Annotated in this window: 52 protein-coding genes (1 of these 52 cut by a window edge); 25 read left to right on the top strand and 27 right to left on the bottom strand. The window is 60.1% G+C overall.

Annotated elements, in window-relative coordinates; all coding sequences use genetic code 11:
* From IC37_RS19585 to IC37_RS19555, 7 genes are all read left to right on the top strand, one after another.
* A protein-coding gene (locus IC37_RS19585) for a hypothetical protein (protein ID WP_030128323.1) crosses the window boundary here: on the top strand, positions 1-406 show its 3' portion. The gene continues 488 nt to the left of window position 1, outside the view; only the last 406 of its 894 coding nucleotides appear in the window; its start codon lies beyond the left edge, outside the window; its stop codon occupies positions 404-406.
* A 19-nt stretch (positions 407-425) separates the two neighbouring features.
* Entirely contained in the window at positions 426-872 is a 447-nt protein-coding gene (gene rplI, locus IC37_RS19580; protein WP_008035347.1) for a 50S ribosomal protein L9, read from the top strand.
* 122 nt (positions 873-994) lie between these two features.
* Positions 995-2,389: a replicative DNA helicase gene (dnaB, locus tag IC37_RS19575; RefSeq protein ID WP_030128322.1), complete on the top strand. Its 1,395-nt coding sequence runs from the start codon at positions 995-997 to the stop codon at positions 2,387-2,389.
* A gap of 247 nt (positions 2,390-2,636) precedes the next feature.
* Positions 2,637-4,940, top strand: a complete 2,304-nt coding sequence (locus IC37_RS19570; RefSeq protein ID WP_030128321.1) for a YgiQ family radical SAM protein — start codon at positions 2,637-2,639, stop codon at positions 4,938-4,940.
* Positions 4,941-5,259: 319 nt separating this feature from the next.
* Positions 5,260-8,535 carry a DUF2126 domain-containing protein gene (locus tag IC37_RS19565; protein WP_030128320.1) on the top strand — a complete coding sequence of 1,092 codons (3,276 nt, stop codon included), beginning with the start codon at positions 5,260-5,262 and terminating at the stop codon, positions 8,533-8,535.
* Positions 8,536-8,623: 88 nt separating this feature from the next.
* Complete coding sequence (locus IC37_RS19560; RefSeq protein ID WP_030128319.1) at positions 8,624-11,110, top strand: circularly permuted type 2 ATP-grasp protein; 2,487 nt, start codon at positions 8,624-8,626, stop codon at positions 11,108-11,110.
* On the top strand, positions 11,110-12,000 hold the full coding sequence (locus IC37_RS19555; RefSeq protein ID WP_030128318.1) for a transglutaminase family protein: 891 nt from the start codon (positions 11,110-11,112) through the stop codon (positions 11,998-12,000). Before IC37_RS19560 ends, IC37_RS19555 begins: the two co-directional genes overlap by 1 nt.
* Before the next feature lie 211 nt (positions 12,001-12,211).
* Here the strand turns inward: IC37_RS19555 and IC37_RS19550 are convergent, their stop codons facing one another.
* Together IC37_RS19550 and IC37_RS19545 are read right to left on the bottom strand one after the other, a co-directional pair.
* On the bottom strand, positions 12,212-12,400 hold the full coding sequence (locus tag IC37_RS19550) for a hypothetical protein (RefSeq protein WP_007902706.1): 189 nt from the start codon (positions 12,398-12,400) through the stop codon (positions 12,212-12,214).
* A gap of 68 nt (positions 12,401-12,468) precedes the next feature.
* Positions 12,469-13,056, bottom strand: a complete 588-nt coding sequence (locus IC37_RS19545) for a TIGR00730 family Rossman fold protein (protein WP_007902708.1) — start codon at positions 13,054-13,056, stop codon at positions 12,469-12,471.
* Positions 13,057-13,400: 344 nt separating this feature from the next.
* Here IC37_RS19545 and azu point away from each other — a divergent pair, with 344 nt between their 5' ends.
* The gene (gene azu / locus IC37_RS19540; RefSeq protein WP_030128317.1) at positions 13,401-13,847 is read left to right on the top strand and encodes an azurin; all 447 of its coding nucleotides are present in this window, start codon (positions 13,401-13,403) and stop codon (positions 13,845-13,847) included.
* Between the two features lie 191 nt (positions 13,848-14,038).
* On the opposite strand, the gene nadE is transcribed toward azu, so the two are convergent.
* The 3 genes from nadE to IC37_RS19525 form a co-directional block, all read right to left on the bottom strand.
* Complete coding sequence (gene nadE / locus IC37_RS19535) at positions 14,039-14,866, bottom strand: ammonia-dependent NAD(+) synthetase (protein WP_030128316.1); 828 nt, start codon at positions 14,864-14,866, stop codon at positions 14,039-14,041.
* 4 nt (positions 14,867-14,870) lie between these two features.
* Complete coding sequence (gene pncB / locus IC37_RS19530; RefSeq protein WP_030128315.1) at positions 14,871-16,097, bottom strand: nicotinate phosphoribosyltransferase; 1,227 nt, start codon at positions 16,095-16,097, stop codon at positions 14,871-14,873.
* 228 nt (positions 16,098-16,325) lie between these two features.
* Positions 16,326-17,237 (bottom strand): LysR family transcriptional regulator, encoded by a 912-nt coding sequence (locus IC37_RS19525; protein WP_030128314.1) that lies wholly within the window; start codon positions 17,235-17,237, stop codon positions 16,326-16,328.
* Positions 17,238-17,421: 184 nt separating this feature from the next.
* Here IC37_RS19525 and IC37_RS19520 point away from each other — a divergent pair, with 184 nt between their 5' ends.
* From IC37_RS19520 to IC37_RS19480, 8 genes are all read left to right on the top strand, one after another.
* Positions 17,422-18,912 carry an aldehyde dehydrogenase family protein gene (locus IC37_RS19520; protein WP_030128313.1) on the top strand — a complete coding sequence of 497 codons (1,491 nt, stop codon included), beginning with the start codon at positions 17,422-17,424 and terminating at the stop codon, positions 18,910-18,912.
* Positions 18,913-19,078: 166 nt separating this feature from the next.
* On the top strand, positions 19,079-20,362 hold the full coding sequence (locus tag IC37_RS19515; protein ID WP_030128312.1) for an FAD-binding oxidoreductase: 1,284 nt from the start codon (positions 19,079-19,081) through the stop codon (positions 20,360-20,362).
* Positions 20,363-20,726: 364 nt separating this feature from the next.
* Complete coding sequence (locus IC37_RS19510; RefSeq protein WP_030128311.1) at positions 20,727-21,860, top strand: branched-chain amino acid ABC transporter substrate-binding protein; 1,134 nt, start codon at positions 20,727-20,729, stop codon at positions 21,858-21,860.
* 171 nt (positions 21,861-22,031) lie between these two features.
* On the top strand, positions 22,032-22,946 hold the full coding sequence (locus tag IC37_RS19505; protein WP_030128310.1) for a branched-chain amino acid ABC transporter permease: 915 nt from the start codon (positions 22,032-22,034) through the stop codon (positions 22,944-22,946).
* 3 nt (positions 22,947-22,949) lie between these two features.
* Positions 22,950-24,233, top strand: coding sequence for a high-affinity branched-chain amino acid ABC transporter permease LivM (livM, locus tag IC37_RS19500; protein ID WP_030128309.1), 1,284 nt, complete (start codon positions 22,950-22,952; stop codon positions 24,231-24,233).
* Positions 24,230-25,105 carry an ABC transporter ATP-binding protein gene (locus IC37_RS19495; RefSeq protein WP_030128308.1) on the top strand — a complete coding sequence of 292 codons (876 nt, stop codon included), beginning with the start codon at positions 24,230-24,232 and terminating at the stop codon, positions 25,103-25,105. Before livM ends, IC37_RS19495 begins: the two co-directional genes overlap by 4 nt.
* A complete protein-coding gene (locus IC37_RS19490) occupies positions 25,102-25,818 on the top strand; it encodes an ABC transporter ATP-binding protein (RefSeq protein WP_030128307.1) in 717 nt (238 codons plus the stop codon). Before IC37_RS19495 ends, IC37_RS19490 begins: the two co-directional genes overlap by 4 nt.
* Positions 25,819-26,646: 828 nt before the next feature.
* A complete protein-coding gene (locus IC37_RS19480) occupies positions 26,647-27,414 on the top strand; it encodes an SDR family oxidoreductase (protein ID WP_030128306.1) in 768 nt (255 codons plus the stop codon).
* 126 nt (positions 27,415-27,540) lie between these two features.
* Here IC37_RS19480 and IC37_RS19475 read toward each other — a convergent pair whose 3' ends face one another.
* From IC37_RS19475 to IC37_RS19445, 7 genes are all read right to left on the bottom strand, one after another.
* Positions 27,541-28,668 (bottom strand): AGE family epimerase/isomerase, encoded by a 1,128-nt coding sequence (locus IC37_RS19475; RefSeq protein WP_030128305.1) that lies wholly within the window; start codon positions 28,666-28,668, stop codon positions 27,541-27,543.
* Positions 28,669-28,849: 181 nt separating this feature from the next.
* Entirely contained in the window at positions 28,850-29,422 is a 573-nt protein-coding gene (locus IC37_RS19470; protein WP_030128304.1) for a HupE/UreJ family protein, read from the bottom strand.
* A gap of 28 nt (positions 29,423-29,450) precedes the next feature.
* Positions 29,451-30,065 carry an urease accessory protein UreG gene (gene ureG / locus IC37_RS19465; RefSeq protein WP_030128303.1) on the bottom strand — a complete coding sequence of 205 codons (615 nt, stop codon included), beginning with the start codon at positions 30,063-30,065 and terminating at the stop codon, positions 29,451-29,453.
* A gap of 23 nt (positions 30,066-30,088) precedes the next feature.
* Positions 30,089-30,763, bottom strand: a complete 675-nt coding sequence (locus IC37_RS19460; RefSeq protein WP_030128302.1) for an urease accessory protein UreF — start codon at positions 30,761-30,763, stop codon at positions 30,089-30,091.
* Positions 30,760-31,260, bottom strand: a complete 501-nt coding sequence (ureE, locus tag IC37_RS19455; RefSeq protein ID WP_030128301.1) for an urease accessory protein UreE — start codon at positions 31,258-31,260, stop codon at positions 30,760-30,762. Before ureE ends, IC37_RS19460 begins: the two co-directional genes overlap by 4 nt.
* A gap of 271 nt (positions 31,261-31,531) precedes the next feature.
* On the bottom strand, positions 31,532-32,164 hold the full coding sequence (locus tag IC37_RS19450) for a TetR family transcriptional regulator (protein WP_008009759.1): 633 nt from the start codon (positions 32,162-32,164) through the stop codon (positions 31,532-31,534).
* A 156-nt stretch (positions 32,165-32,320) separates the two neighbouring features.
* Complete coding sequence (locus IC37_RS19445) at positions 32,321-32,788, bottom strand: hypothetical protein (RefSeq protein WP_095920369.1); 468 nt, start codon at positions 32,786-32,788, stop codon at positions 32,321-32,323.
* Positions 32,789-33,173: 385 nt separating this feature from the next.
* Between IC37_RS19445 and IC37_RS19440 the strand changes: the two genes are divergently transcribed.
* Entirely contained in the window at positions 33,174-35,249 is a 2,076-nt protein-coding gene (locus IC37_RS19440; protein WP_030128299.1) for an AsmA family protein, read from the top strand.
* 167 nt (positions 35,250-35,416) lie between these two features.
* Here IC37_RS19440 and IC37_RS19435 read toward each other — a convergent pair whose 3' ends face one another.
* Positions 35,417-36,328, bottom strand: a complete 912-nt coding sequence (locus IC37_RS19435) for a LysR substrate-binding domain-containing protein (protein ID WP_030128298.1) — start codon at positions 36,326-36,328, stop codon at positions 35,417-35,419.
* 115 nt (positions 36,329-36,443) lie between these two features.
* Between IC37_RS19435 and IC37_RS19430 the strand changes: the two genes are divergently transcribed.
* From IC37_RS19430 to IC37_RS19420, 3 genes are all read left to right on the top strand, one after another.
* Positions 36,444-37,082 (top strand): FMN-dependent NADH-azoreductase, encoded by a 639-nt coding sequence (locus IC37_RS19430; RefSeq protein WP_030128297.1) that lies wholly within the window; start codon positions 36,444-36,446, stop codon positions 37,080-37,082.
* Positions 37,083-37,388, top strand: a complete 306-nt coding sequence (locus IC37_RS19425; RefSeq protein ID WP_030128296.1) for a multidrug efflux SMR transporter — start codon at positions 37,083-37,085, stop codon at positions 37,386-37,388.
* 106 nt (positions 37,389-37,494) lie between these two features.
* Positions 37,495-38,385: a triacylglycerol lipase gene (locus IC37_RS19420; RefSeq protein ID WP_030128295.1), complete on the top strand. Its 891-nt coding sequence runs from the start codon at positions 37,495-37,497 to the stop codon at positions 38,383-38,385.
* Positions 38,386-38,506: 121 nt separating this feature from the next.
* Here IC37_RS19420 and IC37_RS19415 read toward each other — a convergent pair whose 3' ends face one another.
* Positions 38,507-39,394: a DMT family transporter gene (locus IC37_RS19415; RefSeq protein ID WP_030128294.1), complete on the bottom strand. Its 888-nt coding sequence runs from the start codon at positions 39,392-39,394 to the stop codon at positions 38,507-38,509.
* Positions 39,395-39,491: 97 nt separating this feature from the next.
* Between IC37_RS19415 and IC37_RS19410 the strand changes: the two genes are divergently transcribed.
* The 3 genes from IC37_RS19410 to IC37_RS19400 all read left to right on the top strand — a co-directional run bounded on the left by IC37_RS19410 (position 39,492) and on the right by IC37_RS19400 (position 41,895).
* A complete protein-coding gene (locus IC37_RS19410) occupies positions 39,492-40,280 on the top strand; it encodes a helix-turn-helix transcriptional regulator (protein WP_030128293.1) in 789 nt (262 codons plus the stop codon).
* Positions 40,281-40,352: 72 nt separating this feature from the next.
* Positions 40,353-40,658, top strand: coding sequence for a PsiF family protein (locus IC37_RS19405; protein WP_030128292.1), 306 nt, complete (start codon positions 40,353-40,355; stop codon positions 40,656-40,658).
* 223 nt (positions 40,659-40,881) lie between these two features.
* Entirely contained in the window at positions 40,882-41,895 is a 1,014-nt protein-coding gene (locus tag IC37_RS19400; protein ID WP_030128291.1) for an AI-2E family transporter, read from the top strand.
* A gap of 137 nt (positions 41,896-42,032) precedes the next feature.
* Here IC37_RS19400 and IC37_RS19395 read toward each other — a convergent pair whose 3' ends face one another.
* On the bottom strand, positions 42,033-43,307 hold the full coding sequence (locus IC37_RS19395) for an Hsp70 family protein (RefSeq protein WP_030128290.1): 1,275 nt from the start codon (positions 43,305-43,307) through the stop codon (positions 42,033-42,035).
* Positions 43,308-43,604: 297 nt separating this feature from the next.
* On the opposite strand from IC37_RS19395, the gene IC37_RS19390 reads away from it, so the two are divergent.
* The gene (locus IC37_RS19390; RefSeq protein ID WP_030128289.1) at positions 43,605-44,552 is read left to right on the top strand and encodes a DnaJ C-terminal domain-containing protein; all 948 of its coding nucleotides are present in this window, start codon (positions 43,605-43,607) and stop codon (positions 44,550-44,552) included.
* Positions 44,553-44,576: 24 nt separating this feature from the next.
* Entirely contained in the window at positions 44,577-44,882 is a 306-nt protein-coding gene (locus tag IC37_RS19385; RefSeq protein ID WP_030128288.1) for a chaperone modulator CbpM, read from the top strand.
* Positions 44,883-45,141: 259 nt separating this feature from the next.
* Here IC37_RS19385 and IC37_RS19380 read toward each other — a convergent pair whose 3' ends face one another.
* From IC37_RS19380 to urtA, 12 genes are all read right to left on the bottom strand, one after another.
* Positions 45,142-46,269, bottom strand: coding sequence for a sensor histidine kinase KdpD (locus IC37_RS19380; RefSeq protein WP_030128287.1), 1,128 nt, complete (start codon positions 46,267-46,269; stop codon positions 45,142-45,144).
* Positions 46,270-46,573: 304 nt separating this feature from the next.
* Positions 46,574-48,274: an urease subunit alpha gene (ureC, locus tag IC37_RS19375; protein ID WP_030128286.1), complete on the bottom strand. Its 1,701-nt coding sequence runs from the start codon at positions 48,272-48,274 to the stop codon at positions 46,574-46,576.
* A 141-nt stretch (positions 48,275-48,415) separates the two neighbouring features.
* Complete coding sequence (locus IC37_RS19370) at positions 48,416-48,721, bottom strand: urease subunit beta (RefSeq protein ID WP_030128285.1); 306 nt, start codon at positions 48,719-48,721, stop codon at positions 48,416-48,418.
* Positions 48,721-49,254 (bottom strand): GNAT family N-acetyltransferase, encoded by a 534-nt coding sequence (locus IC37_RS19365; RefSeq protein ID WP_030128284.1) that lies wholly within the window; start codon positions 49,252-49,254, stop codon positions 48,721-48,723. The genes IC37_RS19370 and IC37_RS19365 overlap by 1 nt, the downstream gene beginning before the upstream one ends.
* Before the next feature lie 5 nt (positions 49,255-49,259).
* Positions 49,260-49,793 carry a GNAT family N-acetyltransferase gene (locus IC37_RS19360; protein WP_030128283.1) on the bottom strand — a complete coding sequence of 178 codons (534 nt, stop codon included), beginning with the start codon at positions 49,791-49,793 and terminating at the stop codon, positions 49,260-49,262.
* 9 nt (positions 49,794-49,802) lie between these two features.
* Positions 49,803-50,105 (bottom strand): urease subunit gamma, encoded by a 303-nt coding sequence (ureA, locus tag IC37_RS19355; protein ID WP_007937143.1) that lies wholly within the window; start codon positions 50,103-50,105, stop codon positions 49,803-49,805.
* Between the two features lie 171 nt (positions 50,106-50,276).
* Positions 50,277-51,116 carry an urease accessory protein UreD gene (locus tag IC37_RS19350; RefSeq protein ID WP_030128282.1) on the bottom strand — a complete coding sequence of 280 codons (840 nt, stop codon included), beginning with the start codon at positions 51,114-51,116 and terminating at the stop codon, positions 50,277-50,279.
* 30 nt (positions 51,117-51,146) lie between these two features.
* Positions 51,147-51,845 (bottom strand): urea ABC transporter ATP-binding subunit UrtE, encoded by a 699-nt coding sequence (urtE, locus tag IC37_RS19345; protein ID WP_030128281.1) that lies wholly within the window; start codon positions 51,843-51,845, stop codon positions 51,147-51,149.
* Positions 51,846-51,975: 130 nt separating this feature from the next.
* Positions 51,976-52,848, bottom strand: coding sequence for an urea ABC transporter ATP-binding protein UrtD (gene urtD, locus IC37_RS19335; protein WP_030128280.1), 873 nt, complete (start codon positions 52,846-52,848; stop codon positions 51,976-51,978).
* A gap of 10 nt (positions 52,849-52,858) precedes the next feature.
* Positions 52,859-53,938: an urea ABC transporter permease subunit UrtC gene (urtC, locus tag IC37_RS19330; protein ID WP_030128279.1), complete on the bottom strand. Its 1,080-nt coding sequence runs from the start codon at positions 53,936-53,938 to the stop codon at positions 52,859-52,861.
* Positions 53,938-55,440, bottom strand: coding sequence for an urea ABC transporter permease subunit UrtB (urtB, locus tag IC37_RS19325; RefSeq protein ID WP_030128278.1), 1,503 nt, complete (start codon positions 55,438-55,440; stop codon positions 53,938-53,940). Before urtB ends, urtC begins: the two co-directional genes overlap by 1 nt.
* 163 nt (positions 55,441-55,603) lie before the next feature.
* Entirely contained in the window at positions 55,604-56,869 is a 1,266-nt protein-coding gene (urtA, locus tag IC37_RS19320) for an urea ABC transporter substrate-binding protein (RefSeq protein ID WP_030128277.1), read from the bottom strand.
* Positions 56,870-57,145: the final 276 nt, after the last annotated feature.

Here is a 57,145-nt window from a genome sequence, read left to right as displayed (position 1 = left end):
GCAAATCGTCAGTTTGCTGAGCCTGATTGTCGGGCGCTACTGGCAGGCGTTGTTGTACAACCCGGGTGGTTTTGGTCGCGAGTTTCGCGCCATCCGAATCCCGCTTTTACCGGCGATGTTGCTGCTGGTGTTGATGCTTCTGGGGCCTAACTTAGGCTCGCAGATGGCCATGTTGACGCCGTTGTGCAGCGTACCGCTGGTGTTCGCCGGGCTGGCCCTGATTCACGGGCTGGTGGCGCAAAAGCGACTGGCCAAATTCTGGCTGGTGGGGTTGTACGTCACGCTGTTGCTGTTCATGCAGCTGATCTATCCGTTGCTGGTGGTCCTGGCCATCGTCGACAGCCTGATTGATTTTCGCGGTCGTTCGGCACCGAAAGATGCCGATAACGCGAACGGTGAAGGTTAAAAGTTAAGAGGATTTTCACATGCAACTGATCCTTCTGGAAAAAGTCACCAACCTGGGCAACCTGGGTGACAAAGTGAACGTTAAGGCTGGTTACGGTCGTAACTACCTGCTGCCTTACGGCAAAGCTACCGCTGCGACCCCAGCCAACCTGGCTGCGTTCGAAGAGCGTCGCGCTGAGCTGGAAAAAGCCGCAGCAGACCGTAAAACTTCGGCTGAAAGCCGTGCCGCCCAACTGGCTGAGCTGGAAGTGACTATCACTGCCACCGCTGGTGACGAAGGCAAGCTGTTCGGTTCGATCGGCACCCACGACATCGCTGATGCACTGACCGCCTCTGGCGTTGAAGTTGCAAAAAGCGAAGTTCGTCTGCCGAACGGCACCATCCGCAACGTAGGCGAATTCGACGTAGCCGTGCACCTGCACGCCGAAGTTGAAGCCACCGTACGCGTTGTCGTGGTAGCAGCTTAAGCAGCACTTGTCGGCTGGCACCCTCGGGTGCTTGTCGGTAACATCGGGCACGATCCTGTTTACAGGTCGTGCCCTTTGTCTTTCTGCAGTTTCTGATTTTCTACAACTAACTCCAAGTGGCCATGAACGATATCTCCGCTCCCGAGCAATACGATCTGCAAACCGCTGCCCTGAAGGTGCCACCGCATTCCATCGAGGCCGAACAGGCCGTGCTCGGTGGTCTGATGCTGGACAACAACGCTTGGGAACGCGTGCTCGATCAAGTCTCCGACGGCGATTTCTATCGGCATGACCACCGCCTGATCTTCCGGGCCATCGCCAAGCTGGCGGACCAGAACTCCCCGATCGACGTCGTGACCCTTGCCGAGCAATTGGACAAGGAAGGTCAGACCTCGCAAGTCGGTGGCCTCGGTTACCTCGGCGAACTGGCGAAAAACACGCCATCCGTCGCCAACATCAAGGCCTATGCGCAAATCGTTCGTGCACGGGCGACGTTGCGGCAGTTGATCGGCATCGCCACCGAAATTGCCGACAGCGCTTTCAACCCGGAAGGCCGCACGGCTGAAGAGATTCTCGACGAAGCTGAGCGGCAGATCTTCCAGATCGCCGAGGCCCGGCCAAAAACCGGCGGCCCGGTGAGCGTGAATGACCTGCTGACCAAGGCTATCGACCGCATCGACACCTTGTTCAACACCGACAACGCCATCACCGGCCTGTCCACCGGTTACACCGACCTCGACGAGAAAACCAGCGGCTTGCAGCCTTCTGACCTGATCATCGTCGCCGGCCGTCCGTCCATGGGTAAAACCACCTTTGCGATGAACCTGGTGGAAAACGCCGTGTTGCGCAGCGACAAGTGCGTACTGGTTTACTCTCTGGAGATGCCAGGCGAATCGCTGATCATGCGTATGCTTTCGTCCCTGGGGCGTATCGACCAGACCAAGGTCCGGGCCGGTCGCCTGGAGGACGACGATTGGCCGCGCCTGACCTCGGCAGTCAACCTGCTGAACGATCGCAAGCTGTTCATCGACGACACGGCCGGTATCAGCCCCTCGGAGATGCGCGCGCGGACCCGGCGTCTGGTGCGTGAGCACGGCGACATCGCCCTGATCATGATCGACTACCTGCAGTTGATGCAGATTCCAGGTTCCGGCGGCGACAACCGAACCAACGAGATTTCCGAGATCTCCCGTTCCTTGAAAGCCCTCGCCAAGGAATTCAACTGCCCGGTCGTGGCGCTGTCCCAGCTCAACCGCTCCCTGGAGCAACGACCGAACAAACGCCCGATCAACTCGGACTTGCGGGAATCCGGAGCGATCGAGCAGGATGCTGACGTGATCATGTTCGTGTACCGGGATGAGGTGTACCACCCGGAAACCGAGCATAAAGGCATCGCCGAGATCATCATCGGCAAACAGCGGAACGGCCCGATCGGTACGTCACGACTGGCGTTCATCGGTAAATACACCCGCTTCGAAAACCTGGCGCCGGGCAGCTACAACTTCGACGACGAGTAACCCAATAGAAACCTGTGGCGAGGGAGCTTGCTCCCGCTCGACTGCGTAGCAGTCGCAAAGCTGAGAAATGCGGTCCGTCTGGAAAAATTCGGTCGCAGGTTTTGGGGCAGCTTCGCTGCCCAGCGGGAGCAAGCTCCCTCGCCACAGGGGTCGCCCCAATTTCCGACCATAGCCGTCGGAATTGGTTAAATTTTGTGCTATATTCCGCGCCCGCGAAATTCAATGAAAGCCAACACCGGTTATCGACATGCAAGCAGCCAAGCCGTTATTTGACTATCCCAAGTACTGGGCCGAATGTTTCGGGCCAGCGCCATTCCTGCCGATGAGCAGGGAGGAGATGGATCAGCTTGGCTGGGATTCCTGCGACATCATCATCGTCACCGGTGATGCCTACGTCGACCACCCGTCGTTCGGCATGGCGATCATCGGCCGACTGCTGGAGGCCCAGGGCTTCCGCGTCGGGATCATTGCGCAGCCGAACTGGCAGTCCAAAGACGACTTCATGAAGCTCGGCGAGCCGAACCTGTTCTTCGGCGTCGCGGCCGGCAACATGGACTCGATGATCAACCGCTACACCGCCGATAAGAAAATCCGTTCCGACGACGCCTACACCCCCGGTGGCCTGGCGGGCAAACGTCCGGACCGCGCGAGCCTGGTTTATAGCCAACGCTGCAAGGAAGCCTATAAGAACGTACCGATCGTACTTGGTGGCATCGAAGCCTCCCTGCGCCGCATCGCTCACTACGATTACTGGCAGGATCGGGTGCGCAACTCGATCCTGATCGACGCTTGCGCCGACATCCTGCTCTACGGCAACGCCGAGCGTGCGATCGTCGAAGTCGCCCAGCGCCTGTCCTATGGTCACAAGATCGAAGACATCACCGACGTGCGCGGCACCGCGTTCATTCGTCGTGATACGCCGAAAGACTGGTACGAAGTCGATTCCACGCGCATCGACCGTCCGGGCAAGGTCGACAAGATCATCAACCCGTACGTGAACACCCAGGACACCCAGGCCTGCGCCATCGAGCAGGAAAAGGGTCCGGTCGAGGATCCGAGCGAAGCCAAAGTCGTGCAGATTCTGGCCAGCCCGAAGATGACTCGCGACAAGACCGTGATTCGTCTGCCATCGGTTGAAAAAGTCCGTGGCGACGCAGTTCTTTATGCCCACGCCAACCGCGTGCTGCACCTGGAAACCAACCCGGGCAATGCTCGCGCGCTGGTGCAGAAGCATGGCGAAGTGGACGTCTGGTTCAACCCGCCTCCGATTCCGATGACCACCGAAGAAATGGACTACGTGTTCGGCATGCCTTACGCGCGGGTTCCGCACCCGGCGTACGGCAAGGAAAAGATTCCGGCCTACGACATGATCCGCTTCTCGGTGAACATCATGCGCGGCTGCTTCGGCGGCTGTACGTTCTGCTCGATCACCGAGCACGAAGGCCGGATCATCCAGAACCGTTCCGAAGAGTCGATCATTCGCGAAATCGAAGAGATCCGCGACAAGGTCCCAGGCTTCACCGGGGTGATCTCCGACCTCGGTGGCCCGACTGCGAACATGTACCGCATCGCCTGCAAGACCCCGGAAATCGAATCCGCGTGCCGCAAGCCTTCGTGCGTGTTCCCGGGCATTTGCCCGAACCTGAACACCGACCACTCGTCGCTGATCCAGCTCTATCGCAGCGCCCGGGCCTTGCCGGGTGTGAAGAAGATCCTGATTGCGTCCGGCTTGCGTTACGACCTCGCGGTCGAGTCGCCGGAATACGTCAAAGAGCTGGTGACCCACCACGTCGGTGGTTACCTGAAGATCGCCCCGGAACACACCGAGGAAGGTCCGCTCAACCAGATGATGAAACCGGGCATCGGCAGCTATGACAAGTTCAAGCGCATGTTCGAGAAGTACACCAAGGAAGCCGGGAAAGAGCAGTACCTGATTCCGTACTTCATCGCCGCTCACCCGGGCACCACCGACGAAGACATGATGAACCTGGCCCTGTGGCTCAAGGGCAACGGCTTCCGTGCCGACCAGGTGCAGGCGTTCTACCCGTCGCCGATGGCCACCGCCACCGCGATGTATCACTCGGGCAAAAACCCGCTGCGCAAGGTCACTTACAAGAGTGACGGCGTGACCATCGTCAAGAGCGAAGAGCAGCGTCGTCTGCACAAGGCGTTCTTGCGTTATCACGACCCGAAAGGCTGGCCGATGCTGCGTGAAGCACTGACCCGCATGGGCCGCGCCGACCTGATCGGGCCGGGCAAGAACCAGCTGATCCCGCTGCATCAGCCGGCGACCGACAGCTACCAGAGCGCCCGTCGCAAGAACTCGACGCCGGCCGGCAGCCACAAAGTGGCCGGGGAAAAGACCACCAAGATCCTGACCCAGCACACTGGCCTGCCGCCGCGTGCCAGCGATGGCGGCAACCCGTGGGACAAGCGTGAACAGGCCAAGGCGGCGGCATTCGCCCGCAATCAGCAGGCGGCCAAGGAGCGCAAGGATGCGGCCAAAGGCAAGGGGCCAAAACCGGCCCGTAAGCCGGTAGTGCCGCGCTAAGCCCTCGCTCGAGCTGAACAGAACGCCAACCTTCGGGTTGGCGTGATCGTTCCCACGCTCCGCGTGGGAATGCCTCAAGGGACGCTCCCCGTCCAGTGACGCGGAGCGTCACGGGCTGCATTCCCACGCAGAGCGTGGGAATGATCAAGCCCCAACCCTCCCTCGCCACATTTGTGTGCAACTCTCCCAAACCAATTTCCCGCATCGCCCGATTTTGGTGCTGTACTGCCCTGAGCAAATCTGTGAAAGCGCCAGCTCGGCTGGATGGCATAAGTCTTGCGCCGCTTTCAATAACGTCCAGGCTCGCAGGAGGCACGCCGTGTCGATCCATGTCGCATTGCATCACGTCACGCATTACCGCTACGACCGCGCCGTTGAGCTCGGTCCGCAGATCGTTCGCCTGCGCCCGGCTGCCCACAGCCGCACGCGGATACTGTCCTATACGCTGAAAGTCTCGCCCGAGCAGCATTTCATCAACTGGCAGCAGGATCCTCAGGGCAATTACCTGGCGCGGTTGGTGTTCCCGGAGAAAACCGATGAGCTGCGGATCGAGGTCGACTTGCTGGCGGAGATGGCGGTCTTCAATCCGTTCGACTTCTTCCTCGAGCCTTACGCCGAAAAAATCCCTTTCACCTACGCCGCGGATGAGCGCAAAGAGCTGGCGCCGTACCTGGAAACCTTGCCCCTGACGCCCAAATTCAAGGCCTATCTGGAGGGCATCGACCGCACACCGCTGCCGAGCGTGGATTTCCTGGTCGCGCTCAACCAGCGCCTCAGCGAAGACATCGGCTACCTGATTCGCATGGAGCCGGGCGTACAGACCCCGGAACACACCCTCGAGCATGCCTCCGGTTCCTGCCGCGACTCGGCGTGGTTGCTGGTGCAATTGCTGCGCAACCTCGGCCTGGCGGCGCGATTCGTGTCTGGTTACCTGATCCAGTTAACCGCTGACGTCAAAAGCCTCGATGGCCCCTCGGGCACTGAAGTGGACTTCACTGACCTGCACGCCTGGTGCGAGGTCTATTTACCCGGTGCCGGCTGGATTGGCCTGGACGCGACCTCAGGGCTGTTTGCCGGTGAAGGACACATTCCGTTGGCGTGCAGTCCCGATCCGTCCTCTGCGGCACCGATCAGTGGCTTGGTGGAACCGTGCGAGTGCGAATTCACCCACGAAATGTCGGTCGAGCGGATTTGGGAAGCGCCGCGGGTAACAAAACCCTACACCGAAGACCAATGGCTGGCGATTCAGGCATTGGGCCGGCAGATCGATGCCGACCTGCTCGAAGGCGACGTGCGCCTGACCATGGGCGGCGAGCCGACCTTCGTCTCTATCGATGACCCGGACGGCGCCGAGTGGAACACCGCCGCGCTCGGTCCGGACAAGCGTCGCCTGTCGGCCGAATTGTTCCAGCGCATGCGCAAGCATTACGCACCCAAGGGGCTGGTGCATTTCGGTCAGGGCAAGTGGTACCCCGGCGAGCAACTGCCGCGCTGGTCGCTGAACTGCTACTGGCGCCGCGACGGCGTGCCGATCTGGCACAACAGCGCGCTGATCGCCGACGAGCAGGAAGACTACGGCGCTGATGGCGAACTGGCCGGACGTTTTCTGGCGAGTGTCGCCGAGCGCCTGAAAATTCCGATACGCTTCGTGTTTCCTGCCTACGAAGACAATTTCTATTACCTCTGGCGTGAAGGCGCTTTACCGCAGAACGTCAGCGCCGAAGACTCACGCCTGGAAGAGCCTTTGGAGCGGGCGCGCCTGCGCAAAGTCTTCAGCCAGGGCCTGGACAAGGTTATCGGCCAGGTCCTGCCCCTGGCGCGCACCGCCAAAGGCGATCAATGGCAGAGCGGTCGCTGGTATCTGCGGGAAGATCATTGCCGATTGGTGCCGGGGGATTCGCCGCTGGGGTATCGCTTGCCGCTCGGCTCGCAGCCTTGGGTGAAAGCAGCGGAGTATCCATTCATTCATCCTGTCGACCCGAATCAGGATTTCCCTGAGCTGCCGGGCACCGACCAGCTACAGAATCACGCTCAACCGAAAACGGCTGACGAGCGTGCGCCAAAGATCGACGAATCCGCCGATTGGTTGACCCGCACCGCATTCTGCGCCGAAGCGCGAGAAGGCCGGTTGTACCTGTTCATGCCGCCACTGGAGCGGGTCGAGGACTATCTGGAGCTGGTCGCCGCCATCGAAGCCACCGCCGAGGAATTGCATTGCCCGGTGTTGCTGGAAGGCTATGAACCGCCGAGCGATCCGCGCCTGAGCAACTTTCGCATTACTCCGGATCCGGGAGTGATCGAAGTCAATGTGCAGCCGTCCGCCACCTGGGATGAGTTGGTGGAGCGCACCGAGTTTCTTTACGAAGAGGCGCGCCAGACTCGACTCACCACCGAGAAGTTCATGATCGACGGCCGGCACACCGGCACTGGCGGCGGCAATCATTTTGTATTGGGTGGCGCGACTCCGGCTGACTCACCGTTTCTGCGTCGTCCCGATCTGCTGCGCAGCCTGATCAGCTACTGGCATAACCATCCCTCCTTGTCCTACCTGTTTTCCGGATTGTTCATCGGCCCAACATCCCAGGCGCCACGGGTGGACGAAGCGCGCAACGATTCGCTGTATGAGCTGGAAATCGCCTTCGCACAGATGCCGAATCCGGGCGAGGAGTGCGCGCCGTGGCTGGTGGATCGACTGCTGCGCAATCTGCTGATCGACGTGACCGGCAACACCCACCGCGCCGAGTTCTGCATCGACAAACTCTATTCGCCGGATGGCGCCACCGGGCGCCTCGGGTTACTGGAACTGCGTGCCTTTGAAATGCCGCCCCATGCGCGCATGAGCCTGGCTCAGCAATTGTTGTTGCGGGCGCTGGTGGCGCGGTTCTGGCGCGAGCCTTATGCACCGCCGAAACTCGCGCGTTGGGGCACTGAACTGCACGACCGGTTCCTGTTGCCGCACTTTATCGAGCAGGATTTCGCTGATGTGATCGTCGACCTCAATGCCGCCGGTTACCCCGTGCGGGCCGAGTGGTTCGCGGCGCATCTGGAATTCCGTTTTCCCAAGGTCGGCGACTACGCCGTCAGCGGCATTCAACTGGAATTGCGTCAGGCGCTGGAGCCTTGGCATGTACTCGGCGAGGAAGGCGCGGCGGGTGGCACAGTGCGTTACGTGGATTCGTCGCTGGAGCGTTTGCAGGTCAAGCTCAGCGGCCTGCCGCCCCAGCGTTATCTGCTGACGTGCAACGGCATCCCGGTGCCGTTGCAATCCACGGGGCGGGTCGGTGAGTTCGTCGCCGGCGTGCGCTTTCGCGCCTGGCAACCGGCCAACTGCCTGCAACCGACCATCCCGGTGCACGCGCCGCTGGTGTTCGATGTGCTCGACACCTGGATGGGGCGTTCGCTGGGCGGTTGTCAGTACCACGTCGCCCATCCGGGGGGGCGCAATTACGACAGCCTGCCGGTGAACGCCAATGAGGCCGAGAGTCGGCGGATGGCGCGTTTCTTCCGCATCGGACACTCGCCTGGGAAACTTCCTATACCGAATCTGGAAATTAACGACGAGCTACCGATGACTCTCGATTTGCGACGTTTCTAAACCGTACACGACGCTCGGATTTTTCGTATATCCGGGCGTCATGAGCCTGCGTTAGTCTGACCGTTCTTTGCTGTCTGCCGAGCTTTCCATGCCTGATCTGCTTGACCGCTACCCGCTGACCGCGGGCACTTATCACGAACTACTCGACGACAGCGGCGCCGTGCGCCCGCACTGGCGGCGGTTGTTCGATCAATTGCAACGCAGCACGCCAACGCAACTGGCGCAGCGTCAGGCGCTGCTGACCCGGCAGATCCAGGAAAACGGTGTGACCTATAACGTCTACGCCGACCCCAAGGGTGCCGACCGGCCGTGGGAGCTGGACTTGCTGCCCCATGTGATTGCCGCCGATGAGTGGGAACAGCTATCGGCCGGGATCGCTCAACGGGCGCGCCTGCTCAATGCTGTGCTGGCGGATTTGTACGGCCATCAGCGCTTGATCGCCGAAGGCCTGCTGCCGGCTGAGCTGGTGTTCGGTCACAACAATTTTCTCTGGCCCTGTCAGGGCATTGCGCCGCCCGACGGGACCTTTCTGCATTTGTACGCCGTGGATCTGGCGCGCACGCCTGACGGCCGCTGGTGGGTGACGGCGGACCGGACTCAAGCGCCATCCGGTGCCGGCTACGCGCTTGAAAACCGCACCATTGTGTCCCGGGCCTTCCCCGAGTTGTACCGCGATTTGAAGGTGCAGCACCTGGCCGGATTCTTCCGCACCCTCCAGGAAACACTCGCCCGTCAGGCGCCGAGCGATGACGAGGCGCCATTGGTGGTGCTGCTGACGCCGGGGCGTTTCAACGAAAGCTATTTCGAACACCTGTACCTGGCTCGTCAGCTCGGATATCCATTGGTGGAGGGCGGCGACCTGACCGTCCGGGATGCCACGGTCTACCTGAAAACCTTGAGCGGCCTGCGTCGGGTTCACGCGATCATGCGTCGGCTCGACGATGATTTCTGCGATCCGCTGGAGCTGCGCACCGACTCGGCCCTTGGCGTGCCGGGGTTGCTCGAGGCTGTGCGCCAAGGCCGGGTGCTGGTGGCCAACGCACTTGGTAGCGGCGTGCTGGAATCACCGGGGTTGCTGGGCTTCCTGCCGCAGATCAATCAGTTTCTGTTCGGTGAAGAGCTGATCCTGCCGTCCATTGCGACCTGGTGGTGCGGTGAAGCACCGGTACTGGCCCAGGCCCTGGAAAAACTGCCGGAGCTGTTGATCAAACCGGCGTTTCCGTCGCAGAGCTTCGCCCCGGTGTTTGGTCGTGACTTGAGTGAAAAACAGCGCCAGGCCCTGGCCGAACGCATGCAGGCACGGCCTTACGCCTATGTCGCGCAAGAATTGGCGCAGCTGTCCCAGGCGCCGGTCTGGCAGGCCGAAGGTGGTCAGTTGCAACCGCGGGCCATTGGCATGCGCGTATATGCGGTGGCCAGTCGGGACGGCTATCGAGTACTGCCCGGCGGGCTGACCCGGGTGGCCGCGGAGGCCGACGCCGAAGTGGTATCAATGCAGCGCGGCGGTGCAAGCAAGGACACTTGGGTATTGGGCGATCGCCCGCCCAGCGGCGAACAATGGAAAGCCCAGCGCAACATTGGCGTTCACGATCTGGTGCGACGCGATCCGTATCTGCCATCGCGGGTGGTCGAGAACCTGTTCTGGTTCGGCCGTTACTGCGAGCGCTGCGATGACAGCGCGCGGCTGCTGCGGATTATGTTGGCGCGCTATGTCGATGGCGATGACCCGCAAGCCCTCGAGGCCGCGGTCGATCTCGGTGAGCGTCTGAATCTGTTGCCGGAGGAGGGTGAATTACCAGAGCGATTATTGGCGACACTGCTCGGCGATGATTGGCCGTTCAGCCTGCGCTCCAACCTGCAACGCTTGCAGTGGGCGGCATCGCAAGTACGCGGCAAACTCTCGCGAGAGAACTGGCAAGCACTGGTGGAATTGCAGCGTGAAGCCACGGCGCTGGAAACCGAAGAGCCGGATTTCGGCGAGTTGCTGGATTTCCTCAACCGATTGGTGATGTCGCTGGCAGCGCTGTCCGGTTTTGCCCTCGACGACATGACCCGGGACGAAGGCTGGCGTTTCCTGATGATCGGTCGACGGATCGAGCGGCTGCAGTTTCTCAGCGGCAGCCTGGCGGCGTTTCTGCGTGGTGCGGGAGCTTTCGATCAGGCCGGGCTGGAATGGCTGCTGGAACTGGGCAACAGCAGCATTACTTACCGATCGCGGTACTTGGCGGTGGCGCAATTGATCCCGGTGCTGGACCTGTTGTTGCTCGACGAGCAGAACCCTCATGCGGTGCTGTTCCAGTTGAAACTGGTGACCCGCACGTTGAAACGCTTGAACGACGACTTTGGTGCGCCGCGCGAAACCGGCCTGCCGCAGTTGGTGGAGCGGCTGGCGCGCTTCGATCTGGGTTGCCTGGAAAACTCATTGTTTGGCGAGGCCAGTATTCGCGCTGCCATCGAAGGGCTGGCCGATCTGTTGCAGGAGATCGCCGATGCCAGCGGACAAGTATCGGATCGCCTGGCCTTGCGCCATTTCGCCCATGTCGATGATGTCAGCCAACGCACGGTGTCCGTCTGATGAATGCCCATTACCAGATTTTCCACGACACCCATTATCACTATGACAGCCCGGTATCCCTGGCCCAGCAACTGGCGCATCTGTGGCCGCGGGCCTGTACCTGGCAGCGCTGCACCGAGCAGCAGTTGCAGATCAGTCCCGAACCGACTTCACGCCGGGATGAGCTGGATGTGTTTGGCAATCCACTGACCCGGCTGGCATTCGAGCGGCCGCACGATGAGTTGCTGGTCAATGCCAGCCTGACGGTCGAAGTGCTGGCCCGGCCATCGTTGGACTTCAATCAATCGCCGGCCTGGGAAGAGACCTGCAACGCGCTGACCTACAGCAGTCAGCCACTGTCATCCGAGATACTTGAAGCGTGCCGTTATCGGTTCGAATCGCCTTACGTGCACTTGAAGCGCAACTTCGTCGAGTTCTCCGAAAGTTGCTTTCCTCCTGGCCGGCCATTGCTGCTGGGAGTTCAGGCGTTGATGGAGAAGATCTTCAGCGAATTCACCTTCGACGCCGAAGCGACCCAAGTGGCAACGCCACTGGTGGAAGTGCTGGAGAGGCGGCGCGGGGTTTGCCAGGACTTTGCGCACTTGATGCTCGCTTGTGTGCGCTCCCGTGGATTAGCGGCGCGGTATATCAGCGGCTACTTGCTGACCCAGCCCCCGCCGGGCCAGCCACGGCTGATCGGCGCCGATGCATCTCATGCCTGGGTGTCGGTGTTTTGCCCGGTGCTGGGTTGGGTGGATTTCGACCCGACCAACAATGTGCAACCGGCGCTGGAGCACATCACCCTGGCCTGGGGCCGGGATTTTTCCGATGTTTCGCCGTTGCGTGGGGTGATCCTGGGCGGTGGCAGCCATGATCCGGAGGTTCGGGTGACGGTGATGCCATTGGAGTAACGAAGATCCAGGGAGCGGGCTTGCTCGCGAAGGCGGCACATCCAACATCTATGTGGCTGACTGGCCGCTTTCGCGAGCAAGCCCGCTCCCACAGGGAATGTGCAATTTTTTAGAGAGGGATTTCAGATTGGACTGTGAGGGTCAGCAACATCGTTGCTGACCCTGGACACAGATCCGGTGGGCCTGATCAGATCATCGGGCCCTGAGGGTCTCAGGCGTCGGGCGCCTGATCTTTCGGTGCTTCAGTTTCGTCTGTAGCCACTTCGCCTTCGGTATCCGGGTTCAGTGCTGCTGCTTCTTCTTCAGCTGTAGCTTTCTTGCGCTGAAGCTTTTCCTCTTTCTTCTGCTCCTTGGCCAAGTCTCTCTGACGTTTGGCGAAGGAATAATTAGGTTTGGCCATGGGCGATCCTCTGGGGTCGAAGGTGAGGTTGAGCGGCGCATATTCTGCCCTGTATCGGTGCCGAGCCGTTAGCTGGGTTTTTGCTCGGTCCATTTTGGCGGTACCGAGGGTTGCCAGGCGTCCAGTGCATCGAGCAGGGTTTGCGGCGATTCGCTCATTTGCAGCATGTCACGGTGCGCTTCGCGAACGAAGCCTTCGCCGACGATATGATCAAGAAAAGACGTCAACTTGCTGTAGAAACCGTTCACTTCCAGCAAACCCAGCGGTTTGCCGTGATAGCCGAGCTGGCCCCAGGTCCAGACTTCGAACAGCTCTTCCAGTGTGCCCAGGCCGCCGGGCAGAGCGATGAAGGCATCGCTGAGCTCGGCCATTCGCGCCTTGCGCGCATGCATGCCATCGACCACTTCCAGGCGAGTCAGGCCGCTGTGGCCGATTTCCTTGTCTTTGAGGCTCTGCGGGATGATCCCGATCACTTCACCACCGGCCGCCAGCGCGGCATCGGCAACGATCCCCATCAGCCCGACGGCGCCGCCGCCATAGACCAGAGTCAGCTTGCGCTCGGCCAATGCTCGCCCCAGGGCGACAGCTGCTTCACGATAAGCCGGATTGGTGCCGGTGCTGGCACCGCAAAATACACAAACGGACGCTAAAGACATGCCTTACTCCATGGTCATCAGGGCCACAGAGTAAAGGCAGGCTTGCCTCGTTCCAAGGGTTAAACCTCGTGTTCAGGTGTTTCACAGGTACCGCTGGCGCCACAGGCATAAGCGGCGAGCAAACTGCTCAATAAACTGTTGAAAGACATGACAGACGCTCCGGAGGAGAGATGACGGTCCTGATGATAGGGCCGTGCCAGACGTCTGGCTGGTAGATTGTTTCGATGAGTGTCATAGCCCGAAAGTTGTATACAATTTTTGATTCAGGTCATAGGAACTTGCGAAGATTTCAGGCAGTCTTCTGTCCATTAGCACTTTCGTTAACCCTGCCTTGGAGATTCACCATGTTTGCCAAACTTGTTGCGGTATCCCTGCTGACACTGGCCAGCAGCCAATTGATGGCTGCCGAGTGCAAGACGACCATCGACTCCACCGACCAGATGTCCTTCAACACCAAGGCCATTGAAATCGACAAAAGCTGCAAGACCTTCACTGTTGAGCTGACTCACTCCGGCAGCCTGCCGAAAAACGTCATGGGTCATAACTGGGTGCTGAGCAAAGAAGCCGACATGCAGCCGATCGCTACCGATGGTTTGACTGCCGGCATCGACAAGGACTACCTGAAAGAGGGTGATGCCCGCATTATCGCTCACACCAAACTTATCGGCGCCAAGGAAACCGACTCGGTAACTTTCGATGTGTCGAAGCTCAATGCTGCTGAAAAATACGGTTTCTTCTGCTCGTTCCCGGGCCACATTTCGATGATGAAAGGCACGGTTACTCTGAAGTAATCGAATCAAGCGCATAAAAAAAGCGTCCGCTCGGGACGCTTTTTTTGTGTCTGACGATAGACCGAGTCATCGTTCTTCGCGGGCAAGCCACGCTCCCACAGGATTTGCGTCGTGCCCATTACCGGCGTCCGACACAAAACCTGTGGGAGCGAGGCTTGCCCGCGAAGGCGTCGGTACAGACGCCGACGTCCTTATGGCGCAAACGGCATCACACGCTTGTGATGGGTCTTTCTATACGTATCACAAATGATCTTGAACGCTTCTACACGCACCGGTTCGCCATGCAGGAAGGCGTCGATCTCGGCGTAGGTCACGCCGTGGGACGCTTCGTCCGGTTTGCCCGGCGACAGGTCTTCGAGGTCGGCGGTCGGGATTTTTTCCACCAGCGATTCTGGCGCGCCGAAGCTGCGGGCGATCGCCCGGACCTGATTCTTCACCAGGCCGCTCAGCGGTGCGAGGTCGCAGGCGCCGTCACCGAATTTGGTGAAGAAGCCCATTACCGCTTCTGCCGCGTGATCGGTGCCGATCACCAGGCCGTGAGCCGCGCCAGCGATAGTGTATTGCGCGACCATGCGCATCCGAGCCTTGGTGTTGCCCAACACGAAATCCACCGAGACCGCGTGCTTGCCTTCAAAAGCCGCCACTTCGCCGGCCAGGGATTTGACTGCAGGGCCGATGTTCACCGTATGGCGTTCGTCCGGGGCGATGAAGTCCACCGAGGCTTGGGCGTCGTGTTCATCGAACTGGGTTTCGTACGGCAGGCGCACGGCGATGAACTTGTAGCTGCTGTCCCCGGTGCGCTCGCGCAGTTCACGCATGGCGCGCTGGGCCAGCAGGCCGGCGGTCAGGGAGTCGACGCCGCCGCTGATGCCCAGCACCAGCGTCTTGAGCCCGGCATTGACCAGGCAGTCCTGAATGAAGGTGATCCGCCGGGCGACTTCAGCCTCGAGGGCGAGTTGGTCCGCGAAGGGCGGTTGGACCTTGAGCTGTTCAGCAATCTCACGCTGTACGGCTTGCATGAATTCACTCCTTGCTAGATGGGCTGGAAATGGCGGCAGGTACTTGGAAAACATGTCGTAAATAGGCGACGAAATTCGGGTCTTTGCAGTGAGTCTTGCCAGGCTCATCAGAAATCTTGGCCACCGGCTGGCCGTTGCAGGCCGTCATTTTAAGCACGATGCTCATCGGTTCGACACCCGGAATATCGCAGGTCAGGTTTGTGCCGATACCGAAGCTGACATTGATCCGACCGCGCAATGCCCGAAAAATCTCCAGGGACTTGGGCAACGTCAAGCTGTCGGAAAACACCAGGGTCTTGCTCATCGGGTCGATGCCAAGCTTGTGATAGTGGGCGATGGCTTTTTCCGCCCACTGCACCGGGTCACCGGAATCATGGCGCAAGCCGTCGAAGAGCTTGGCAAAGAACAGGTCGAAATCGCCGAGGAAGGCATCGGAGGTGATGCAGTCGGTCAGGGCGATCCCCAGCAAACCCCGGTATTCGCGGACCCAGCAGTCGAGGGCGGCAATCTGACTGTCGATCAGCCGCGGACCGAGTTGCTGATGGGCCATGATCCATTCATGAGCCATCGTGCCCAGCGGCTTCATGTCCAGCTCCCGGGACAGGTGCACGTTGCTGGTACCGACGAAGCGCCCGGGGAAGTCATGCTTGAGCACGTTCACCACTTCTTCCTGTACACGGTACGAGAAGCGACGACGGGTGCCGAAATCGGCTACCTGCAATTCGGACAATTCTTCGCTGCTGGCGTTGGCGGTCAGCCAGTCGAACTTGCGATAGAGCTGCTCGCGGGCCTGTTCCAGAACGATTTCCCGGTAGCGATAGCGGTTGCGTACTTCGCTGACCATGGCCAGCAGCGGCACTTCGAACAGAATCACGTGCAGCCACGGTCCGCGCAGACGGATGAACAACTCGCCGTTTTCAATGCCGGTGTGGATATAGCGCAGGTTGAAGCGGAACAGCCCGAGAAAACGCAGGAAGTCCGGTTTCAGAAAACTGATGCGCTCCAGGAAACTCAACTGATCGGCGCTCAGGCTCAACTCGGCCAAGCGCTCGATCTGGAACCGGATCTCCGCCAGGTACGGGCGCAGATCCTCACTGTTACGGCAACGAAACTCCCATTCGACTTCCACGTTCGGATAGTTGTGCAGCACCGCCTGCATCATCGTCAGTTTGTAGAAGTCGGTGTCGAGCAGGTTCTGCACGATGCGATCGGCAAACACACTCTCGCTCATAGGGGGTCTCCAGGCTGGGCGCGGCCCGTGGCAGCGACGTTGCAGCTGTTTCAATGAATGGGGCTAGTGGCGCATATCAACGGCAGGTATTGCCAGCAATTTTTTAGATCGCAGCAGATCCCTGTGGGAGCTGGCTTGCTCGCGAAAGCGTAATGCGAGTCAACATTGATGTTGAATGTACCGGCCCCTTCGCGAGCAAGCCCGCTCCCACAGGTATTGGGTGCAACCCTAAATTTGCGGTATGTCTGGGCTATCAATCTGCTCCAGCATCCACTTCACAAAATCCCGCACCTTGGGCACTTCCGCCGAATGCTCCGGATACGCCAGATAATAGGCGTCGGTGCTGGGCATCGCATGCTTCCAGGGAATGACCAGTTTGCCGTCGGCCAATTCCTCCTCCACCAGAAACTTCGGCAGCAGCGCCACGCCGCAGCCGACCTGGGCGGCGCGGATGCACATGTAGAAGGTTTCGAAACGCGGGCCGTGGTAGCTGTGTTCGGTGTGGTAGCCCTGGCTGTCGAACCAGTCGTGCCAGGCCTGGGGGCGGGAAGCGTTTTGCAGCAGGACCAGGTCGGTGAGTTGCGTCGGATCGGTGAACGGCGTGTCCGGCAGGCTGCCCGGTGCGCAGACAGGTACGAGCTCCTCGCCAAACAGCTTCAGGCATTCGGTGCCGGGCCGTGAGCCCTGGCCAAAGTAGAACGCCAGGTCGCTACGACCTTGCAGCAGATCATCGGCTTCTTGCTCGCTGCACAGGTCCAGATGGATCGACGGATGTCGCAGGCGCCAGCCTTTCAAGCGCGGCACCAGCCAGCGCGCACCGAAGGTCGGAGGCGTCGAGACTCGCAAGACTTCGGTATCGCCGCCGTAGGAACGCAGGTAATGGGTCGACATTTCGACTTGGGTGAGGATTTTTCGTACCTCCACCAGGTACAAATCGCCGGCGGGGGTCATTTGCAGGCGTCGGCGCACCCGGCGGAACAACAGGTGTTGCAGCAATTCTTCGAGTTGAGCGACCTGTTTGCTCACGGCGCTCTGCGTCAGGTTCAGCTCTTCGGCGGCACGGGTGAAGCTCAAATGCCGGGTCACGGCTTCGAAGCACTGCAATGCGGTGATCGACGGCAAGTAGCGTTTATTCAGCATGGGTGGTCCTTCTTCTTGTTTCTCTATGCTCTTTTTTACCGGCAGATTCACAGCATGAATAAACGGAATGATATCTCGCTTAATCGTCGTTTGTTGGAGAACCTCGGGAGCGCTAAAACTACAGGTCTGATCAGCCGAATCAATCCGGCTGCACGTTTTCTGTTTTTTGCTTGAGGAGTGACCCATGGTTGCCGCATTGCTTGATCGTCTTGGTGTGAACCCGGCCCTGTACCAGAACGGCAAAGTGCCGGTGCATTCGCCGATCGATGGCAGCCGTATCGGTGCCGTGAACTGGGAAGGCGCCGCTGAAGTCGAGCAGCACATCAGTCGCGCAGATCATGCGTTCGAACTGTGGCGCAAAGTGCCGGCACCGCGCCGTGGCGAATTGGTGCGCCAATTGGGCGACATTTTGCGCGAGTACAAGACCGATCTCGGTGAGCTGGTTTCCTGGGAGGCCGGCAAGATCACTCAGGAAGGTTTGGGTGAAGTTCAGGAAATGATCGACATCTGCGACTTCGCCGTCGGTCTGTCCCGTCAGCTGTACGGTTTGACGATTGCCTCCGAGCGTCCTGGCCACCACATGCGCGAAACCTGGCACCCGCTGGGTGTCGTTGGCGTGATCAGTGCGTTCAACTTCCCGGTCGCCGTCTGGGCCTGGAACGCCACGCTGGCGCTGGTCTGCGGTAACCCGGTGATCTGGAAACCGTCGGAGAAAACCCCGCTGACCGCACTGGCCTGTCAGGCGCTATTCGACCGCGTCCTGAAGAATTTCAGCGACGCCCCGCCGCACCTGAGTCAAGTGATCATCGGTGGTCGCGATGCTGGCGAAGCGCTGGTCGATGACCCGCGTGTCGCGCTGGTCAGCGCCACCGGCAGCACCCGCATGGGCCGCGAAGTGGCGCCGAAAATCGCCGCGCGTTTCGCTCGCAGCATTCTGGAGCTGGGCGGCAACAACGCAATGATCCTCGGCCCAAGCGCCGATCTGGACATGGCCGTACGGGCGATTCTGTTCAGCGCCGTCGGCACCGCCGGTCAGCGTTGCACCACTTTGCGTCGTCTGATCGCTCACGAATCGGTGAAAGAAGAAATCGTCACCCGCCTGAAAGCCGCGTACTCCAAGGTGCGCATCGGCCATCCGCTGGAAGGCAATCTGGTTGGTCCGCTGATCGACAAACACAGCTTCGAAAACATGCAGGACGCGCTGGAGCAGGCCTTGAGCGAAGGCGGCCGAGTGTTCGGCGGCAAGCGTCAGCTGGAAGACAAATTCCCCGACGCTTATTACGTATCGCCAGCTATCGTCGAAATGCCGGAGCAGAGCGATGTGGTGTGCAGCGAAACCTTCGCGCCGATTCTGTACGTGATCGGTTACAACGATTTCGAAGAGGCGCTGCGCCTGAACAACGCTGTGCCACAAGGCCTGTCGTCGTGCATCTTCACCACCGACGTGCGTGAAGCCGAGCGGTTTATGTCGGCGGTGGGCAGCGATTGCGGCATCGCCAACGTCAACATCGGCCCGAGCGGCGCGGAAATCGGCGGCGCGTTTGGCGGCGAGAAAGAGACGGGCGGTGGTCGTGAATCCGGTTCGGATGCATGGCGTGGATACATGCGCCGTCAGACCAATACCGTGAACTATTCGCTGGAGTTGCCGTTGGCTCAGGGGATTACGTTCGACTGAGATGAGCTCAGATCTTTGATCCAATGAAAATCCAATGTGGGAGCGGGCTTGCTCGCGAAAGCGGTCTTTCAGTCACATAGATACTGAATACACGGACGCCTTCGCGAGCAAGCCCGCTCCCACACTGGAATGGATGTGTTTGTTAGGTTTCTATTGGAGTCTGGCAATGCCGTTACGCGAAGAGTGTCTGTGGGAAAAACTGACGCCGCAAAGGCCCGACAACGTGGCGCTCAAGGGCGAGGTGACGGTGGATGTCTGCGTCATCGGTGCCGGTTTCACCGGTTTGTCGGCGGCGGTGCATCTGCTGGAACAGGGTAAAAGTGTCTGTGTGCTGGAAGCGCATCGCGCCGGGCATGGCGGTTCGGGGCGTAACGTCGGGCTGGTCAACGCCGGGATGTGGATTCCACCGGATGAAATCGAAGCCGGTTTCGGCGAGGTGGTCGGCAGTCAGCTCAACCGCATGTTGGGTGCGGCGCCGTCGCTGGTGTTCAGTCTGGTCGACAAATACAACATCGATTGCCAGTTACGCCGCGAAGGCACGCTGCACATGGCGCACAACGCGCGTGGCGAGGCGGATCTGCGCAGTCGCGAAGCACAGTGGAAACGTCGCGGCGCCCCGGTGGAATTGTTAACCGGCCAAGCCTGCGAACAAGCCACGGGCACCAAAAAGATCGCCGCCGCCTTGCTCGATCGGCGCGCCGGCACGATCAACCCGATGGCCTACACCACTGGGCTGGCGAACGCGGCCATCAGCCTTGGCGGTCAGCTGTTCGATCATTCTCCGGTGACCCGACTTGAACGTCAGGGCCAGCGCTGGTCGGTGCAAACCGCCCAGGGTTCGGTGCTGGCCGAGCAGGTGGTCATCGCCTCCAACGCCTATACCGAAGGTGACTGGACGGAGCTGCGTCGCAATTTCTTCCCCGGTTATTACTATCAAGTGGCCTCAGTTCCGCTGACCGAAGATGCCGCGCAGCAGATTCTGCCCGGTGGTCAGGGTTCCTGGGACACCCGGCAGGTGCTCAGCAGTATCCGTCGCGATGCCGAAGGACGGTTGTTGCTCGGCAGTCTCGGCAATGGCAACCAGAAACCGACCTGGTTCCTGAAAGCCTGGGCTGACCGGGTTCAGCAGCATTACTTTCCGTACCTGAAATCGGTGGAGTGGGAGTGCACCTGGACCGGTTGTATCGCTTTCACGCCGGATCATTTGATGCGCCTGTTCGAGCCGGCACCGGGGCTGGTGGCCGTTACGGGTTACAACGGTCGAGGCGTGACGACCGGTACAGTGGTCGGCAAAGCCTTTGCCGATTATTTGTGTAATGGAAATCCTCAGGCCTTGCCGATTCCTTTCGCGCCCATGCAGCCATTGGCGGGTGTGGGGCTGCGAAGCTGCCTGTATGAAGCTGGATTTTCGTTGTATCACGCGGGCCAGTGCCTGCGGATCGTCATCTGATTGTTGAAATATGTTGCTGGAAGCGGCGCTTTTCAGCGAAGCGGCTAGCCTGTAATGGTGCGGGTTGTAGCAGTCCCCGCACCAGCAGTGTGCAGTTCGGTGACGCGGGCTGTTACAGGCTGGTTGCACATCGTTTGGCGCTGCGGTTGCAATGATGGCGCATAAGGGTTGCGCCTTTAAATATAAAAGGTTTCACCTTCCGCGGTTTAGATGGTTGCACGCCCAATGAAAATGGGCCCGAAACAGTCGAAAAAACAATAAGGCAGCGACTTTTTTCAGAATAAAAAACCGATGGCACGGCCCTTGCTCTGAGCATTCAGTGAAGTCGCAGTGCCAACTAAAAAAAACCTTGGAGCACCACCTCATGTCCCAGACGTTTTACAAGAAAGGCTTTCTGGCCCTCGCAGTGGCAGCTGCGTTGGGTGTTTCTACGTTTGCACAGGCTGATGTGAAAATTGGTGTGGCGGGGCCGATGACGGGCGCCAACGCCGCATTTGGCGAGCAGTACATGAAGGGTGCGCAAGCAGCCGCTGATGCGGTCAACGCCGCTGGCGGTGTAAACGGGGAAAAAATCGTACTGGTCAAAGGCGATGACGCCTGCGAACCGAAACAGGCTGTGACGGTCGCCAAGGACCTGACCAACCAGAAAGTCGCTGGCGTAGTCGGTCACTTCTGCTCCTCGTCGACCATCCCGGCCTCCGAGATCTACGACGAAGCGGGCATCATCGCGATCACTCCAGGTTCCACCAACCCGGCTGTTACCGAGCGCGGCCTGAGTGCCATGTTCCGTATGTGCGGGCGTGACGACCAGCAAGGCATCGTGGCCGGCGACTACATCGTCGACGTGCTCAAGGGCAAGAAAGTGGTGGTCCTGCACGACAAGGACACCTACGGCCAAGGTCTGGCGGATGCTACCAAGGCCCAGCTGGAAAAACGCGGTGTGAAGCCGGTGCTGTATGAAGGCCTGACCCGTGGCGAAAAAGACTTCAGCACCATCGTCACCAAAATCCGTGGTGCTGGCGCCGATGTCGTTTACTTCGGTGGCCTGCACCCGGAAGCTGGTCCTCTGGTTCGTCAACTGCGTGAGCAAGGTCTCAAAGACGTCAAGTTCATGTCCGACGACGGCATCGTAACCGACGAACTGGTGACCACCGCTGGCGGTCCGCAATTCGTTGACGGCGTGCTGATGACCTTTGGTGCCGACCCACGCATGCTCCCAGAGAGCAAGACCGTAGTGGACGAGTTCCGCAAGAAAGGCACAGAGCCTGAAGGCTACACCCTGTACGCCTATGCTTCGGTCCAGGCCCTGGCCGCAGCCTTCAATGGCTCCAAATCCAACAGTGGCGAGAAAGCCGCCGAGTGGCTGAAGAAAAATCCGGTCAAAACCGTGATGGGCGAGAAGACCTGGGATGCCAAGGGCGATCTGAAAGTCTCCGACTACGTGGTTTACCAGTGGGACAAGGATGGCAAATACCACCAGCTGGAAAAACAGAAGTGATATGACTGGCTGATTGCCCGGCGCCTTGTGCGCCGGGCAATCAAAGAACATGTCCGTGCTGTACCTGTCTTTTCTCGTAGAACTGCATATAACCGTGTTGCGTCGGCGGCTGAACCCCGGTCCCGGCGCACCCGGTTTTTGTACAGTCTCTCAAAAGCGTGAGATTGCGTTATGGATGGTATTTTCCTGCAGCAACTGGTCAACGGCCTGACCCTCGGGTCGGTCTATGGCCTGATCGCCATCGGCTACACAATGGTCTATGGCATCATCGGCATGATCAACTTCGCCCACGGCGAGGTTTACATGATTTCCGCTTATCTCGCGGCAATCAGTCTGGCTCTGCTGGCGTACTTCGGTATTGAATCCTTCCCCCTGCTGATGCTTGGCACACTGGTCTTCACCATCATCGTCACGGCGGTGTATGGCTGGGTCATCGAGCGCGTCGCCTACAAACCGCTGCGCAACTCAACCCGACTGGCACCGCTGATCAGCGCCATCGGTATTTCACTGATCCTGCAAAACTATGCACAGATTTCCCAAGGCGCCCGTCAACAGGGGGTACCGACACTGCTGACCGGTGCATGGCGAGTTGAAGTCGGGACCGGCTTCGTTCAACTGACCTACACCAAAATCTTCATTCTGATCGCAGCGTTTGTCGGGATGGCCCTGCTGACCTACGTCATCAAGTACACCAAGCTCGGCCGTATGTGCCGCGCGACCCAGCAAGACCGCAAGATGGCCTCGATCCTGGGGATCAACACCGATCGGGTAATTTCCTACGTGTTCATCATCGGTGCGGCGATGGCGGCCCTGGCCGGCGTGCTGATCACCATGAACTACGGCACATTCGACTTCTACGCGGGCTTCATCATTGGCATCAAGGCGTTCACCGCCGCGGTGCTCGGAGGTATCGGCTCGCTGCCTGGGGCGATGCTCGGCGGGATCATTCTCGGGATCTCCGAGTCGCTGTTCTCTGGCTTGGTCAACTCGGACTACAAAGACGTTTTCAGCTTCTCGCTGCTCGTTCTCGTCCTGGTCTTTCGGCCCCAAGGCCTGCTCGGCCGTCCTCTTGTGTCGAAGGTGTAAGCGATGTCTTCAACCACTAAAAAAACCATTGATCTCAAAAGAAGCCTGGTTGACGCGATTCTTGCCGGCCTGGTGGCCCTGATTGTGTTCGGCCCGATTGTCGGCGTAGTCCTCGACGGCTACGGCTTCAACCTGGAAACGACCCGGGTGGCATGGATTGTCGCCATCGTCATGGCCGGCCGTTTTGCCTTGAGCCTGTTCCTGCAAACCCCCAAGGGCCTGAGAATTCTTGAAGGCTTTGAAAGTACCGGCTCCGGGGTTCATGTTCTGCCGCCCGATTACAAATCCCGCTTGCGATGGATCATCCCGCTGATGATCGTCATCGCCGTGGTGTTCCCGTTTTTCTCCAACTCCTACCTGTTGGGCGTGGTCATCCTCGGGCTGATCTACGTGCTGCTGGGCCTGGGGCTGAACATCGTGGTCGGCCTGGCCGGCCTGCTAGACCTGGGTTACGTGGCGTTCTACGCCATCGGTGCCTATGGGCTGGCGCTCGGTTATCAATACCTGGGGCTGGGTTTCTGGACGGTGCTGCCGCTGGCGGCAATCACGGCCGGGTTGGCCGGTTGCATCCTGGGTTTCCCGGTGCTGCGCCTGCACGGTGATTACCTGGCGATCGTGACCCTGGGGTTCGGCGAAATCATCCGGTTGATCCTCAATAACTGGCTGTCCCTGACGGGCGGCCCGAACGGTATGGCGGCTCCGTTGCCGACCTTCTTCGGCCTCGAGTTCGGCAAAAGAGCGAAGGAGGGGGGCGTCCCGTTCCATGAGTTCTTCGGCATCGCCTATAACCCGGACGTGAAGTACTACTTCATATACGCGGTGTTGTTCCTGGTGGTTCTGGCCGTGCTGTACATCAAGCACCGTCTAACCCGCATGCCGGTCGGTCGCGCGTGGGAAGCTTTGCGCGAAGACGAAATCGCCTGCCGTTCCATGGGCCTGAATCACGTACTGGTCAAGCTGTCGGCGTTCACCATCGGTGCATCGACGGCGGGCCTGGCGGGTGTGTTCTTCGCTACCTACCAGGGTTTCGTCAACCCGACCTCATTCACCTTCTTCGAATCGGCACTGATCCTCGCCATCGTGGTACTCGGCGGCATGGGCTCGACCATCGGCGTGGTGATTGCGGCGTTCGTGCTGACCGTCGCCCCGGAACTGCTGCGCGGCTTCGCTGAATATCGCGTACTGCTGTTCGGCATCCTGATGGTGTTGATGATGATCTGGCGACCGCGCGGCCTGATCCGGATCAGCCGTACCGGTGTGACCCCACGTAAAGGAGTGGCGCCATGAGCGAAGAAATCGTCCTCTCGGTCGAAAATCTGATGATGCACTTCGGCGGCATCAAAGCCCTGAGTAACGTCAGCCTGCAAGTCAAACGCAACTCGATCTTCGCGTTGATCGGCCCCAACGGCGCGGGCAAGACCACGGTGTTCAACTGCCTGACCGGGTTCTATAAAGCGTCCGGCGGGCATATCGAACTCAATGCCCGTGGAGTGAAAACCGACGTCATCAAAATGCTCGGGGAACCGTTCAAGGCCATCGATTTCGTTTCGCCGAAAAGCTTCGTCAGCCGGCTCCGCTACAAGATGTTCGGTGGCACGCACCTGATCAACCGTGCCGGCCTGGCGCGGACTTTCCAGAACATTCGCCTGTTCAAGGAAATGTCGGTGCTGGAAAACCTGCTGGTGGCCCAACACATGTGGGTCAACCGCAATATGATGGCCGGTATCCTCAACACCAAGGGCTATCGCAAGGCCGAAAGCGATGCGCTGGACCACGCGTTCTATTGGCTGGAAGTGGTGGACCTGGTGGACTGCGCCAACCGCCTGGCCGGTGAACTGTCCTACGGTCAGCAACGTCGTCTGGAGATCGCCCGGGCCATGTGTACCCGGCCGCAGATCATCTGCCTCGACGAACCGGCCGCCGGCCTCAACCCTCAGGAAACCGAAGCGCTGAGCGCGATGATCCGGCTGCTGCGCGACGAGCACGATCTGACCGTGGTGCTGATCGAACACGACATGGGCATGGTAATGAGTATTTCCGACCACATCGTGGTGCTGGACCACGGCGTTGTCATCGCCGAGGGCGGGCCTGAAGCGATTCGACACGATCCGAAAGTGATTGCCGCCTACCTGGGCGCCGAAGAAGAGGAAGTGGTATGAGTGCACCCATCCTCGAACTCAAGGATCTGGACGTGTTCTACGGCCCGATTCAGGCCCTGAAGAAAGTCTCGTTGCATATCAATGAAGGTGAAACCGTCAGCCTGATTGGCTCCAACGGTGCCGGAAAATCGACCCTGCTGATGTCGATCTTCGGCCAGCCGCGGGCCGCTGACGGGCAAATCATCTATCAGGGTGTGGACATCACTCACAAGTCGTCCCACTACATCGCGTCCAACGGTATCGCTCAATCGCCGGAAGGCCGGCGGGTGTTCCCTGACATGACCGTCGAGGAAAACCTGTTGATGGGCACCATTCCTATCGGTGACAAGTACGCCAAGGAAGACATGCAGCGCATGTTCGAGTTGTTTCCACGGCTCGAAGAGCGGCGTACTCAACGGGCCATGACCATGTCCGGCGGCGAACAGCAAATGCTCGCCATCGCCCGGGCGCTCATGAGCCGGCCAAAGCTGTTGCTGCTCGACGAGCCGAGCCTGGGCCTGGCGCCGATTGTGGTGAAGCAGATCTTCGCGACCCTGCGGGAGCTGGCCAGCACCGGCATGACCATCTTTCTGGTGGAGCAGAACGCCAACCACGCGCTCAAGCTGTCGGACCGGGCGTACGTGATGGTCAACGGCGAGATCCGCCTCAGCGGCACCGGCAAGGAGCTACTGGTGAACGATGAGGTGCGTAACGCCTACCTCGGCGGCCACTGAGTTCGCCGTTGCAACAACAAGCCCCGATGAGCAATCGCCGGGGCTTTTTTCTATCTATAAAACACCACCAACCCTGTGGGAGCGGGCTTGCTCGCGAAGGCGGTGTGCCAGGCAACATTGATGTCGACGGCACTCCCTCTTCGCGAGCAAGCCCGCTCCCACAGGGACCGCGGGGAAATTGTGGAAAACAATATTCACGACCTCTCAAAGCGCGACATAAAGCCGCTGCAAATTGCTGTTTTATCACGGTTTTGACTTGTCCCCGTTTGCTGTGGAGCTGGCTGTGAATAACGTGGGAGTAGCTGGCTGCAAGCCTTTGAATCCGTGGCTTGCAGAGGAGTGGTTGTTTTTTGATCAGGCGTTTTTCCTGGACCTCAAGCCGACGTTGTCAACCTTTTTGTTCGGGGTGAACACGGTATAAGTGGAGGTGGACAAGCCTGTGGATAAGTCTGTGATTAAACTCTGGAAAGAGTCGGCTGAGGGCCGTAGTTACTGGCTTGGCGCCATCGCTGGTTTGACCGTCCGGTCGTGCAAATTGCCCGGGGCTACACAGCAGCTACCCGAGGGTCAAGCAAAAAACTTTCTAATCTGCCCGCAAAGCCTTGTGGATAGCGGCTTGCAGCTTTAGCACTTGCCCCCGGAAACTGTGGACCGGCCTGTGGATAAGGTGCGTGTACATGGCTGCAAGCCACAGCACACATGGCGTTGCCGGGGTTGGTCGTTTTTTGTACGTTTTTTGCGATGGTTGCCGCTGTGGACAAGGCCGGGCATGCTGGCAACTGATTTTCTATTCCAAGGGCTGTCATCAGCCGAAGCAAGGAGAACACGATGTCCAACACCCTGTTTATTACCGGCGCGACCGCAGGTTTTGGTGAAGCCTGTGCCCGTCGTTTTGCCGAAGCCGGCTGGAAGCTGGTGCTGACAGGTCGTCGTGAAGAACGCCTCAATGCCCTGTGCGCCGAGTTGTCGAAGCAGACCGAGGTTCATGGCCTGGTGCTCGACGTACGCGATCGCAAGGCCATGGAGGAGGCGATTGCCAACCTGCCGCCGTCCTTCGCCAAGCTGCGCGGGCTGATCAACAACGCCGGCCTGGCCTTGGGCGTGGACCCGGCCCCCAAGTGCGATCTTGATGATTGGGACACCATGGTCGACACCAACATCAAAGGCCTGATGTACAGCACTCGCCTGTTGTTACCGCGTTTGATCGCCCACGGTCGTGGCGCCAGCATCGTCAACCTCGGCTCCATCGCCGGCAATTACCCGTACCCGGGCAGCCACGTGTATGGCGCGAGCAAGGCGTTCGTCAAACAGTTCTCTCTGAACCTGCGTTGCGACCTGCAAGGGACGGGCGTGCGGGTCAGCAACATCGAGCCGGGCCTGTGCGAGAGCGAATTCTCGCTGGTGCGTTTCGCCGGTGACCAGGAGCGTTACAACGCCACTTACGCAGGCGCCGAGCCGATCCAGCCGCAAGACATCGCCGAGACCATTTTCTGGGTACTCAACGCTCCGGCCCACATCAACATCAACAGCCTCGAGCTGATGCCGGTGAGCCAGACCTGGAGCGGGTTTGCCATTGAGCGTAATGCCAAGGCTTAAGACCGGGTAACGGCTTGCCCTANATCAATGTTGACTATGCCGCCGTCTTCGCGAGCAAGCCCGCTCCCACATGGATTGCGCTTAACTGACTGGCATTAAGGCTTGCCCGCGAAAGCAATCGCCCCGTCAGCGCAAATACTCGGCCAACCCGCGATAACAGGTCGCCAAATGATAAGGCGTAGTCGAAGGCATGTCCTTGCGGCTCACTTCGCCATGCTCATCGCGACATTCAAACCAGCCACCCGCATGCAAAAAGCGCTGTTGCAACGCCTGCAATTGGCGCTGCACAGAGGCTTCGCTGCCCGGGCGCAAAGTAAGGGCACGCAGGTATTCGGCTTGGGCCCAGATGCGTTGGGTCGCATCACGAAGATGGTCGTCCAGTTCCAGCATTGCGCGCACGGCACCGGTTTGCTGATCCACGCCCAGTTGCTCGGTAAATGTAAAGGCACGGTCCAGCGAGGCATGCAGTTGCGAGCCGCGCAGCAACGGTGAGGATTCCAGCAGGAAATACCATTCGAACTGATGGCCTGGCTCGAACCAGTTATCCACAGCACCCAGCGGCTTTTCCATCAATACCGCGTGTTGCGGGTCGATGAAGCGCTTCTGCATGGCTGTGCATAACTCGATAAGCGCGCTCTGCACAGCAACGTCCTCGCGCACCGAAAGGATGGCGAGGAAAGCTTCGGCCAAATGCATCAATGGATTCTGCAGCGGCCCGGAGTCGAGCGAAGACCAATCACGGTCCAGGCTGGCTTCATACAGGCCGTCGCCTGTGGCGAAGCGCTGGGCCAAGACTTCCAGCGTGGCGTTGAGCACCGACTCCACCAGCGGTTCGCGAACCTTGTCCCAGTAATGGGCGCAGGCGAACAGGATGAAGGCGTGGGTGTAGAGATCTTTGCGTTGATCCAGCGGCGCACCTTGCGGGTCGATGCTGTAGAACCAGCCGCCATGCTCGGCATCGTGGAAATGCCGTTGCAAGGAACGGAACAGGGCTGCCGCACGCTCTTCGGCCTGGGACGCTTGGCCGATCAGGCTGGAAAACAGGTACAGCTGCCGCGCGCAAGCCATGGCCCGGTAGCGCTGCGGTGGCAGCGGCTGATGCTCGGCGTCCAGCGCTTCATAAGGCAATGCCATGTCGGCGTTCCAGCCGGGGCCTTGCCAGAGCGGCACGATTACGTCCTGGAAGTGCTGTTGCACCGAGGCGAACAGGGCGGTCGATTCAGGCTGGGAAGCAGAGCGGGAAACAGAGGGCATTGGCTGGCGTCGTCACGGCAAAGGCGATTGCGCGACATGGTAGCAGAGAGGCAGGCTTGAGAGAGGTGGTGTCTGTCAGACCGCCTTCGCGAGCAAGCCCGCTCCCACATTTGATCTGTGCACGCAGGACAAATGTGGGAGCGGGCTTGCTCGCGAAGAGGCCGGAACAGCCGATAAAAAATTAGCCTGCCAACAACCACACCCCAGTCGCCGCCGAAGCCGCACCCGCCAGCCGAACCAACGGTGCCGCCGCTTGAGGCAGCAATCGAACCACCGCATAACCCGCTGCATGCAAAGCTGCCGTCGCCACCACAAACCCCGCAGCATACGCCCAAGGGCTCGACATCTCCGGCAATTCCAGACCATGCGCCACGCCATGAAACAGCGCGAACAACGCGGTCGCAGCCACCGCCAGGCTCAACGGCGGACGCACCGCCAAAGCCACCGCCAGGCCCAATGCTAATACCGATGCGGCAATCCCGCTTTCCAGCGCCGGCAGGTTCAGCCCTTCAAAACCCAGCAGCCCGCCGATCAGCATAGTGCCCACGAACGTGCATGGCAGCGCCCAACGCGCGGCGCCTTTCTGCTGCGCGGCCCACAATCCCACGGCAAGCATCGCCAGCAAGTGATCGAGGCCGCCGATCGGATGGCTGATGCCGGCCATCAAGCCATTGTTGCCATGACCCGGATGCGCGAAGGCGATGGTCGGGGTCAGCAGCAGGGCCATGGCGCCAAGAATGCGTTTCAGTGTCATGGAGAAGCTTCCTTGTTGATAAGTGTGATCAGGCTGCAGTCAGCAAGCCCTGGCGTTCGATGAAGGCGATGATGGCTTCCAGGCCCTGGCCGGTTTTCTGGTTGCTGAAGACGAATGGTTTGCCGTTGCGCATGCGCTGGGTGTCGCTGTCCATCATCTCCAGCGAGGCGCCTACCAGCGGCGCGAGGTCGATCTTGTTGATCACCAGCAAATCGGATTTGCAGATCCCCGGCCCGCCCTTGCGCGGCAGTTTGTCGCCGGCCGAAACGTCGATCACGTAGATAGTCAGGTCCGACAGTTCCGGGCTGAAGGTCGCCGAGAGATTGTCGCCACCGGACTCCACCAGAATCAGGTCCAGTCCCGGGAAGCGCCGGTTCAGTTGATCCACGGCTTCCAGATTGATCGAGGCGTCTTCGCGGATCGCCGTGTGCGGGCAGCCGCCGGTTTCCACGCCGATGATCCGCTCGGGTGCCAGGGCTTCGTTACGCACCAAAAAGTCAGCGTCTTCGCGGGTGTAGATGTCGTTGGTCACCACGGCGAGGTTGTAGCGTTCACGTAGAGCCAGGCACAGGGCCAGGGTCAGGGCGGTTTTGCCGGAGCCGACCGGGCCGCCGATGCCGACGCGCAGAGGTTGGGCGTTCATGTGATTCTCCAAAGTAAAAGGCCCTAGGAACGGAACAGACGGCTGTACTGGCGCTCATGGGCCATGCACGCCAGGGACAGGCCGAAAGCGGCGCTGCCAGAGTGTTCGGGATTGATTCGGGTGGCGTCTTGCTGCGCCTGTTGCAGCAGCGGCAGCAGTTCGCTGGTCAGGCGTTGGGCGGCTTGCTGGCCTAGAGGCAGGGTTTTCATCAGCACTGCCAGTTGGTTTTCCAGCCAGCTCCAGAGCCAGGCGGCCAGCGCATCTTGCGGGCTGATCTGCCAGGAGCGGGCCGCCAGCGCCCAGCCCAGGGCCAGGTGTGGTTCAGGGCATTGGTCGAGAAAGGCTCGGGCTGACGCATCCAGTTCGGGTAAACCGTTGAGCAGTTGCTTCAGCGAATAACCCATCTGCCGACTTTCCTGATGCAGCTCGCGGGTTTCGCGGCTGGCGCGATGCTCTTCGCAGCGTTGCAGTAATTGGCCCCAGTTTTCTTCGGCCGCGGCGATGCAATGGGCGAGCAGCAGCGGTGCTTCGAAGCGGGCAAGATTGAGCAGCAACTGATCGCTGATCCAGCGCCGGGCGCTATCGGAATCGTTTACGCGGCCGTTATCCACCGCCATCTCCAAACCCTGGGAATAGCTGTAGCCGCCAATCGGCAACTGCGGGCTGGCCAGACGCAGCAGCGCCCAGGCTGGGTTCATAAGCGCACGCCGAACTGGTGCAGTTTCGGCGGATAGTTGAAATCCTCGTCGCCATGGCGCGAATGGTGATGGCCGCCGCCGTAGGCGCCATGTTCCGGCTGGAACGGCGCTTCGATGTTCTGGGCGTTGGCACCAAGCTGTTCGAGCATGGCCTTGAGCACGTAATCGTCGAGCAGGCGCAACCAGCCATCGCCGACCTGCAGAGCCACATGGCGGTTGCCCAGATGATAGGCGGCGCGGGTCAGTTCGAAGGCGTTGGCACAGGTGACGTGCAGCAGTTGTTCCGGGCGAGCGCAGACACGAACGACGCGCCCGTCTTCGGCTTGCAGGTATTCGCCGTCATACAGTGGCGGCTGGCCACGCTCCAGAAACAACCCGACGTCTTCACTCTCGGCACTGAAACAGCGCAAGCGGCTTTTGCTCCGGGCTTCGAAGGTCAGGTGCAACTCGGCGGCCCAGACGGGTTGAGGGTCGATTCTGCGATGAATCACCAGCATCGGAAGGCTTCCAGCAATGGACAATGCTCAGGGATAGAGCAAGGGGCTTGCCAATCGGGTGAGAGGTAGGAAATGCCTGTCGGAGCGTGGTTGGTGTTTCAGGAGGCTGCAGGTTTTTGGGTTGATTTGGTGCGAGAGATTGTTTGGCGCACCAAATTGCGGCGAGGTCGACGTTTCATGTGGGAGCGGGCTTGCTCGCGAAAGCGATCTTGCAGCCACATAGATGCTGGATGTACCGACGCCTTCGCGAGCAAGCCCGCTCCCACAGGGGTTATTCGGTGCTGCCCAGGCCTTGCCAATGCTTGAGACCGATAAAGATGAATCGCAACTGCTGCGTGATCTTCGCTTGCGGCGTCAAATGCTCGGGTAGCGCCTCGGCCGGGGGATCAATAATGTCGGGCAGTGTCGCGAACACGCTTTTGACGATCAGATCAGCCATGACGCTCAACCCTGCGATGTCCAGGTGTTGCAGTTTCGGCATCAGTGACAAGTCCGCCGCCAGGTCCGAGCTGATGTCTTCGCGCAAGCGGCCAATGGCCTGGCGCACCGGCAGTGAGCCGCCGTACTGCTCGCGGGCAAGAAACAGAAATTGCGAGCGGTTGGCCGTGACCACGTCGAGAAAGATCCGCACCGAGGCGTCGATAATGCCGCCCATGACGAACTCGTTATGGCGCACCAGGCGGATGGTTTCACGGAAGGTCTGACCGACTTCGCTCACCAGCACCAGGCCCAGTTCATCCATGTCGGCGAAATGCCGGTAGAAACCGGTGGGTACGATCCCTGCGGTTCTGGTCACTTCGCGCAGGCTCAGGCTGCCGAATCCTCGGCCGCTTTCCATCAGGTGGCGGGCGGCGTCCATCAGGGCGTTGCGGGTCTGTTGTTTCTGTTCGGCGCGGGGCAGCATCGCAAGGGTGTTTTCTGGACAGGGACAGCGGCGCACTCTAGCAAATCGGCTTCGCTGGCGTCGAACGACTATCGGGAGATCACGCGGGAAATGCAGCTTCTATAAAGTCAAAAGCCCAATCCGGGGATTGGGCTTTTTTTCGGGGCCGCCATGGGCTTAGCTCACAGCGCTGTTGCGTTCGATCACACGGTCACCACCACCTTCAGCCAGGGTTTGACCTTGTGGGGTGCGGTCGGAACCGTCGGCAGCAAGGGTTTGGCCTTGTGGAGTGCGGTCGGAACCGTCGGCAGCCAGGGTTTGGCCTTGTGGAGTGCGGTCGGAACCGTCGGCAGCAAGGGTTTGGCCTTGTGGAGTGCGGTCGGAACCGTCAGCGGCAAGAGTTTGACCTTGTGGAGTGCGATCCGAGCCATCTTGAGTGATCAGGCCTTTTTCTTTCAGGCGATCATTGCCCCCTTCGGCCAGGGTCTGACCTTGTGGGGTGCGGTCGGAACCATCAGCGGCAACGGTCTGGCTGACCGAGTGGCTGTCTTTGACTTGTGGAGTGGCCTGATCAGCGGCCGGCAAAGCGAAAGCGGTGCTGGCTAACATCGAGAGGGTCAGGCTAAGCAGTAATTCGCGTTTCATGATGGGTTGCTCCTTGGGAGGGCGATAAAGTGGGTACGAGGGCAATGCTACTCTTGATAACTCGATACAAAAGTTCATAAAGGCAATGGTAATAATCAACAGAATTGATTGTTCTGCCGCCGCGCTCTAGAACAGGCGTTTCCGGCGAGCTTTTTTGCACTGAGATGAGTATTTTCGACCCGCTCTCGCCTCGCAAAAGAGCGGGCCCGGTAAGGCTAAAAGGGGAGGGGCTTGAGGCAGGGCGGCTATTTGCGTCCGAATTGATCTTCTGGTTAAACCTGCGAACCATTTTTCAGTCGTAATTTCATGGCAGGCCGGTTCTGGCCTAACGTTTCATCAGTGCGTCGCTGTCGGGGCGCTCAGTCGTATTCAGGAGCCCTGTGCAATGACGCGCACTCGTAAAATTCTTGCCTGGACCTTCGCCAGCATCGTTGTCCTGCTGGCCGTCCTGGTTCTGATCATTGCGTTCTTCGATTGGAACCGGATCAAACCGCCCCTGAGCGCCAAAATATCCGAAGAACTGCATCGTCCGTTCGCCATCAATGGCAACCTTGCGGTGATCTGGCAGCGCGAGCCCGAAGAGGGTGGCTGGCGGGCCTGGGTGCCGTGGCCGCATGTGGTGGCTGAGGACCTCAGCCTGGGTAACCCGGACTGGTCGAAGCAACCGAAGATGGCCACGCTCAAACGCGTCGAACTGCGCATTTCGCCGCTGGGCTTGCTGGCGCAGCGGGTGGTGATCCCGCGTATCGACCTGAGCGAACCCAATGCCGATCTGCAGCGCCTGGCCGACGGCCGCGCCAACTGGACGTTCAAGTTCGACCCAAAAGACCCGAACGCCGAGCCTTCGAACTGGGTGCTGGACATCGGTGCCATCGGCTTCGACAAGGGCCATGTCACGCTCGACGACCAGAAGCTGAAGACTCAGCTTGATCTGCTCATCGATCCGTTGGGCAAGCCGATTCCATTCAGCGACATCGTCGGCGACAAAGCGGCGAAAACCGCAGTTGAAAAGGGCGGTTCGCCGCAGGATTACTCGTTTGCGTTGAAGGTCAAAGGCCAATACCACGGCCAGAATCTCACCGGCCAAGGCAAGGTTGGCGGCTTGCTGGCATTGAAGGACGCCTCCAAGCCGTTTCCACTTCAGGCGCAAATGAAGATCGCCGACACCAGCGTCGAGCTGGCCGGTGCGCTCACCGATCCATTGAACCTTGGCGCTCTGGATTTGCGCCTGAAACTGGCCGGTGCCAGCCTGGGCAATCTCTATCCGCTGATCGGCGTGACCCTGCCGGATACCCCGCCGTATGCCACCGACGGGCACTTGATCGCCAAGCTGCAGGAACCGGGCGGGGCGGTGTACCGCTATAAGGACTTCAACGGCACGATCGGCGAGAGTGACATCCATGGCAACCTGACCTACGTTGCGAGCCAGCCGAGGCCCAAACTCAGCGGGGCACTGGAGTCCAATCAACTGCTGTTTACCGACCTGGCTCCGCTGATCGGCGCCGACTCCAATGCCAAGCAAAAGGCCCGTGGCGGTGAAAGCAAGCAGCCGACGGACAAACTGCTACCAGTGGAGGAGTTCAGGACTGAACGCTGGCGCGACATGGACGCTGATGTGGAATTCACCGGCAAACGTATCGTCCACAGCGCAAGACTACCGTTCAACGATCTCTACACCCATGTGGTACTGACTGATGGCGTGCTCAGCCTCGAGCCCCTGCGTTTCGGCGTGGCTGGCGGCAATCTGGATGCGCAGATTCGTCTCAACGGGCGCACCGAGCCTTTGGAAGGCCGGGCCAAACTGACGGCGCGCAAGTTCAAGCTCAAGCAGCTGTTTCCCACCTTTGAAATCATGAAAACCAGTTTCGGTGAGCTCAATGGCGACGCTGACCTGACCGGCCGGGGTAACTCGGTGGCCAAACTGCTGGGCACTGCCGACGGCAATCTGAAGATGCTGATGAATGACGGCGCTATCAGTCGCGAGTTGATGGAGCTGGCAGGGCTCAACGTCGGCAACTATGTGGTCGGCAAGATCTTTGGCGACAAGGAAGTGAAGATCAACTGCGCGGCGGCCGACTTCGACATAAAGGCCGGCCTGGCGACCACGCGGCTGTTCGTCTTCGATACCGAGACCGCAATCGTCTACGTCGACGGCACGGCAAACATGGCGACCGAGCAACTGGACCTGACCATCTCCCCGGAATCCAAGGGCTGGCGCTTGATTTCACTGCGTTCGCCGCTGTATGTGCGGGGCAAGTTCATCAAGCTGGATGCGGGCGTGAAAGCGGTGCCGCTGATGCTGCGGGGGGCCGGGATGGTTGCGCTGGGGGTGATTGCCGCGCCGGCGGCGGGCTTGCTGGCGCTGATAGCGCCCAGCGGCGGTGAGCCGAATCAGTGTGCGCCGTTGCTGGAGCAGATGAAGGCTGGGAAGGCGCCGGTGACGGTTAAGCCTACCCGGTAATCCGTTGGCGTCTGTGAAGACGCCATCGCGAGCAGGCTCCACAATGGACCTGCGGTTACTGGAAAAATGTGGGAGCGGGCTTGCTCGCGAAGATGGCGGCACAGTCAACATTTATGCCGCCTGACACTCCGCTTTCGCGAGCAAGCCCGCTCCCACAGGGATTGTGCTCAACCGACTGATATCAGCGCATGCCCTGACAGCAGCGCCTCCTCCTGCAACCACGCAAAAAATGCCCGCACCGGCGGATGCCGTTCACGACCCGGTACGCACAGCGCGCTGTATCCGGCCCCGTCGACTTGAATGTCACCCCGATAAGGCAGCAGCAAGCCGCTGGCCACACTCTCCGACACCAGAATATTGCTCGCCAGCACCAGGCCTTGCCCGGCGATGGCGGCTTGCAGGGCGTAATGCTCTTCATCGTATTCACGCACTGCCGGTTGCGCGGTCAGCCAGGTTTCGCCGGACTGCGCGCACCAGGCCTCCCAGCCATGGGCGTACAGCTTGGAGTTGTGCCAACGCACGCTGATCAGCGTCGGTACCCGACTGGCCGCCAGGGCCACTTGTTCAGGCGAGCCATAGACCCCAAAGGATTCATCGAACAGGCACAAACCATACAGGTTCGGGTAATCGTCGAGGCTGTAACGCACCACCAGATCGACGCTGGCGTCCTGATGCAAATCGATGACTTCGCAGTGGGTATCCAGGCGCAGGCTGATGTTCGGATGACGGGCGTAAAACCGGCCCAGCCGCGGCACCAGCCAGAGGGCGGCGAAGGCGGCCGTCGTGGAAATCGTCAGGCTCGTGCCGCTGCGTTGCGGGCGCAAGGTATCGACGCTTTGCGCCACTTCCAGCAGGGCGCCGTGCAGGCTGCGGAATAGCCGTTCACCGCATTCGGTAAGTCGCACCTGCCGTGGCAGTCGTTCGAACAGCGGCACGCCGAGCCAGTTTTCCAGGGAGCGGATCTGGTGCGAGACCGCCGTCGGCGTCACGGAGAGCTCTTCGGCGGCGGCCTTGAAACTCAACAGGCGCGAGGCGGATTCGAAGGCGCGCAGGGCGGTTAGCGGCAACGAGGCAAACATTTTAGAACTCCATGGATGAAATGAATTCATCCAGACTGATTTTTGTTCATTTGAAGACGGCAGTTACGCGCTTCAATCTGCAGCCGTTTCAGTTTAGCCCCTCAAGGAGATTCAGATGAGCAGAATTCTTGCGATTCATGCCAGCCCCCGTGGCGACCGTTCACATTCGCGGCGTTTGGCTGAGGTGTTTCTTTGTGCCTGGCAGGTGCGCAACCCGCAGTCGCAACTGACCCGTCGCGAAGTCGGTCGGGCGTTGATTCCGGCCGTCAACGAAGCGTTTGTGGCGGCCGCTTTTCATCCAGAGCCTGAAGCGCGACCGCTGTCGATGCAGGCCGACCTGGCATTCAGCGATGAATTGGTGGGGGAGGTGCTCGGCCATGATCTGTTGGTGATTTCCACGCCGATGTACAACTTCAGCGTGCCCAGCGGCCTCAAGGCCTGGATCGACCAGATTGTGCGGCTCGGGCTGACGTTCAATCACACTCTGGACAATGGCGTCGCTCAGTACGAACCGCTGGTGCGGGGCAAGAAGGCGTTGATCGTCACCAGTCGCGGCGGGTTCGGCTTCGGTCCCGGCGGCGAACTTGAAGCGATGAACCATGCCGATCCGTTGCTGCGCACGGCACTGGGGTTCATCGGCATCACCGACGTCACCGTTGTCGCCGCCGAGGGCGAAGAGTCCGCCGAACGCACTTTCCAGGTTTCCGTGGCCGAAGCCGAGCAGCGTTTGCTGGCGCTGGCCAGGGCGTTCTAGATGGCCTGGTTGTTCTTGCTGATCGCCGCCGGGTTCGAGGTCACCTTCGCCATGGGCATGAAGTACGCCGAAGGCTTCACCCGGCTCTGGCCCTCGGTGATTACGGTGGTGGCGGCCGTGGGGGGGATTTACTTCCTGACCCTGGCCATGCGCGACTTGCCGGTGAGCATCGCCTACCCGATCTGGACCGCTATCGGTTCACTGGGCACGGTGTTTCTCGGCTTTGCGCTGCTCGGCGAAAGCCTGACCGCGCTCAAGCTGGTTTCGGTCGGGCTGATTGTGGCGGGCGTGGTGGGGTTGAAGTAAGCGTTGTCATAGACTGGTCGTTGAGTTGTCATCTTGGGTGGCGATGCTTGGCTGATGCCTTGCATCCTGCCTTGCTTCATCTCACCGATCACAAGGATGTTCATCCATGTCGCAAGGTTCCGCCACGCGTTACCCCTTGGTGCTGGTCCCGGGGATGCTCGGGTTTATCCGTCTGCTGCTCTATCCCTATTGGTACGGAATCATCTCGGCGCTGCGCCGGGATGGGGCGACCGTGATTGCGGTGCAGGTCTCGCCGCTCAATTCCACCGAGGTGCGCGGCGAGCAATTGCTGGCGCGGATCGACGAGATTCTGCGCGAAACCGGGGCCGAGAAGGTCAACCTGATCGGCCACAGCCAGGGCTCGCTGACCGCCCGTTACGCGGCGGCTAAACGCCCGGACCAGGTGGCTTCGGTGACTTCGGTGGCCGGGCCGAATCACGGCTCGGAGCTGGCGGACCATCTGCACACCCATTATCCGGCTGACAGCGCCAAGGGCCGGCTGCTGAGTTTTTTACTGTGGCTGATCAGCGCGCTGATGTGCCTGCTGGAAACCGGTTATCGCGGGCCGAGACTGCCGGTGGATATCCCGGCTTCGCACCAATCCCTGACCGCAGCAGGCGTGGCGCTGTTCAATCAGCGTTATCCACAAGGTCTGCCTGAGACCTGGGGCGGGCACGGTCCGGAAGTGGTCAATGGCGTGCGGTATTACTCCTGGTCCGGGACGTTACAACCGGGCAAGACCGATCGCGGCTGCAACCTGTTCGATGGGACCAATCGCAGTTGCCGGTTGTTTGCCAAAACCTTTGTGCGCGAGGCGGGGCATTGCGACGGGATGGTCGGACGTTACAGCTCGCATTTGGGGACGGTGATCGGTGATGAATACCCGATGGATCACTTCGATATCGTCAACCAGTCGCTGGGGTTGGTGGGCAAGGGCGCAGAGCCGGTGCGGTTGTTTGTCGAGCATGCGGCGCGGTTGAAGGCAGCCGGGGTTTAGCCGTCAGACCGCGTTATCGTTCTTCGCGAGCAAGCCCGCTCCCACATTGGATTTGTGAGCGACGCAGATCCAATGTGGGAGCGGCGGTGCGACGATTCGACTTGCTCGCGAAGGCGCCAGATCAGACAACACTGACCTTACGGCCCAACACCGTCGTCCACCGCTCCGACAAAATCACCCCACCCAACGTCAACACCCCACCCACCAGGTGGTACAGCGCCAACTGCTCATGCAGCACCACCGCCGCAATCAGCGCCGTAATCAACGGCAGCAAATTGAAAAACAGCGTGGTCCGGCTCGGCCCCAGGCGCACCACGGCTTGCATCCACGCCCATGGCGCAAGCATCGAGGCCAGCAGGCAGGCGTAAAGCACCAACGGAATGTTCTGCAGGGTCGGGCCGATTTTCGGTGAGGCGAGGAACAGCGGAAACAGCACCACCAGCGCGACCAACACCTGCAAATACAACAACACCAGCGGCGGCAAACGCAGCTGCCATTTTTTCAGCAGGGTGCTGTAAATCGCATACGCCAGCGTGGCGATCAGCATCATCGCATCGCCCAGGTTCACCCCGTGCTCCAGCAACGTGCCAAGGCTGCCGGACGACACCACCACCAAAACCCCCGCAAACGACAGCACGGCGCCGGCCAGTGCGCCAGCGGTCAGGCGTTGGCCGAGGCTGACAATTGCCATGGCCAGCGACATCAATGGCATCAGCGACAGAATGATCCCCATGTTGGTGGCTGAGGTCAGCGTCGCAGCGAAGTAAGCCAGGCTCTGATAAACCGCCATGCCAAGCACGCCGAGGATGAAAATCCTGCCCAGATTCGGGCGGATCAACGACCAGTGGGCGATCACCGGTTTAAGCATGAAAGGCGTGAACAGCATTGCGGCCAGCAACCAGCGGTAGAAGCCGATTTCGGCGGGAAAGATCGCGCCGACCGCGAGTTTGTTGATCACGGTGTTGCCGGCCCAAATGAAAATGGCCAGCAGGGGGTAAGCGTATTGCATCGGGAAAAACCAGAACGTTAATGAAGGGTGATTATCCGCCTGTCTGGATCAATGCCTATACTGCGATTCAGACAACTTGCCTCTGATTCCGGACAGCATGAACAGCAAACACATCGACCTGCTGGATTTCAGCGAACTGCCGGCACCGGTCTATTTCCGTTATGCCGACTTCAACACCCATGAATACGCCTCGACCCACCATCATCCTTGGGGCAGCCTCGAGTATTCGGCCAATGGCGTCCTGCACATGGAAATCGGCAGCCGCCGCTTCATGTCGCCGCCGCAATACGCGGTGTGGGTGCCGCCCGGGACCGAGCACAGTTTCTATAGCAATCAGCCGATCAACTACCGCGCGGTCTGTCTTGCGCCGGCGCTGTGTCGCGATCTGCCGCAGCAGGCCTGCACCCTGGCGATCAGCGACATTCTCAAGGCGATCCTGAAAGACTTCGCCGCCCGCGATGTGAAAATTCCCGAGCACGATGCAGACAAGCGTCTGGCTCAAGTGCTGGTGGACCAACTGCAACAGGCGCCGATGCATGAGTGTTACTTGCCCTACGCCAGCAGCACCGGGTTGCTCGGCATTCTGGAAACCCTGCAGGCCGAGCCTGGGGATAACCGACCATTGGCGGATTGGGCTGCGAACATTCATGTCAGTGAGCGCACGTTGGCCCGGCAGTTTGTCCGCGAATTGGGCATGAGTTTCGGGGAGTGGCGGCAACGGTTGCGGTTTCTGGCGGCGATCGAAGCGCTCGATAGCCAGCGCAGCATTCAGGAAATCGCCTTCGACATGGGCTACAGCACCGGCTCGGCATTCATCGCGATGTTTCAGCGTCAGGCCGGGTGCACGCCTGAGCAATATCGACGCAGCCACCTCGATAGCAGGTGAACGTGTAACAGGCTTTGTCTACACTCCGAAACAAGGCCGCATCCATCGGTGCGGTAACAAGGAGAACACTCCATGAAGATGTTGCGTGCCCCGTTGTTGATGGTCGGTGTGTTGCTCTGCTCCCAAGGTTTCGCCGCCACTGCCCAACAGAACAAAATGACCACCTGCAATGCCGACGCTACCGCAAAAAGCCTCAAGGGCGACGAGCGCAAAGCCTTCATGAGCACCTGCCTCAAAGCCGCGCCGGCCGCCGATGCCGCCAAGCCCATGACACCTCAACAAGAAAAGATGAAAACCTGCAACGCCGACGCCACGACCCAGGCGCTCAAGGGCGATGCGCGCAAAGCCTTCATGAGCGATTGCCTGAAGAAGAAATAAGCAGCGCGGTCAGCTCGGGAGGCTTTGTGCTGGCCCCTTCGCGAGCAAGCCCGCTCCCACATTTATTCTCTGGCGGGCACAGATAGTGCGTTCACAGTAGATCCAGTGTGGGAGCGGGCCCCCTCGCGAAGGGGTCGGTAAGGTCGACCGACACAATCCCTAGTGCTCGCCTCGGAACGCTGGCAGACTGCCAATCCTTTTACGTCGTTCGTTTTGAGGCTGTATGTCAGCGTTTTCTCAGCGTCAGGTCTTGTTGCTCATCAGCTGGGTCATCATTTTTGGTGGTTTGCTGCTGGTACTCCCTCTGCGATTGCTACCCAGCCTGTTGGCCGGGTTGTTGGTGTTCGAACTGGTCAACATGCTCACGCCGCAATTGCAGCGGCTGATCGAAGGCCGCCGCGCGCGCTGGCTGGCGGTGGCGTTGCTGGGGACATTGGTGGTCAGCGTGCTGGCACTGATCTTTGCCGGTGCGATCAGTTTTCTGCTGCACGAGGCGGAAAACCCCGGCGCTTCTCTCGACAAATTCATGGTTGTGGTCGACCGCGCGCGCGGGCAGTTGCCGCCGTTCATCGACGCTTATTTGCCGGCCAGTGCCGCTGAGTTTCGCGTGGCCATCGGCCAGTGGATGAGCAAGCACCTCAGCGATTTGCAACTGGTGGGCAAGGATGCGGCGCACATGTTCGTGACGCTGCTGATCGGCATGGTGCTGGGGGCGATCATCGCCTTGCAGCGAGCGCCGGATGTGACCAAACGCAAGCCCTTGGCCGCGGCGCTGTTCGATCGCTTGCACCTGTTGGTCCAGGCGTTTCGCAACATCGTTTTCGCCCAGATCAAGATTTCCCTGCTCAATACTTTCTTCACCGGGATTTTCCTCGCGGTGGTCCTGCCGATGTTCGGGATCAAGCTGCCGCTGACCAAAACCCTGATCGTGCTGACCTTCCTGCTCGGCTTGTTGCCGGTGATCGGTAATCTGATGTCGAACACCTTGATCACCATCGTCGGCTTGTCGCTGTCGATCTGGGTAGCGGTGGCGGCGCTGGGTTATCTGATTGTTATCCACAAGCTCGAATACTTCCTCAACGCGCGCATCGTCGGCGGGCAGATCAGTGCCAAGTCGTGGGAGTTGCTGCTGGCAATGCTGGTGTTCGAAGCCGCGTTCGGCCTGCCGGGAGTGGTGGCGGGGCCGATTTATTACGCGTATCTGAAGAGTGAGTTGAAGCAGGTGGGGATGGTTTGATCTGGTCGATATGCATTGCCTGATCTGACGCCTTCGCGAGCAAGCCCGCTCCCACATTCGACCGCATTCCATCTGGAGGAACTCGGTCGAATGTGGGAGCGGGCTTGCTCGCGAAGCAGGCGCCGCGGTCTCTCAGGTCAATCCATCGGGCCGTAACGCTTGGCCGCCTCGATCGCCAAACCACTGCCGATACTGCCGAAGATGTTGCCTTCCACGTGCCGCGCATTCGGCAACATGGCCGAGACGCTGTTGCGCAGCGCCGGAATCCCGCTCGAACCACCGGTGAAGAACACCGTGTTCACCTGATCGACCCGCACGTTGGCGTCGTTCAGCAACTGAGTCACGCTGTTGCGCACCCGCTCCAGCAAGTTGTCGATGGCCGACTCGAACAGTGCCCGGCTCAGTTCCACGCTCAACCCCGGCTCGATACGATCCAGCGGCACATGGCGGCTGTCGGCGTGGGTCAGCTGGATCTTGGTTTCTTCCACTTCCATGGCCAACCAGTGCCCGGCGCGCTGCTCGATCAGCTTGAACAGGCGATCGATGCCGCCGGTGTCTTCGATGTCGTAACGCATGCTGCCCAGGGCCAGGCTCGACTTCTGTGAGTACACCGAGTTGATGGTGTGCCAGGTCGCCAGGTTCATGTGATGGCTGGTGGGCATGTAAGCGCCACTTTTCATCCGGCTGCCGTAGCCGAACAGCGGCATCAGTCCTTGCAGGCTAAGCTGCTTGTCGAAATCGGTCCCGCCGATGTGCACGCCACCGGTGGCGAGAATATCGTCGTGACGGTTGTCGTGGTTGCGGCGCTCAGGGGACAGGCGCACCAGAGAGAAGTCAGACGTACCACCGCCGATGTCCACAATCAGGACAAGCTCTTCTTTTTCGATGGTCGACTCATAGTCGAACGCCGCCGCAATCGGTTCGTACTGGAACGAGACATCCTTGAAACCGATGGCGCGGGCTACATCCACCAGGGTGTTTTCTGCTTCCTGGTCGGCCATTTCATCGTCATCGACGAAAAACACCGGCCGGCCCAGCACCACTTCCTCGAATTCCCGACCGGCAGCGGCTTCCGCGCGTTTTTTCAACTGGCCGATGAACAGCCCGAGCAGGTCCTTGAACGGCATCGCCGTGCCGAGGACGCTGGTGTCGTGCTTGATCAGTTTGGAACCCAGCAGACTTTTGAGCGAGCGCATCAGCCGGCCTTCGTAGCCTTCCAGGTACTCGTGCAGCGCCAGCCGGCCGTACACCGGGCGGCGTTCTTCCATATTGAAGAAGACCACCGAGGGCAGGGTGATCTTGTCGTCCTCCAGCGCGATCAGCGTTTCCATGCCGGGGCGCAACCAGCCGACGGTGGAGTTGGACGTGCCGAAGTCGATACCGCAGGCACGGGCTGGGGATGCGTTTTTCATGTCTTTCAAGTTCCGGTTAAAAAACGGCCGCGCAGTGTATGTCAGAGCGGCGAAGATTCGAAGGCCGACTATCCGTTAAATCGCAGCGCTCAGCGCTTGAAAGATGCCCAATCACCCCCAAACTTCCCTGCATAGACTTGGCAACCCCTGGGGCGACTCCAAGAACCGCGCCCTGCTGCCGATAAACTTCTGATGCGCTGCCCGGTCACAACTTTGAGATCGGTCAATCCAGATGCTGTGAACAAGAGCATGCTGGACCGAGCGGCGCGATTTCGATAATGGATGGTGATTCCCTCGATGGACTTCAAAGACTATTACAAGATTCTCGGTGTGGAGCCGACCGCAGACGATAAGGCGATCAAGGCCGCCTATCGAAAGCTGGCGCGCAAATACCACCCCGATGTCAGCAAGGAAAAGGACGCCGAGGCCAAATTCAAGGACGCTTCGGAAGCCTATGAAGCGCTGAAAAGCGCCGACAAGCGCGCCGAATATGACGACCTGCGCAAATACGGCCACCACGGTCAGCCCTTTCAGGGCCCGCCGGGTTGGCAGAGCCGCGGTGGTTTCGGTGGTGGTGGTCAGGACACGGGCGATTTCTCGGACTTCTTCAGTTCGATTTTCGGCAACCGTGGTCCGGGTTTCAGTGGTGGTGGACGGTCGGGCCATAGTGCCGGGCGTCGAGGGCAAGACGTGGAAATGGAACTACCGGTTTTTCTGGAAGAAACCCTCTCGACCGAATCGAAGAAAGTCAGCTTCCAGGTGCCGCATTACAACGCTGCGGGCCAGCATGTCAGCAACAACAGCAAAAGCCTGAACGTGAAGATCCCCGCCGGCGTGACCGACGGTGAGCGCATCCGCCTCAAGGGCCAGGGCGCTCCGGGCATCGGTGGCGGGGCCAATGGCGACCTGTACCTGACCATCCGTTTTGCGCCGCACCCCAAATTCGACGTCGAAGGCGAGAACCTGATCATCACCTTGCCGCTGGCACCGTGGGAGCTGGCGCTGGGGACCGAAGTCGCGGTGCCGACCCTGACCGGCAAGATCAACCTCAAGGTTCCGGCCGGCAGCCAGAATGGCCAGCGCATGCGCGCCAAGGGCCACGGCCTGCTGAACAAGGCCGGTCACCGTGGCTACCTGTTCGTGCAGCTCAAGGCAGTGATGCCGAAAAAGCTCGACCATGACGTTAAAGAATTGTGGGAAGAACTGGCGAAAAAAGCCGCTTTCGATCCACGAGAGAATTTTTGATTTTGAGATAAGGAGTAGCCAATCATGAGCGACCCCGTGATCGTTCTACTGGACCTGGCAGAATTCTGTGAGGCGACCGAACTGTCGGACGTGCACGTGATCGAGATCGTCGAACACGGCATCCTCGAACCTCAGGGAACTCAGCCCAGGGATTGGCGCTTCACCGATTATGAGCTGACGCTGGCCAAACGCGCCGCCAAGCTGCGGCGCGATCTGGAACTTGAATGGGAAGGCGTCGCCCTGGCGCTGGACCTGCTTGAAGAGGTCCAGCAACTGCGGGCGGAGAATCGAATGCTCAAGCAGCGGTTGGGGCGGTTGGTGGTCGAATAATCGTTCTGACGTTTTTGTGTTGCCCTTGAGGACGCTTTCGCGGGCAAGCCCTAATGCCAGTCAGTTAAGCGCAATCCATGTGGGAGCGGGCTTGCTCGCGAAGACGGCGGCATATTCAACATTGATGTCGCCTGACACACCGCTTTCGCGAGCAAGCCCGCTCCCACACTAGATGTGTGTCGTACGCGGAATTTGTGAACGACGATAACCCTGTGGGAGCGGGCTTGCCCGCGAAGAACGATAACGCGGTCTCCCACCGTCACACCTTTCTGGGCAACACCACGCTAAACAGCGTGCCCTCAGTCTCACTGGAATTGACTTCGATCGTCCCTTGATGGGCATCAACCACTTCCTTGACGATGAACAGTCCCAGACCGAGGCTGGTGGTCGGTCCACCGAGCTCTTCGTCTGCATTGCGCACCAGCGGATCGAAGATCGTGCCGATCGCCTCGGGTGGAATCGGCGCACCGTCGTTGTACACGGTGAGCCGAACACTGTCCGCCTCGCCCTTGAGGGTCAGTTCGACCGGGCTGTTGTTCGAACCGTGCTGCAATGCATTGCCGATCAGGTTCTGCAGCATCTGACCGAGTCTGCGGCCATCCCACACACCTTGGGTATCGCCTTCGACGTTCAGTGTCGGATCGCATTGCGGATGAGCGGCGCAGGCGTGGGCAATCGCTTCGTGCGCCGCATCGGCCAGATCCATGGTCGCCGGTTCGATCGGCAGGCTCTTGCCCAGGCGACTGCGAACCAGCTCCAGCAAGTCGCTGATCATTGCCGCCATGTGGCGGGTGCCACGCTTGATGTGGAGCGCACAGCTCAATGCGTCGCCCTCAAGGGTGGTTTTACGCATCAGTATTTCGGTGGACATGCTCACCGCTTGCAGCGGTGCGCGCAGGTCATGGCCGAGGATTGCCAAAAAGATGTCCCGGGAATGATTGACCTGCTCGGCATAGGCCGCCGTCGATTCGGCCAGGGCTTCGTCGATGGCTTCGTTGAAACGGATCATGTCCTGGAAATAGGCCAGATCCGGCGAGTCCAGGCTATTGACCCACAGTCGGATTACACACGCGCGCAAATGGCGAAACTCGCTGGTCATCTGCACCAGATCGAAGCCGACGGTATGCCGCAACTCGCCATGGCTGGCGCCGGCTTCGTCCAGGCTCGGGGTTTTCTCCGAGCCTTCGCCCTTGGCTTTTGCCAGCTGTTCACTGGCGGACTGGGGTTTGCTCATGTCCCGTGCGGCGGCCAGCAGGATCGCTTTTGAATGATCGCGCAGGGCCACGCTGTCCATGTTCTCGGCTGCGGGGGTAATGGTTTTGGCGAATTGTTCCCATTCATCGACGATACGGTCTACGTTCTGAACGATGAAATTACTGAGGCGCATGGGCGATTACCTTAAGCGCAAGGGGCGGGAGTCGCATCTTAGCCCGATATCGGTCGAGCGAATGCTCAAGCAGATGTGCGGGAGCTGTATGCATCTGTGGCGAGGGGGCTTGCCCTGATGCCAGTCAGTCAAGGCGCGGAACCTGTGGGAGCGGGCTTGCTCGCAAAGAGGGAGTGTCAGTCGACATTAATGTTGCCTGACACACCGCCTTCCCGAGCCAGCCCGCTCCCACATGGATTTTGCTTAACTGACTGACATCAGGCTTGCCTTGGGCAAGCCCTTCGCCACAGGATTATCAGAAAATCTAGAACAGGAAGTAGCGCTGCGCCATCGGCAATACATCCGCCGGTTCACACCACAGCAACACACCGTCTGCCTTGACCTGATAGGTTTGCGGATCGACATCAATGTTTGGCAGGTAATCGTTGTGGATCAGGTCGGTTTTCTGCACGTCGCGACAGCCTTTGACCACGGCGATTTCCTTCTTCAGGCCCAGCGCTTCGGGCAAACCGGCCTCCTGCGCCGCCTGGCTGATAAAGGTCAGGCTGGTGGCGTGCAGCGAGCCGCCGTAGCTGGCGAACATCGGACGGTAATGCACCGGTTGCGGCGTCGGGATCGAAGCGTTGGCGTCGCCCATCAGGCTGGCCGCAATGGCACCGCCCTTGAGAATCAGCGTCGGTTTGACCCCGAAAAACGCCGGGCGCCACAGCACCAGATCGGCCCATTTACCCACTTCCACCGAGCCCACTTCATGGCTGATGCCGTGGGTGATCGCCGGGTTGATGGTGTATTTGGCGATGTAGCGTTTGGCGCGGAAGTTGTCGTTGCCTTCACCGTCCTGAGGCAGCGGGCCGCGCTGTTTTTTCATCTTGTCGGCGGTCTGCCAGGTGCGCGTAATGACTTCACCGACGCGGCCCATGGCCTGGCTGTCGGAGCTGATCATCGAGAAGGCACCGAGGTCGTGAAGGATGTCTTCGGCGGCGATGGTTTCGCGGCGAATGCGGCTTTCGGCGAAGGCCACGTCTTCGGCAATGCTCGGGTCCAGGTGGTGGCAGACCATCAGCATGTCGAGGTGTTCATCGATGGTGTTGCGGGTGAACGGCCGGGTCGGGTTGGTCGAACTCGGCAGCACGTTGGCAAAGCCGCAGGCCTTGATGATGTCCGGGGCATGGCCGCCACCGGCACCTTCGGTGTGGTAGGTGTGGATGGTGCGGCCCTTGAAGGCGGCGAGGGTGGTTTCGACGAAGCCCGATTCGTTGAGCGTGTCGGTATGGATCGCCACCTGCACGTCGTACTGATCGGCCACGTTCAGGCAGTTGTCGATGCTCGCCGGGGTGGTGCCCCAGTCTTCGTGCAGCTTGAGGCCAATGGCGCCAGCCTTGACCTGTTCGATCAACGGTTCCGGCAGGCTGGCGTTGCCCTTGCCGGTGAAGCCGATGTTCATTGGGAACGCATCGGCGGCCTGGAGCATGCGCGCAAGGTGCCATGGCCCGGAGGTACACGTGGTGGCGTTGGTGCCGGTGGCCGGGCCGGTGCCGCCGCCGATCATGGTGGTGACGCCGCTCATCAGCGCTTCTTCGATCTGCTGCGGGCAGATGAAGTGGATATGGGTGTCGATGCCGCCGGCGGTGAGGATCATGCCTTCACCGGCGATCACTTCGGTGCTGGCGCCGACGGCGATGGTGACGTTGGGCTGGATGTCCGGGTTGCCGGCCTTGCCGATGGCTGCTATGCGCCCGTCCTTGAGGCCGACATCGGCTTTGACGATGCCCCAGTGGTCGATGATCAGGGCGTTGGTGATCAGGGTGTCGACCACTTCCGCGGCCAATAATTGGCTCTGGCCCTGGCCATCGCGAATGACTTTGCCGCCGCCGAATTTCACTTCTTCGCCGTAGGTGGTGAAGTCCTGTTCCACTTCGATCCACAACTCGGTGTCGGCCAGACGGACCTTGTCGCCGACGGTGGGGCCGAACATGTCGGCGTAGGCCTGACGGGAGATTTTCATTCGTTCGCCTTGAGATTCAATTGAGTTTGAGACTGTTCGCTTCGCTCACAGATTCGCGAGCAAGCCCGCTCCCACATTCGATCGCATTCCTATGTGGGAGCGGGCTTGCTCGCGAAGGGGGCGGGACAGACGCTGCATTACTTAAAGGTCACCCATAATCCGCCCGGCAAACCCGAACACCCGGCGATGCCCGGCCAGGTCTACCAACTCGACCTCGCGGCTCTGCCCCGGTTCGAAGCGCACCGCGGTGCCGGCGGGGATGTTCAGGCGCATGCCGCGGCTGGCGGCGCGGTCGAAGGTCAGGGCGTCGTTGGTTTCGAAGAAGTGATAATGCGAGCCGACCTGGATCGGCCGGTCACCGCTGTTGGCCACCTTCAAGCTGAGGGTGCGGCGGCCGACGTTGAGTTCGATGTCGCCGGGCTGGATCTGGTATTCACCGGGAATCATCAATGAGCTCCTTGGAGAATCTTGTAGTAAAGGGCAGTCGGTTTGTAGCGGCCGTTCGGGTCGCAGGCGTAGTCGGGGATTTCGCCGGCGCGGGTGTAACCCATCGCCTTGTAGAAGTCCTCGGCGGGGGAGCCGGCCTCGGTGTCGAGGTAGAGCATGCCGCGTTTGTGCTGGCGGGCAGCGAGCTCAAGGGCATGCATCATCTGTTGGCCCAGGCCGCGACGACGGGCGTGTTCACGCACCAGCAATTTCTGCACTTCGGCGCGGTTCAACCCATTGGCTTTCTGGCACAACGTCAATTGCACGCTGGCCTGTACCTGTTCGTCCTTGACCACCACCCACAGCAGCACGTTGCCTTTGTTCAGGTTCTCCTGAACATCATCGAAATAAGCTCGGGCCTGGGTCGCATCCAGATCCGCCATGAACCCGACACTGGCGCCATAGCCGACGGCGTCGAGCAGCAAATCAATCAAACCCTGACGATAGTGCGCAAAGCTTTCAACATTGACGCGGCGCAGTTGGGCGGCGTTCATGGGTATCACTCCTTGTGGGGACCGGGTGGCATTGCGCCCGGGTCGAGGGTCAGTTGCATGAAGGTCAGGTCCAGCCAGCGGCCGAACTTGGTACCCACCTGCGGCATTTGGCCGGTGACGACGAAACCGGCCCGCTCGTGCAGCCGAATCGAGGCGCGGTTACCGCTTTCGATGGCGGCGACCATCACGTGTTTGTTGCAGCCTTTGGCGCGTTCGATCAGCGCTTCCATCAGTTGCGGCCCGAGGCCATTGCCACGCTGGTCGTTGCGCACGTACACCGAGTGCTCGACCGTGTGGCGGAACCCGTCGAACGGGCGCCAGTCACCGAATGAAGCGTAGCCGAGTACGCTGTTATCGCCGTCGACGATCACCAGGATCGGATAACCCTGGTCTTGCCGGGCGCTGAACCAGGCCTGGCGGTTGCCGAGGTCCACGGCTTGCTCGTTCCAGATCGCCGTGGTGTTGAGTACGGCGTCGTTGTAGATGTCGCGGATCGCTGGCAGGTCGGCGAGCAACGCATCGCGGATGTGGTACGTCATGGCGCGGCCTCAGGCGATCGGTTGGTGAACGGTGACCAGTTTGGTGCCGTCGGGAAACGTCGCTTCGACCTGGATCTCCGGGATCATTTCCGGGATGCCTTCCATCACTTGTTCGCGGCTGAGCAGGGTGGTGCCGTAATGCATTAGCTCGGCGACGGTCTGGCCATCACGCGCGCCTTCGAGCAGCGCAGCGGAAATATAGGCCATGGCCTCCGGGTAATTGAGCTTCACGCCGCGAGCCAAACGCCGCTCGGCCACGAGGCCGGCGGTGAAGATCAGCAGCTTGTCTTTTTCGCGTGGGGTCAGGTCCATTTGGAATCCATCAGGGCAGATAAAAAAGGTATTCGGATCTGTAAATACAAAACCTGTGGGAGTGGTGGTGCGGCATTCCGACTTGCTCGCGAAAGCGGTGTGTCATTCGACATTGGTGCTGACCGGTACACCGCTTTCGCGAGCAAGCCCGCTCCCACATTGAATCGCATTTCAGGTGCTCCATATTCGCGGAGGGACAGCTTCGCGGCCCAATAGCGCCGGGCGTAATAACCGCCACACATCGATTAGCCAACCACGGGCCAACAAAGCTTCACTGGCCAGGCAACGGGCGACTAAAAGCCCCGGCAACTGCGTCAGATCCCCGCGCACTTCATTGGGCAGCGAGCGGCACTTCTCCAGCAATTCGTTATCGATCTCTCCGGTCACCAGCAACGTCGCAAACACCGGTTGGCCATCCAAGCCTATCGGCGAATCCAGCAAACCATCGTTCCCGACAATGCGCTGGCGTTCGTGCCAGAGCAACTGGCCGTCGCGGCGGATATCCAGGTGTGCCTGAAAATGCCCGAGGTCAAAGCGCTCGCCACTCGCCGGGCGACCCAGCGCCACCACGTCCCAGTAGAACAATCGCGCATCGCCCTCAAGGTCGATGCTGGTGCTGAGTTCCGCCTGAGCGTCGCTGAAAATAATCGTCTCTTGCGGCAACCACTCCAACGTAGCACCGGCGGCCACGCGCAGGTCGAGTTTCTGATAAGCCGGCCCTGTCGCGCGATACCACTTGGCGGCGCCGGGGCTGGTGATTTGTGCCCAGGCGTGCGTACCGACGCTGGCCGAGATGTCCAGCCGATCACCACCGGCAATCCCGCCCGGCGGGTGGACGATGATGTGCTGACACACCTCGGGGCCTTCGGCGTACAAATGCTTCTGCACCCGCAGCGGGCCTTTGTGGCGACGCTGGACCGGGCGCGTGCTGTCGCCGAAACGGGCGTAGCCCAGTTCCAGCTCGGCATGCCAGCTTGGGGTGAACAGCGTGATGGGGGCAGGTAAATTCATGATTTCTGATTATCGTCAGGAGGCTACAAGTTAGATCGTAACCAGTCCACGGACACCCTCGGCTTCCATATTTTCGCCGCGACCCTGCTGCACGATCTCGCCCCGGGACATCACCAGGTACTGATCGGCCAGTTCGGCGGCGAAATCGTAGAACTGCTCCACCAGCAAAATCGCCATATCGCCGCGCGCTGCGAGCTGCTTGATCACCGCGCCGATTTCCTTGATCACCGACGGCTGAATGCCTTCGGTGGGTTCGTCGAGAATCAGCAGCCGTGGTCGGCTGGCCAGTGCTCTGCCGATCGCCAGTTGCTGTTGCTGACCACCGGACAAGTCACCGCCGCGCCGTTGCTTCATTTGCAGCAGCACCGGGAACAGCTCGTAGATGAACGCCGGGACTTCCTTCGCTTCGGAACCGGGAAACCGTGAGAGACCCATCAGCAGGTTTTCTTCCACGGTCAGTCGGCCAAAGATTTCCCGGCCTTGAGGCACGTAAGCGATGCCGGCATGCACCCGTTGGTGCGGCTTGAACGCGGTGATCGGTTTGCCTTCCCAGTTCACCGCGCCTTCCTTGGCCGGCAGCAAACCCATCAGGCATTTGAGCAGGGTGGTCTTGCCCACGCCATTTCGCCCGAGCAGGCAGGTGACTTCGCCGACCTTCACCTCAAACGTCAGGCCCCGCAGGATGTGGCTACCGCCGTAGTACTGGTGCAGCTTGTCGACTTGCAGCATTCTCAAATTCTCCTCAATCCCCTGTGGGAGCGGGCTTGCTCGCGAAGACGGATTCACATTCAACATTTGAGTCGCCTGACACACCGCCTTCGCGAGCAAGCCCGCTCCCACATTGGAATGTGTTTGCAATCTAACGGCCGAGGTAAACCTCGATCACCCGCTCATTGTCCTGCACCTGTTCCAGTGACCCTTCGGCCAGCACGTTACCCTGGTGCAACACGGTGACGTGGTCGGCGATCGAGCCGACGAATCCCATGTCGTGTTCCACCACCATCAGCGAATGCTTGCCCGCCAGGCTCTTGAACAGCTCGGCGGTGAATTCGGTTTCGGCGTCGGTCATGCCCGCCACCGGTTCGTCGAGCAACAGCAGTTGCGGGTCTTGCATCAGCAGCATGCCGATTTCCAGAAACTGCTTCTGACCGTGGGACAACAACCCCGCCGGGCGATTGACCGAGGCGGTCAGGCGAATGGTTTCCAGTACCTCGCTGATGCGATCTTTCTGCTCGCCACTGAGACGAGCCCGCAAGCTGGCCCATACCGACTTGTCGGTTTTCTGCGCCAGCTCCAGGTTTTCGAACACGCTCAGGGCTTCGAACACCGTCGGCTTCTGGAACTTGCGGCCGATGCCGGCCTGGGCAATCTGCACTTCACTCATCTGCGTCAGGTCCAGGGTTTCACCGAACCAGGCTTTGCCATGACTTGGGCGAGTCTTGCCGGTGATCACGTCCATCAGCGTGGTCTTGCCCGCGCCGTTGGGGCCGATGATGCAGCGCAATTCGCCGACGCCGATGTACAGGTTCAGATCGTTCAGCGCCTTGAAACCATCGAAGCTGACGCTGATGTCTTCCAGGGTCAGGATGGTGCCATGGCGGGTGTTCAGGCCTTTGCCGGCGCTCTGGCCGAGGCCGATGGCATCGCGGCTGCTGCCGGCGTCCCTGTTAGGCTCCAGCGGCGGAAAAAAGGCAGGCTCTAGCATGAATTCAGCCGTCGCAGTAATTCTCATTTTACGAGCCTCATTGTTCACCCCTTTTCTTCAGCAGCCCGATCACGCCTTTGGGCAGGTACAACGTCACGACGATGAACAGCGCGCCGAGGAAGAACAGCCAGTATTCCGGAAACGCCACGGTGAACCAGCTCTTCATCCCGTTGACCACGCCCGCGCCGAGCAGTGGACCGATCAGCGTGCCGCGCCCTCCGAGAGCCACCCAAACAGCGGCCTCAATTGAGTTAGTTGGCGACATTTCACTCGGGTTGATGATCCCGACTTGCGGCACATACAGCGCGCCGGCCAAACCACACAACACCGCGCTCAACACCCAGACAAACAACTTGAAGCCGCGTGGATCGTAGCCGCAGAACATCAAGCGGTTTTCCGCATCCCGCAGGGCGGTCAGCACCCGGCCGAACTTGCTCTGCGCCAGCCGCCAACCGATGAACAGGCTCGCTACCAGCAACAACACCGTGGCGAAAAACAACACCGCACGCGTCCCCGGTTCAGTGATGCCAAACCCGAGAAAGGTGCGGAAGTTGGTGAAGCCGTTGTTGCCGCCAAACCCGGTTTCGTTGCGGAAAAACAGCAACATTCCGGCGAAGGTCAGGGCCTGAGTCATGATCGAGAAATACACGCCCTTGATCCGCGAACGGAAGGCGAAGAAACCGAACACCAGCGCGAGCAGGCCCGGCGCCAACACCACCAGGCACATGGCCCAGAGGAAGCTGCTGGTACCGGTCCAGTACCACGGCAATTCGGTCCACGACAGGAACGTCATGAACGCCGGCAAACCGTCCCCCGACGCCTGGCGCATCAGGTACATGCCCATCGCATAACCGCCGAGGGCGAAGAACAGACCGTGGCCCAGCGACAACAGGCCGGCGTAACCCCAGACCAGATCAAGGGCCAGGGCGACGATGGCGTAGCAAAGGATTTTGCCCACCAGGGTTAGCGTATAAGCCGAGACGTGAAATGCGCTGTCGGGCGATAACAACGACAACAGCGGCAACGCCAGCAGCAAAACGAGAATCACCGCACCGACGGCGATCGTGACCTTGGGGCCGGCCTTTTGCGTGGCCGTGAGTATTAGGGGCTGATTCATCAGTCGATCACCCGTCCTTTCAGTGCGAAGAGGCCTTGCGGACGTTTCTGGATGAACAGAATGATCAGCGCGAGGATCAGGATTTTGCCCAGTACCGCACCGATCTGCGGTTCGAGAATCTTGTTGGCGATGCCCAGGCCAAACGCGGCGAGCACGCTACCGGCCAGTTGACCGACACCGCCGAGTACCACCACCAGGAACGAGTCGATGATGTAGCTCTGGCCAAGGTCCGGGCCGACGTTGCCGATCTGGCTGAGGGCTACACCGCCGAGGCCAGCGATGCCGGAGCCGAGGCCGAAGGCGAGCATGTCCACACGCCCGGTCGGTACGCCGCAGCAAGCAGCCATGTTGCGGTTCTGGGTGACGGCGCGCACGTTCAAACCGAGGCGAGTCTTGTTCAGCAGCAGCCAGGTCAGCACCACCACAAACAAGGCGAACGCGATGATCACGATGCGGTTGTACGGCAGCACCAGGTTCGGCAACACCTGAATCCCGCCCGAGAGCCACGCCGGGTTGGCCACTTCGACGTTTTGCGCGCCGAACACCAGGCGTACCAACTGGATCAGCATCAGGCTGATGCCCCACGTTGCCAGCAGGGTTTCCAATGGGCGACCGTAGAGGTGACGAATCACCGTGCGCTCCAGCGCCATGCCGATCCCGGCGGTGACGAAAAACGCCACCGGCAACGCAATCAACGGATAGAGCTCGATGGCTTGCGGGGCGAAGCGCTGGAACATCAGCTGCACCACGTAGGTCGAGTAAGCGCCGAGCATCAACATCTCGCCGTGGGCCATGTTGATCACGCCGAGCAGGCCGAAGGTGATCGCCAACCCGAGGGCCGCCAGCAGCAGAATCGAACCGAGGGACATGCCGCTGAAGGCCTGCCCAAGCATCTCGCCGATCAGCAGTTTGCGTTTGACCTGGGCCAGACTGGTTTCAGCGGCGGTGCGCACAGTGACATCGGCTTCGACGCCGGGTTCAAGTAAACCTTCGAGGCGAGTGCGGGCCAGCGGGTCGCCGGTTTCACCGAGCAGACGCACAGCGGCGAGGCGCACGGCCGAGTCGGTGTCGACCAGTTGCAGATTGGCCAACGCGAGGCTCAGGGCGGCGTGAACGCTTTCGTCTTTTTCGCCAGCCAGTTGCTGATCGAGGAATTTCAGCTGCGCCGGTTTGGCGCTTTTCTGCAATTGCTGCGCGGCGGCCAAGCGGATTTTGGCGTCGGCGGCGAGCAATTGGTGGCTGGCCAAAGCGGTGTCGATCAGACCTCGCAGGCGGTTGTTCAGGCGCAGGGTTTTCGGTTGGCCATCGACAGTCAATTCGCCTTGTTGCAGGGCGTTGATCAATTCGATACGAGCCGGATCGGGCTGCGCGGCCCAGGCTTCCAGAAGTTTTGCTTGTTGCACGGGATTGGCCGCGACGAAGTCTTCGGCGTCGCCGGCGTGGGTTGCCATCGGCAGCAAAAGTGCGATGGCGAAGATGAGGCGGTAAAGGGCGGTGGGCATGTCATTGGCCTTGCGCGAACTTAATGTGGGAGCGGGCTTGCTCGCGAAGGCGGTGTGTCAGTCGCCATCAATGTTGCCTGTCACACCGCTTTCGCGAGCAAGCCCGCTCCCACAGGGGGGTATGTCAGCCCTGAGCTCCGTGCTCGGTCCGACATCCAGTGGCTCAGTTGCTCTTCACCGCATAATCCGGCTTCTTGTCGTTACCCGAGATAAACGGGCTCCACGGCTGGGCGCGGATCGGCCCTTCGGTCTGCCACACCACGTTGAACTGACCGTCGGCCTGAATCTCGCCGATCATCACTGGCTTGTGCAGGTGGTGGTTGGTCTTGTCCATGGTCAGGGTGTAACCGGACGGCGCGGCAAAAGTCTGGCCGGCCAGGGCTTCGCGGACTTTGTTGACGTCGGTGGACTTGGCTTTCTCGGCTGCTTGCGCCCACATATGGATACCGACGTAGGTGGCTTCCATCGGGTCGTTGGTCACCGCTTTGTCAGCGCCTGGCAGGTTGTGTTTCTTGGCGTAGGCTTTCCAGTCGGCGACGAATTTCTTGTTCTGCGGGTTCTCGACCGACTCGAAGTAGTTCCACGCCGCGAGGTTGCCCACCAGCGGTTTGGTGTCGATGCCACGCAGTTCTTCTTCACCCACGGAGAACGCCACGACCGGAACGTCGGTGGCTTTCAGACCCTGGTTGGCCAGCTCTTTATAGAACGGCACGTTGGAGTCGCCGTTGACGGTGGAGATGACCGCAGTCTTGCCACCGGCGGAGAATTTTTTGATGTTGGCCACGATGGTCTGGTAGTCGCTGTGGCCGAACGGGGTGTAGACCTCTTCGATGTCCTTGTCGGCCACACCTTTGGAGTGCAGGAACGAGCGCAGAATCTTGTTGGTGGTGCGCGGGTAAACGTAGTCGGTGCCAAGCAGGAAGTAGCGCTTGGCGCTGCCGCCTTCTTCGCTCATCAGGTATTCCACCGCCGGAATCGCCTGCTGGTTGGGCGCCGCGCCGGTGTAGAACACGTTCGGCGACATCTCCTCGCCTTCGTATTGCACCGGGTAGAACAGCAAGCCGTTGAGCTCTTCGAACACCGGTAGTACCGATTTACGCGACACCGAGGTCCAGCAACCGAACACCACCGCCACCTTGTCCTGAGTCAGCAACTGCCGGCCCTTTTCGGCGAACAACGGCCAGTTCGACGCCGGGTCGACGACCACGGGTTCGAGCATCTTGCCGTTCACGCCGCCCTTGGCATTGATTTCGTCGATGGTCATCAGCGCCATGTCTTTGAGCGAGGTTTCGGAGATCGCCATGGTGCCGGACAACGAATGCAGAATACCGACCTTGATGGTCTCGGCGGCCTGGACCGTCCAGGCCATGCCCATCGCGGCAATGCTTGCCGATAGTGTGAAAGCCTTGATCAAACTGCGACGCTTCATTGTGCGATCTCCATGAACGTTAAAGTTTTTTATGGTTGGCAGATGCGGACGACTGAAGGGTCTTTAGCAAGGGCTGTGCCCGGTCGGGGAAGGGTAAGGAAATGTCGTATTAGAGCGGTTTCGCGGGTTTGGCGGCGCACCATGAAAGACCGCGTTTGGCGCACTGGTGCGAAGAGGTGCGCCACATTGGGGCGCAGGCAGTGCAGACACCGCAGATCAAATAATGAAATGGCTACCCCCGCCGCCCTCTGCGATCGCCCACTAAGCTTTCGCAGG

The sequence above is a fragment of the Pseudomonas sp. QTF5 genome (genome assembly GCF_000512695.2).
In the GTDB taxonomy this organism is placed as follows: Bacteria; Pseudomonadota; Gammaproteobacteria; order Pseudomonadales; family Pseudomonadaceae; genus Aquipseudomonas.
Note: the sequence above shows the minus strand (reverse complement) of the source record. Positions and strands in the feature narration are given on the sequence as shown.

Bases quoted from the DNA above. Each gene is read 5' to 3' on its own strand.
- rplI (WP_008035347.1), top strand. From the start codon at position 426: ATGCAACTGATCCTTCTGGAAAAAGTCACCAACCTGGGCAACCTGGGT.
- dnaB (WP_030128322.1), top strand. From the start codon at position 995: ATGAACGATATCTCCGCTCCCGAGCAATACGATCTGCAAACCGCTGCC.
- IC37_RS19570 (WP_030128321.1), top strand. From the start codon at position 2,637: ATGCAAGCAGCCAAGCCGTTATTTGACTATCCCAAGTACTGGGCCGAA.
- IC37_RS19560 (WP_030128319.1), top strand. From the start codon at position 8,624: ATGCCTGATCTGCTTGACCGCTACCCGCTGACCGCGGGCACTTATCAC.
- IC37_RS19555 (WP_030128318.1), top strand. From the start codon at position 11,110: ATGAATGCCCATTACCAGATTTTCCACGACACCCATTATCACTATGAC.
- IC37_RS19550 (WP_007902706.1), bottom strand. From the start codon at position 12,400: ATGGCCAAACCTAATTATTCCTTCGCCAAACGTCAGAGAGACTTGGCC.
- IC37_RS19545 (WP_007902708.1), bottom strand. From the start codon at position 13,056: ATGTCTTTAGCGTCCGTTTGTGTATTTTGCGGTGCCAGCACCGGCACC.
- azu (WP_030128317.1), top strand. From the start codon at position 13,401: ATGTTTGCCAAACTTGTTGCGGTATCCCTGCTGACACTGGCCAGCAGC.
- nadE (WP_030128316.1), bottom strand. From the start codon at position 14,866: ATGCAAGCCGTACAGCGTGAGATTGCTGAACAGCTCAAGGTCCAACCG.
- pncB (WP_030128315.1), bottom strand. From the start codon at position 16,097: ATGAGCGAGAGTGTGTTTGCCGATCGCATCGTGCAGAACCTGCTCGAC.
- IC37_RS19525 (WP_030128314.1), bottom strand. From the start codon at position 17,237: ATGCTGAATAAACGCTACTTGCCGTCGATCACCGCATTGCAGTGCTTC.
- IC37_RS19520 (WP_030128313.1), top strand. From the start codon at position 17,422: ATGGTTGCCGCATTGCTTGATCGTCTTGGTGTGAACCCGGCCCTGTAC.
- IC37_RS19515 (WP_030128312.1), top strand. From the start codon at position 19,079: ATGCCGTTACGCGAAGAGTGTCTGTGGGAAAAACTGACGCCGCAAAGG.
- IC37_RS19510 (WP_030128311.1), top strand. From the start codon at position 20,727: ATGTCCCAGACGTTTTACAAGAAAGGCTTTCTGGCCCTCGCAGTGGCA.
- IC37_RS19505 (WP_030128310.1), top strand. From the start codon at position 22,032: ATGGATGGTATTTTCCTGCAGCAACTGGTCAACGGCCTGACCCTCGGG.
- livM (WP_030128309.1), top strand. From the start codon at position 22,950: ATGTCTTCAACCACTAAAAAAACCATTGATCTCAAAAGAAGCCTGGTT.
- IC37_RS19495 (WP_030128308.1), top strand. From the start codon at position 24,230: ATGAGCGAAGAAATCGTCCTCTCGGTCGAAAATCTGATGATGCACTTC.
- IC37_RS19490 (WP_030128307.1), top strand. From the start codon at position 25,102: ATGAGTGCACCCATCCTCGAACTCAAGGATCTGGACGTGTTCTACGGC.
- IC37_RS19480 (WP_030128306.1), top strand. From the start codon at position 26,647: ATGTCCAACACCCTGTTTATTACCGGCGCGACCGCAGGTTTTGGTGAA.
- IC37_RS19475 (WP_030128305.1), bottom strand. From the start codon at position 28,668: ATGCCCTCTGTTTCCCGCTCTGCTTCCCAGCCTGAATCGACCGCCCTG.
- IC37_RS19470 (WP_030128304.1), bottom strand. From the start codon at position 29,422: ATGACACTGAAACGCATTCTTGGCGCCATGGCCCTGCTGCTGACCCCG.
- ureG (WP_030128303.1), bottom strand. From the start codon at position 30,065: ATGAACGCCCAACCTCTGCGCGTCGGCATCGGCGGCCCGGTCGGCTCC.
- IC37_RS19460 (WP_030128302.1), bottom strand. From the start codon at position 30,763: ATGAACCCAGCCTGGGCGCTGCTGCGTCTGGCCAGCCCGCAGTTGCCG.
- ureE (WP_030128301.1), bottom strand. From the start codon at position 31,260: ATGCTGGTGATTCATCGCAGAATCGACCCTCAACCCGTCTGGGCCGCC.
- IC37_RS19450 (WP_008009759.1), bottom strand. From the start codon at position 32,164: ATGCTGCCCCGCGCCGAACAGAAACAACAGACCCGCAACGCCCTGATG.
- IC37_RS19445 (WP_095920369.1), bottom strand. From the start codon at position 32,788: ATGAAACGCGAATTACTGCTTAGCCTGACCCTCTCGATGTTAGCCAGC.
- IC37_RS19440 (WP_030128299.1), top strand. From the start codon at position 33,174: ATGACGCGCACTCGTAAAATTCTTGCCTGGACCTTCGCCAGCATCGTT.
- IC37_RS19435 (WP_030128298.1), bottom strand. From the start codon at position 36,328: ATGTTTGCCTCGTTGCCGCTAACCGCCCTGCGCGCCTTCGAATCCGCC.
- IC37_RS19430 (WP_030128297.1), top strand. From the start codon at position 36,444: ATGAGCAGAATTCTTGCGATTCATGCCAGCCCCCGTGGCGACCGTTCA.
- IC37_RS19425 (WP_030128296.1), top strand. From the start codon at position 37,083: ATGGCCTGGTTGTTCTTGCTGATCGCCGCCGGGTTCGAGGTCACCTTC.
- IC37_RS19420 (WP_030128295.1), top strand. From the start codon at position 37,495: ATGTCGCAAGGTTCCGCCACGCGTTACCCCTTGGTGCTGGTCCCGGGG.
- IC37_RS19415 (WP_030128294.1), bottom strand. From the start codon at position 39,394: ATGCAATACGCTTACCCCCTGCTGGCCATTTTCATTTGGGCCGGCAAC.
- IC37_RS19410 (WP_030128293.1), top strand. From the start codon at position 39,492: ATGAACAGCAAACACATCGACCTGCTGGATTTCAGCGAACTGCCGGCA.
- IC37_RS19405 (WP_030128292.1), top strand. From the start codon at position 40,353: ATGAAGATGTTGCGTGCCCCGTTGTTGATGGTCGGTGTGTTGCTCTGC.
- IC37_RS19400 (WP_030128291.1), top strand. From the start codon at position 40,882: ATGTCAGCGTTTTCTCAGCGTCAGGTCTTGTTGCTCATCAGCTGGGTC.
- IC37_RS19395 (WP_030128290.1), bottom strand. From the start codon at position 43,307: ATGAAAAACGCATCCCCAGCCCGTGCCTGCGGTATCGACTTCGGCACG.
- IC37_RS19390 (WP_030128289.1), top strand. From the start codon at position 43,605: ATGGACTTCAAAGACTATTACAAGATTCTCGGTGTGGAGCCGACCGCA.
- IC37_RS19385 (WP_030128288.1), top strand. From the start codon at position 44,577: ATGAGCGACCCCGTGATCGTTCTACTGGACCTGGCAGAATTCTGTGAG.
- IC37_RS19380 (WP_030128287.1), bottom strand. From the start codon at position 46,269: ATGCGCCTCAGTAATTTCATCGTTCAGAACGTAGACCGTATCGTCGAT.
- ureC (WP_030128286.1), bottom strand. From the start codon at position 48,274: ATGAAAATCTCCCGTCAGGCCTACGCCGACATGTTCGGCCCCACCGTC.
- IC37_RS19370 (WP_030128285.1), bottom strand. From the start codon at position 48,721: ATGATTCCCGGTGAATACCAGATCCAGCCCGGCGACATCGAACTCAAC.
- IC37_RS19365 (WP_030128284.1), bottom strand. From the start codon at position 49,254: ATGAACGCCGCCCAACTGCGCCGCGTCAATGTTGAAAGCTTTGCGCAC.
- IC37_RS19360 (WP_030128283.1), bottom strand. From the start codon at position 49,793: ATGACGTACCACATCCGCGATGCGTTGCTCGCCGACCTGCCAGCGATC.
- ureA (WP_007937143.1), bottom strand. From the start codon at position 50,105: ATGGACCTGACCCCACGCGAAAAAGACAAGCTGCTGATCTTCACCGCC.
- IC37_RS19350 (WP_030128282.1), bottom strand. From the start codon at position 51,116: ATGAATTTACCTGCCCCCATCACGCTGTTCACCCCAAGCTGGCATGCC.
- urtE (WP_030128281.1), bottom strand. From the start codon at position 51,845: ATGCTGCAAGTCGACAAGCTGCACCAGTACTACGGCGGTAGCCACATC.
- urtD (WP_030128280.1), bottom strand. From the start codon at position 52,848: ATGAGAATTACTGCGACGGCTGAATTCATGCTAGAGCCTGCCTTTTTT.
- urtC (WP_030128279.1), bottom strand. From the start codon at position 53,938: ATGAATCAGCCCCTAATACTCACGGCCACGCAAAAGGCCGGCCCCAAG.
- urtB (WP_030128278.1), bottom strand. From the start codon at position 55,440: ATGCCCACCGCCCTTTACCGCCTCATCTTCGCCATCGCACTTTTGCTG.
- urtA (WP_030128277.1), bottom strand. From the start codon at position 56,869: ATGAAGCGTCGCAGTTTGATCAAGGCTTTCACACTATCGGCAAGCATT.